We start from the raw sequence: 57,671 nt of genomic DNA on the forward strand, positions 1-57,671 counted from the left end.
TTAATGAGTCACGACCCCACCCATTGGGAGAAGCAAGTGATTGATGATCCTATGCATTATCACCTTACATTAAGCGGTCATACGCATGGCATGCAATTTGGCATTGAAATTCCGGGTTGGGTTAAATGGAGTCCCATTAAGTGGCGGTACAGATACTGGGCTGGCATTTATGAAGAAAAAGGACAATATATTAATGTAAATCGTGGTTTCGGATATTTAGGCTATCCCGGACGCGTAGGGATCTGGCCGGAAATTACAGTCATTGAGTTGAAAAAAGGCACCAAAGACCCTGAACCAATGGCTTAATTGAGCGCCATAATAGGGTAATTTTGTTGCGGTTATGGCTAATTTGTTTATATTTATATTTATTAATTAAACCCTGGCCAACATAAATTGTTGGTTTACAGACCGTAATTAGTTAGGTTTGTAATATTGAAGTTGACTTAAACCTTAATTGTATGTCAAAATTTGGGGAACTTATTGATGTGGAAATTCCAGTTTTACTGGACTTTTTTACAGAATGGAACGAGCAGTCTGCTGCTATGCATGCTGTATTGAGAGACGTTGCGGCGGCTCTTGGTGATAAGGCCAAGGTGATCAAAATTGATGTAGAAAAAAATCAAGAACTTGCCGAAGCTTTGCGCGTGAAAACCTTACCAACCTTAATTATCTATAAAGGCGGCGAAATGAAATGGCGCCAAAGTGGTGAGCAAGATGCCAACACTTTGATAGGGATTATCCAAAACTACGTGTAGTTTCAATTTACTTTTTTATTTGAATAGGGGCGAAACGATAGCCTTTTTCAGAGAAATAATCCAATGTTTTAGGTAAGGCATATTGCATATTCTTTTGGGCTTTTACACTATCATGAAATACAACGATACTTCCTTCTTTTGCTTTGGAGGTAACATGTTTCAAACAAGTTTCCGGTGAAATACTTTTATCCCAATCGAAAGCTATTACATCCCACATTATTACGTGATATCCCAATGTGATAAGTTTTTTACCTTGTTTTGGAGAAATTTGACCGTATGGCGGACGGAATAATTTCCCGCTTTCAGAAGCTATCGATTTTGCCGGAAGAGCCTCAAGATGTTTTTCAATATGGTCTTGAGCTTTACCAACATTTTCTAAATAGGATTCTGCTTTGGTTTTCCAACCCTTGATATGATTTTGGGTATGATTGCCAATGCTGTGTCCGGACGATACGACTTCTTTAAAGAGGTCAGGATGGTTTTGGATATTCTTGCCAATACAGAAAAATGTTGCCTTGGCATTATATTCTGCCAATATGTTTAGCGTCCAGGATGTAATATCCGGGGTGGGACCGTCATCGAAGGTGAGGTACAGAACCTTCTCTGTAGCCGGCATATCCCAAATGTAATTTGGAAACATTTTTTTTGCTACAGCCGGCGTTTTTACTGGTGCAAAACTCATACGCTATGGAATGGGCGTTGGTGGTACTTCACTATCGATAGAGGGTGTATTTTGCAGAAGATCCTGATCTACCGGTGTTTGGTACTCATCTTCATCCGTACTTCCCCCGTAAAAATGTTGAAACAATTTTAAATAATTATTGAAAACCTCACCTTCCTTTTCTGCAAATTCCTTATCATGTCTCATCAGCAAGTCGATCAAGCTTTTATAGCGCTGGATATTTGTGTAAATTTCCTCGAATAAACGGTCCTGATTTTCAATTGTTAGACTGCTGTAATATTTTAAATTTTCCTGATATTTAATGGCCAATTTTTTGAACAAGGCTTCAGCCTTATCGATTGCGCCTACTTGAAAATAAGCGTCGATATAAGGTTCTAGAAGGGTATAGAAACCGTAATGTTCTACAGGCATATTTTCCATGGCGATATCGGCAATCTTTTCTGCTTTTTTTAACTTGTTCTCCTTAATGAGTTGTTCAATTAACCGCGCCAGATTACTACGATATGTAATGCCATTCTTCCGTGTTTCAGGGTCGTGATAAATGTCTCCACCACTATTTCCCCAATTCCATTGGGTCACCTTTTTATACATGAGTTCGCTGTCTACGCGACCCATATCAAAAGGATTATTTGGATCTACCGGGGTTCTTATTGGGACTAATTTATAACACAATCCATCGAGTTGCAGGTAATCTTTCATCCATAAATAGTCGTCATCGCCAAAACTCCCACCAGTAAAATAAATAGGGCGTTTCCAATCGTTGTTGGCAACAATATCCAACATGAGCAAACGATTTTTATAGAGGGCATTACCTTTCACATTGATCACAATATCATCGACAATTTTATCAGCGTCCTGTGGTTTTACAATACCAGATTCCAGCACATTCTGCTTACTAACAGGAATCCTTAAATAAGGCGACGGCATGTATCTCATGTTTAGATCTTGATTACGCACCTGTGAGATATCCACGCCTTGTTGTTCCAACACATATTTATAACGTGTTCTTGGATTATCGTTGGTAATAAATTCTAAAAATTGATTAACGGTCAAGGTGTCCTGAATTACCGATTCAATAGCCACATATTCATTTGTGCCAAATTTATAATCCTTGTGTTCTAATTGAGATGGTACCGGGTCGCTTTCATAAGCTTTACGTTTCATTTGATCGATATACCAGGCTGTCTGGAATAAGCTTGTATTCACAATACGTACATCAGTTCGGTAGCCCTCAATTTCCTGAGCATACCATAAGGCAAACGTGTCGTTATCACCGATGGTGAATAAAATGGCATTTTCTTCACAAGAATCCAAATACATTCTTGCCATGGCACGTGCAGTATACTTATCAGATCGGTCGTGATCATCCCAGTTATTGGCCGCCAAAATACCGGGTACTAGGGCAAGGCAAACTATTGTGATTAATGGTGCCGATATTTTATTAGGCAAGTATTTCTTAAGCGCCTCGTATAAAGCAAATGCTCCAAAGCCGATCCATAATGCAAACACATAGAACGAGCCCACCACTGAATAATCCCTCTCGCGGGGTTCAAATGGTCGAACATTCGTATATACCTGGATAGCTACACCCGTAAATAGGAAAAAGACCAGCATAACCCAGAATACTTTTTTGTCTTTGTTGAATACAAAGAAAAAACCAATAAGCCCTAGAATAAGCGGTAATAAATAATAGGTGTTTCTGGCCTTATTATTTTTCATATCGCTTGGCAGGTTCTCCTGAGAATAGCCTAAATGCCATTTATCAATAAAATTGATTCCGGTAATCCAGTTTCCATGATTATCTAATTTCCCTTGAATATCATCTTGTCTTCCGGAGAAATTCCACATAAAGTAGCGCCAATACATATACCCTAATTGATATTCAAACAGGTATCTTAAATTACTGGCCATGGAAGGTTGTTCAATTTCTATGTAACTTTTAAATCTATTTAAGAAGTTATGGTAATCTTCACGATCAACTCGACCCTGAGAGACACTATTTTTAAAGTCAGAAATCACTTTTCGCAAATCGTTTTGCATTTGATATTCCGGTTTTAGCTTAAAATCTAAAAAACCGGAAAACATCATATAGTTTTCGGCGTGCTCTGCACTCCACATTCGCGGAAAGTAAGAAGCCTGTTTATGGTTGTAATTTTGTCTGGCGTTCTTGTAATCGTTTACAATAACATATTCACCCTTTTCTTCGTCCTTTTCATATTTTGGTGCTTCATCCGTATACGGATCATCTTCATCCAGATAGGCATATTGATCGGTAAATTGTGGTCCATAGAACAGGTGCGTTTCCGGATACTGCTCTAAGTTGTAATAGGCCAAAAGTTCGCGGGCACTAGACGGGTTATTTTCATTAATCACAGTATTCGCGTTGGCACGGATAGGAAGCATGAGCCATGTGGAAAACCCTATAATTATGAATGTTAAGCAAAGGATCGCCGTATTAAAATGAACAAAACCTTTTTGTCGCGTATATCGCAATCCGAATAAAATCAATCCAACCAATAATAACCCAGCTATTATAGATCCGGAGTTAAATGGTAAGCCTACAGAATTCACAAAAAAGATCTCAAACACACTGAATATCTTGAGAATGTTAGGTGCCAGCAATTTAAAAACGAACATTAAAATACCTACAGCCACCACATGGGCAATAATGAAGTTTTTAACGGTAATCGTTTTATAATTTTTGAAGTAATAGATGAGCCCGATCACAGGGATGGTAAGTAAACCCATAAAGTGTACCCCGAAAGATAATCCGATGATAAAAGAAATAAGGATGATCCATCGGTTTCCTCTTGGGTTATCCATATCGCGTTCCCAACGCAGAGCCAAGTAAAACAAGGAAGACATAATTAGTGTTGCCATGGCATAAACTTCCGTTTCAACGGCATTAAACCAAAACGAGTCAGTAAATGTGAAAGCTAAACTACCCACTAAGGCGCTTCCTAAAATAGCTATAGCTTTAGATTTTGATAGTGTTGAAGGCTTACCGGCCATTTTGGATAGAAGCATAGTCAATGTCCAATACATGAACATAATGGCAAAAGCACTTGCAAACGCACTCTGAAGATTCATAACCAATCCAATAAGCTGAGAATTTCCAAAGGCAAAAACAGAGAAAAAAGCCCCTATCATTTGAAATAGTGGTGCTCCCGGCGGATGGCCTACTTGTAATTTTGAAGAGGTTAGAATGTATTCTCCTGCGTCCCAGAAACTCACTGTAGGTTCAACGGTGGAGGCATAAGTAATAATAGCAATTAAAAAAGCGAACCACCCCAAAAGAGTGTTCCATTTCTTAAAATTAAATTCTGTCATTTATCTATGAGTTTGTTTGCTTTGGCGAATTTACTAATAAATATGGTATAGCAAGATTTTTTAAGTAAACGTTAAGGATTAGGTAATTATTTTTCAAAAAAAATCTTGTGAAAATAAAACTTTGTACTAAATTTGCACCCTCAATTGCACAATGGCCTATGGTGTAACTGGCAACACGTCTGGTTTTGGTCCAGAAGAGTCTAGGTTCGAGCCCTAGTAGGCCAACAAAAAAGGAAAAGCCTTTACCTTGTAGTAAGGGCTTTTGTTTTTCTGAAATTTAGGTTCAGAATACAACAATCATTTTGCTGTTATTTTTGGATCGGCCCCATCAAATAAAACGGATTCAGACTTAGGTAGATACAAGCGTTTTATTTGGTTTTTGTGCCTGTATTTTCATTAAAATGTATTATATTTGCACCGTTGAAAAGGCGAAAAAAAGAAATTGAGGGGACGGAAAGTCCCCTCTTTTTATACTAAAAAATGATTGAAAGTAAAGTTAAAGACTTGCTAAATAAGGGTTTAGAAGAACGTTCTGATCTATTTCTTATTGATTTCTCTATCAGTAGCGATAATAAAATCAAAGTTATTATAGATGGTGATAAAGGTGTTATAGTTGAAGATTGTATGTTTATAAGTCGTGCAATCGAGCACCACTTGGATCGGGAGGAAGAAGATTTTTCCTTGGAAGTAATGTCTGCCGGAGCGACAGCTCCTTTAGTTGAAAAACGGCAATATAAAAAACACATTGGTAGAATTTTAAAAGTAAAAACAACTACCGAGACTGCAGAAGGCACTTTAATTAAGGTTGACGACCAAGGTGTTTCATTGGAGTGGAAAGTTAGAGAGCCGAAACCGGTTGGTAAAGGCAAGGTGACTGTTAAAAAACAAGCGGATATCGCTTTCGAGGATATTGTAGAAGCAAAAGTTATGATAAAATTTTAATTTAATAGAGTTATGGAAAATATTGCGTTAATTGAGTCTTTTTCAGAATTTAAAGACGATAAGCTCATCGACAGAGTAACGTTAATGGCCATTTTAGAAGATGTTTTTAGAAGTGCATTAAAAAAGAAATTTGGAGATGATGATAATTTTGATATTATTGTTAATCCTGATAAAGGTGATTTAGAGATTTGGAGAAACCGTGTGGTGGTTGCCGATGGTGAAGTGGAAGAACCTAATCAAGAGATTTCATTGTCTGAAGCTCGTAAAATTGAACCCGACTTTGAAGTAGGTGAAGATGTTTCAGAAGAGGTTAAATTAGTAGATTTAGGAAGACGCGCCATTTTGGCTTTGCGTCAAAACCTGATCGCTAAGATCCATGAGCATGATAATACCATAATCTACAAGCAATTTAAAGATCTTATCGGTGAAATTTACACCGCTGAGGTACATCATATTCGTCATCGTGCGGTGATTTTATTGGATGATGAAGGTAACGAAATCATTTTACCAAAGGACAAGCAAATACCATCTGATTTTTTCAGAAAAGGAGATAATGTTCGTGGTATCATTGAAACGGTTGAGCTTAAAGGAGCTAAGCCGGCGATTATCATGTCTCGAAGCTCCCCTGTATTTTTGGAAAAATTATTTGAACAGGAAATTCCAGAAGTTTTTGATGGTTTAATAACCATTAAAAATGTGGTTCGTATACCTGGTGAAAAAGCTAAAGTGGCTGTAGATTCTTATGACGATAGAATCGATCCGGTTGGTGCCTGTGTAGGTATGAAAGGATCGAGAATTCACGGCATTGTAAGGGAATTGGGTAATGAGAACATCGATGTTATCAATTACACAAACAATTTACAATTATATATAACCCGAGCTTTAAGTCCTGCGCGTGTAACCTCAATTAAAATTGATGAGGAAAACAAACGTGCTGAGGTAATTTTAAAACCTGAGGAAGTAAGTAAAGCTATTGGTAGAGGTGGGCACAACATTCGTTTGGCGGGCCAATTAACAGGATATGAAATTGATGTTTTCAGAGAAGGTGCTGAAGAAGATGTGGAATTAAATGAATTCTCTGATGAAATCGAATCCTGGATCATTGCAGAATTTAGTAAAGCCGGGTTAGATACTGCCAAGAGTATTTTAGAACAAGAGGTAGAAGACCTAGTTAAAAGAACAGATTTAGAAGAAGAAACCATTATAGATGTAATTCGAATTCTTAGAGAAGAGTTCGAGGAATAATATATATTTGAGTATTTTAAAGGCAATTTATGGCTGAAACAATAAGATTAAATAAAGTATTACGCGAGTTAAACATTTCTCTTGATCGTGCTGTGGAATTTTTAGATTCTAAGGGTATCGAAATAGATAAGCGTCCTACTACGAAAATTTCTGAAGACACCTACAAGATTCTTTCAGATGAATTCGAAACAGATGCGAATAAGAAAGTTGCGTCACAGGAAGTTAGCGAAGCAAAGCAGAAGGAAAAGGACAGGCTTCGCGAACAGCGTGAACGTGAATTGGAAGAGAAACAACGCGAAGCGGAAAAAAAGGAAGCGGTTATAAAAGCGTCAAAATCCCTCGCCGGACCGAAACAGGTTGGGAAGATTGATCTGGATGCTAAAAAACCTCAGGAAAAAACTATAGAAGAAAAACCTATAGAGGAAAAACCTGAGGCTACTCCTAAAAAGGAGGAGGCCAAAGAACCTGAAAAAGTAGCTCAAGTGCCGGAAGCCAAAAAAGAAACTCAAACTGAAAAAGAGCCTGCCAAAAAAACTGAGGAAAAAACGAAATCAGTTATGGTAGATGGTGAAATGGTTCCTGAAGAAAAGGTTACCACACAGTATAAAAAACTTTCCGGGCCTAAAATAGCGGGTGATAAAATTGATTTATCACAATTCAATAAGCCAAAGAAGAAGAAAGAGGATAAAAAAGTAGGTGGAACCGATGATAAATCAAAAGGCAAGAAAAAACGTCGTCGTATAAGCAAAGCAGGCCCAGGCGGAAGTCAGGCGAAACCTGGTGGTCGCAATGATCGCAACCAGGCGGGGAAAGGCCGCCGTAGCACGATTAAAGAGGAGCCAAGCGAGGAAGATGTTAAAAAACAAGTTCGTGAGACTCTGGAGAAACTTCAAGGAAAATCCAGTAAAGGAAAAGGTGCCAAATACCGACGTGATAAGCGGGATCAGCACAAAGAACAATCGGCTATTGATCAGGAACAGGAAGCTGCTGAAAGCAAAATTCTTAAGGTAACTGAATTTGTAACGGCCAGTGAGGTCGCTACCATGATGGATGTAGGAGTTACGGAAGTAATTTCTGCCTGTATGTCTTTGGGTATGATGGTTACGATGAACCAACGATTAGATGCTGAAACCTTATCTATTGTGGCAGAAGAATTTGGTTATCAGGTGGAGTTCGTAACTGCCGATATTGAAGAATCCATAGAAGTAGTCAAGGATAAACCGGAAGATCTAGAGGCCAGAGCGCCAATAGTTACTGTTATGGGTCACGTAGACCACGGTAAGACATCCCTTTTGGATTATATTCGTCAAGAAAACGTAATTGCTGGTGAATCCGGAGGAATCACACAGCATATTGGGGCTTATGGTGTAACCCTTGAAAGTGGTCAGAAGATCGCGTTCCTGGATACACCGGGTCACGAAGCCTTTACGGCGATGCGTGCTCGTGGTGCTCAGGTTACTGACATTGCTATTATTGTAGCTGCTGCCGATGATGATATTATGCCGCAGACTAAAGAGGCCATTTCGCATGCTCAGGCAGCAGGTGTGCCCATTGTATTTGCGATAAATAAAATTGATAAACCTGATGCCAATCCGGAAAAAATAAAAGAAGGCTTAGCTAATATGAATTTATTAGTTGAAGACTGGGGAGGTAAGATCCAATCGCATGATATTTCAGCGAAATTCGGTACAGGTGTTAAGGAACTATTAGAAAAAGTATTACTAGAGGCTGAATTATTAGAGCTTAAAGCAAATCCAAATAGATCTGCTGTAGGAACGGTAGTTGAAGCTTATCTGGATCGTGGTCGTGGTTACGTGTCTACGGTATTAGTTCAGGCTGGTACTTTACGCGTAGGTGACTACGTATTAGCCGGTCAACACAGCGGTAAGGTAAAAGCTATGCATGATGAGCGTGGTAAAGATATTGAAGCTGCAGGCCCATCGACACCAGTGTCTGTTTTAGGACTTGATGGTGCACCACAGGCCGGGGATAAATTTAATGTATTTCAAGACGAACGTGAAGCTAAGCAAATCGCTGCGAAACGTGCCCAATTGCAACGGGAACAGTCTGTTAGAACACAACGTCATATTACTCTGGATGAAATTGGACGCCGTATTGCACTTGGAGACTTCCAAGAATTGAACATCATTCTAAAAGGTGATGTGGATGGTTCTGTAGAAGCCTTAACGGATTCTTTCCAGAAATTATCGACTGAAGAAATTCAAGTGAATATTCTTCATAAAGGTGTTGGTGCCATTACGGAAAGTGATGTATTATTAGCATCAGCTTCTGATGCGATCATTGTAGGATTTAATGTGCGTCCGGTAGGTAATGCACGATCGATTGCTGATAAAGAAGAAATTGATATCCGAACTTACTCTATTATTTATGATGCGATAAACGATCTTAAAGATGCTATGGAAGGTATGTTGTCGCCGGAACTTAAAGAGGAAGTAACAGGTACAGCTGAGATCCGTGAGATCTTTAAAGTTTCTAAAATTGGTAGTATCGCGGGATGTATGGTAACCAGTGGAAAAATTATGCGTAATTCAGGTGTTCGCTTGATTCGTGATGGTGTGGTTGTTCATACCGGTGAATTAACTTCCTTGAAGCGTTTCAAAGACGATGTGAAAGAGGTTTCTAAAGGGTACGATTGCGGTATGCAAATCAAGAATTTCAACGATATTCAAGAAGGCGATATTATTGAAGCCTTCCATGAAATTGAGGTGAAAAAGAAACTAAAATAGAGATTTACTATAATAAAAAAAGCGACCATTTTGGTCGCTTTTTTTATGCTTTAATATCTTTTATTTAGGCTTGAATATAAAGGCATTGGTGAACTTTGTCTTGATCCGTTTAAGGGCTCTGTCTGCCTCCAGTCGTGTTCTAAAACTTCCAACCCAGGTTTTAAAATTAGGTTGTTCATAAACTACTTTTGTTTTCCATTCCGGGAACCCTTTATTGAAATCTTTTTCAGCGTTATAAGCTTCGGAACGGTTGCCATTATAAATTTGTATTTTATAGCGATCAGAGTCCACATCGCTCTTATTCATTTGCTTTTTAACATTTAAAAGCGTTACGATTTTTTGATCTTGATTAACTTCCAGATTTCCGGTTTGTGCCAGGCTTATTTTCGGCGTAGCCAGAAAAGCAAATAATACTAACACACTAATTTTCAAACAGTAGGTTTTCATTTTAAAATTTTATTTATACAAAGTTATACGTAATTAACTAAAAAGTGGTCTTTTTTATTATTTAGAATTTCTCTAAATTAGCAATTAACACTATTCTAACATTTCTAAAATCGACTTTAAGTATTACTTTTGCCTGAGATTTTATGTATGCTTTTTTATCTTTAGAACAGAAAAAATCATACCAAAGTTTAGAAGTTAATATAACTAACAATATGAAACAGGTGATTCACCGTAAATTAAGTAAAAGCATCTTTCGCGTAGCCTTAATTTCTTTACTAGCATTTACAGCCGCCCTTTCAGCTCAGGAGGGCGATCCAGCAAAAGGAAAAGAATTGTTTAATGCCAATTGTGCTGCTTGTCATAAATTAGATAAGAAAATGACTGGCCCAGCACTTCGTAACGTTGAGCAACGTTTATCTGAAGAAGAGGGCTTGGACAGATCATGGTTGTACGAATGGATTCACAATAGTGCAGCGTTAATCAAAGATGGAGACGCCTACGCTAACAAAATTTACAACGAATACAATAAAACGGCTATGACAGCTTTTCCACAGTTGTCAGACAGTGATATTGATAACATTCTGGCTTACACAGCTGAGGAAATACCCGTACCAGTAGTACCTGAAGGCCAGGTTGCAGGAGGTGGTTCAGCAGGTATGCCTTCAAACACAGGTGGTGTTACCAACGATGTGTTGTTAGGTGCTTTAGCTATTTTGTTTGCTCTTTTAGCTATAGGTTTATACGCGGTTAATAAGACCTTACGTCGTTTTGCTGCGGTTCAAGAAATTGAAATTGAAGAACGTCCGGTGCGTAAACCATTATGGAAAGCATTTGTTGAAAATCAATTCTTAATGGTTGTTCTGGCAATTTTCTTCTTACTTGGAAGTGCTTATTTCGCTTACGGTTGGATGATGCAAATTGGAATAGACCAAGGGTACCAACCAGTACAGCCTATTCATTATTCTCATAAAATTCACGCCGGAGATAACGGTATCGATTGTAAATATTGTCATTCGTCTGCTCGTGTGAGCAAGCATTCCGGAATTCCATCGCTTAATATTTGTATGAACTGTCATAAATCGATTTATGAAGTAGCTCCGGAAACGGCAACGGCAGAATATTCAAAAGAGTTCTACGATGGTGAGATCAAAAAACTTTACAAAGCTGTAGGGTGGGATGATGAAAACCAAAGATATACTGGAAAAACCGAACCTGTTAAATGGGTGCGTATCCATAACTTACCGGATTTTGTTTATTTTAATCACTCACAGCACGTTACTGTTGGAGGCGTTGAGTGTCAAACCTGCCACGGTCCTGTTGAGGAAATGGAAGTCTTGTATCAGCACGCTCCACTTACAATGGGATGGTGTATTGACTGTCACCGAGTAACCAATGTGAATTTGGAGGACAATGGGTACTACCAGAAAATTCATGATGAATTAAAGGAGAAGTACCAGGTTGAGGAGTTAACAGAAGCTCAAATGGGTGGATTAGAATGTGGTAGATGCCACTATTAAAATTAATAAGAAGTAATTCAAATATATAATATGTCATCAAACAAGAAATACTGGAAAAGTGTTGAGGAGCTAAACGAGAATAGCTCTATTGTTGAGACGCTAAGACAAAACGAGTTTGTAGAAGAAATTCCTACTGATGAATTTTTAGGTGATAAAGATACATTAGAATCTACTTCTACGACCCGACGCGATTTCTTAAAATATGTTGGTTTTAGTACAGCTGCTGCATCATTAGCGGCATGTGAAGGACCTGTTAAAAAATCGATTCCTTACGTACAGCAACCGCAAGAAATTGTTCCTGGTGTTGCTAATTACTACGCTACAACAATAGCAGATGGATACGATTTTGCCAGTGTACTGGTAAAAACGCGTGAAGGGCGTCCGATCAAAATTGACAGAAATACTTTAGCTGAGGCCACTGGCAATGCGAATGCCAGAGTGAATGCCTCTATTTTAGGATTGTACGATAGTTTGCGTTTACAAAGTCCGAAAAAAGGCGGAGAGTCTATTTCTTGGGGGGCATTTTATACTGAAACAAAAAATAAATTAACGGCGATAGCGGCTGCGAATAAGCCTATTGTGTTGCTTACACAAACTTTCGCAAGCCCGTCTACAAGTAAGTTAATTTCGGAATTTCAAGAGAAGTACGGCAATGTTAAACACGTTGTTTATGATGCTATTTCGGAATCAGCGACTCTTGATGCCTATCAGGCAAAATATGGTGAGCGTGCTTTACCAAACTACGATTTTTCAGAAGCTGAAGTTATCGTTTCTATCGGTGCCGACTTCTTAGGAGACTGGCAAGGTGGTGGTTTCGATTCTAGTTACGCCAAGAGCCGTGTGCCTCATGAGGGTAAAATGTCCAGACATATTCAATTTGAATCTAATATGTCGCTTACCGGTGCTAATGCTGATAAGCGTGTTCCCTTAAAACCTAGTGAACAGAAATTAGCTTTAGCTAAATTATATAGTTATGTGGTCGGAGGTTCAGTATCAGGAAGCTTGCCGGAAGCCATTGAAACTGCTGTTAAAAAAGCAGCTTCTCAATTAAAACGTGCTGGAAGTAAAGGTGTTGTTGTTACTGGCATTCAAGATGCAAATGCACAAACTGTTGTTTTAGAGATCAATGAATACTTAAAGAGCACCATTTTTGATAAAGCGAGACCAATATATACAAGACAAGGAAGTGATAAAGCCGTTGCAGATTTGATTTCAGATATGAAAGCCGGAACTGTAGGTGCTGTTATTATGTGTGGTGTAAACCCACTTTATACGCTTCCGAATTCAAATGATTTTGCTGAAGGATTAAAGCAAACAGAACTTTCTGTGGCTTTCTCTATGAAGTCGGATGAAACTTCGTCTCAGGTTGAGTATGTGGCCGCTACGCCACATTTCTTAGAATCTTGGGGTGATACGGAGTTGAAAAAAGGACACTTTGGTTTAATGCAACCAACGATTCGTCCGTTATTCGATACGAAGCAATTTCAGGATGTACTTTTAACCTGGAACGACAACCCGTCTTCATACCATGATTATATCAAGGAAACCTGGGGAACAGGTATTTTAGGAGGAAGTCCATTCAATAAAGCACTACATGATGGGGTTTTTATGGGGGCTATAGCAACTGAAACTCCTGATACAGTAGAATCTCCAGAAGAAAATGAAACTATGGAAACTGCCATGGGTGAAGCGGCTCGTGCTTTAGCGGCATCTGCGAAGGCTGCCTCCGGTGGTTTAGAATTAACCTTATATACAAAAATAGGTATGGGTGATGGTAGACAAGCCAACAACCCATGGTTACAAGAATTCCCGGATCCGATCACGAGAACATCTTGGGATAATTACCTTACGGTTTCAAAATACGATGCCGATGCCCTAGAATTGGTAAACACACATGTTTCTAATGGAGCATTAAATGGTAGTTACGCTAATGTTACAGTTAATGGAACGACCATAAAAGTTCCGGTGATCATTCAACCTGGTCAGGCAAAAGGGTCTGTTGGTTTAGCTCTTGGATATGGAAGAACGTCTGAAGGGATGAAGGACGAAATGAAAACTGGAGTTAATGCCTATAAATTCTACCAAAACTTTAATACCTTTCAGGAGGCTACAGTTGGTTTAGCTGAGGGTGAGCATGAATTTGCTTGTGTTCAGTTACAGAATACTATGGTAGGTCGTGGAGATATTATTAGGGAAACAACTTTAGAAGTCTTCAATACTAAGGATAAGCACTATTGGAATGAAGTAGAGCACGTAAGTTATGATCATAACGACATTACAGTGCGTGATAAGAATGCCAATATCTGGGAAGATTTTGATCGTTCGGTTCAACCACATTTCAATTTGTCTATCGACTTAAATGCTTGTACCGGTTGTGGTGCTTGTATTATTGCATGTCATTCAGAGAATAACGTACCTGTTGTTGGAAAACGCGAAGTACGTAAATTTAGAGATATGCACTGGTTACGCGTAGACCGCTATTATTCTTCAAACGATACGTTTGAACAAGAAAGAGAAGATCTTGAAAACCTAAAGGCTTTCGAAACCTATACAAAAGTAGAAACGCAGTCTTACGATAATCCTGAAGTAGCTTTTCAACCTGTAATGTGTCAGCATTGTAACCACGCACCTTGCGAAACTGTGTGTCCGGTTGCTGCAACTTCTCATGGTAGACAAGGTCAGAACCAAATGGTTTATAACCGTTGTATTGGTACCCGTTACTGTGCAAATAACTGTCCTTATAAAGTACGTCGTTTTAACTGGTTCTTATACAGTGAGAACGATGAGTTTGATTACTATATGAATGATGATCTTGGGCGTATGGTATTGAACCCAGACGTTGTGGTAAGATCCAGAGGTGTTATGGAAAAATGTTCTATGTGTATCCAAAAAACACAAAAAACAATTCTGGATGCAAAACGCGAAGGTCGTGAAGTAAAAGATGGAGAATTCCAAACAGCATGTTCAGCAGCGTGTAACAATGGTGCTATGGTATTTGGAGATATCAATAATAAAGAGGCTAAGATAGTGGAAAAACTACATGACGATAGAATGTATCATCTATTGGAAGGTGTAGGTACCAAACCTAATGTTATGTATCAGGCTATGGTTAAGAACACCACAGAATCATAAAAATTTGAATTAAGATAATTATTTAAAATATGTCGTCACATTACGAAGCACCTATAAGAGAACCATTAGTTAGTGGGGAAAAGTCATATCATGACATAAGTCTTGATGTTGGTGCCCCGGTATTGGGAAAAGCTAACAAAGCGTGGTGGATAGTTTTTAGTATTGCCCTTGCTGCTTTTCTATGGGGAGTAGGATGTATTATTTACACCATATCTACGGGTATTGGAGTTTGGGGATTGAATAAAACCATTAACTGGGCCTGGGATATTACCAATTTCGTTTGGTGGGTAGGTATCGGTCATGCGGGAACTCTGATCTCTGCGGTACTCTTATTGTTCCGTCAAAAATGGAGAATGGCTGTAAACCGTTCGGCGGAAGCCATGACAATCTTTGCCGTGGTACAAGCTGGTTTATTCCCTATTATTCACATGGGTCGTCCTTGGTTAGCTTATTGGGTATTACCTATTCCAAACCAGTTTGGATCATTATGGGTAAACTTTAACTCACCACTATTATGGGATGTATTTGCGATCTCAACCTATCTATCGGTATCCTTAGTGTTCTGGTGGACAGGCTTATTACCAGATTTCGCTATGATTCGTGATCGTGCCGTAAAACCGTTTCAAAAGAAAATTTACACCTTATTAAGTTTTGGCTGGTCTGGACGTGCAAAAGATTGGCAGCGCTTCGAGGAAGTTTCCTTGGTATTGGCTGGTCTTGCGACGCCTTTAGTACTTTCTGTACATACCATTGTATCTTTCGATTTCGCCACGTCGGTTGTGCCTGGATGGCATAGTACCATTTTCCCTCCATATTTCGTTGCAGGAGCGATCTTCTCAGGATTCGCTATGGTACAGACCTTATTGATTGTGATGCGTAAAGTTTCGAATCTCGAAGATTATATTACCGTGCTTCATATTGAATATATGAACAAGGTGATCTTATTAACAGGGGGTATTGTATCTATCGCCTACGGAACAGAATATTTTATCGGATGGTATTCCGGTAACCCTTATGAAAATTATACATATTTATCATTCGGTGCTGCAACCGGTCCTTATTGGTGGGCATTCTGGGCATTGATTATTTGTAACTTCGTTGTGCCATTGACCCTATGGGTTAAAAAATGGAGACGAAATATTATGTGGACTTTCGTTGTAGCATTTATCATTAACATTGGTATGTGGTTCGAGCGTTTCAACATTATTGTTGTTGACTTAAGTAAAGGAAGGTCACCATCAGGCTGGGCGATGTTCCAACCTACATTTGTAGACATTGGTATTTTTATAGGAACCATCGGATTTTTCTTTGTTCTGTTCCTGCTGTATGCGAGAACATTCCCAACCATTGCTCAGGCGGAAGTAAAAACCATCCTGAAGTCTTCTGGAGAGCGTTACAAAAGATTACGTTCGGAAGGCAAAACTTTAGAAGGAGCTGCTACGGATAAACGAACCTCTTCAATAGACACGTTTAGTGGTGAACCACAGCACAAACATTCAGGAGAAATAGCTTTGCTAGTTGACAGACTGGGTGCTTTCGATCCTAAAACCGAGAAAAAAGATGATCTGCAAAAAATAAATGGTATTGGTCCAAAATCGGCATTACATTTAAATGATATGGGTATTTACTCTTATGTGCAGATTAGTAGAATGACCAAAAGAGAATATGACTTGTTTGACTCAATTACAGGTGCTTTAAAAGGAAAAGCAGAACGTGAAGATTGGGCAGGACAAGCTAAAAAATTATTAAACGAATAGTAGTATGGAAGAATCTTCAAAAGTTATACACGCTATTTATACTGATGACGATATTTTGATGTCAGCTGTAAAAAAAGTAAAAGCAGCCAAGTATCATATCGAAGAGGTGTTTACGCCGTTTCCGGTTCACGGATTGGATAAAGCCATGGGGCTTGCCCCAACCCGTCTTGCTATCACTGCGTTCTTATATGGATTAACAGGTTTAACAGTTGCCATCGTAATGATGAATTATATGATGATTCAGGATTGGCCGCAGGACATTGGTGGAAAACCGAGTTTTACGTACTACCAAAATATGCCGGCTTTTGTTCCTATTATGTTTGAACTTACGGTATTTTTTGCAGCGCATTTAATGGTGATCACATTTTATTTAAGAAGTAAGATCTGGCCATTCAGAAAGCCTGAAAATCCCGATCCAAGAACAACAGATGATCACTTTTTGATGGAAATAGCTGTTGAAGGTGACTCCAAAGCTCTTGAAAGTTTATTAAAAGAAACAGGTGCCGTAGAAATTAATTTAGTTGATAAAGCCCATTAATACAATATATGAAAAGCTTAATTAAAATATCCGTAGTATTTGTTGTTGTAGTGAGTTTTGTATCGTGTAAAAACGATAGATCTCCAAACTACCAGTACATGCCTAATATGTATGAAGCTGTACCTTATGAAACCTACAGCGAATCTAATGCTTTTGCTAACGGACGAGAAGGACAATTACCTGTAGAAGGTACAATTCCGCGAGGACATAGTCTTTTTGAATACCCGAATACAACACAGGGCTATTTAATGGCTAAAGAAAATCTAACAAGTTCTTTAGATTCAACTCAGGTAAACATGGTTCAGGCTAAAGAATTATATGAGATTTACTGTGGTATATGCCACGGAAACAAAGGCGATGGTAAGGGAAAATTGGTGCAACGTGAAAAAATACTTGGTGTGCCAAGTTATGATGATGCCGGGAGAGCCATTACGGAAGGAAGTATTTACCATACGATCTACTTCGGAAAGAACGCCATGGGTAGTTACGCTAACCAACTGAACGAGAAAGAACGTTGGGAAGTCGTGGCCTATGTGTTACAATTAAAACAAGCACTTGAAGCTTCGGCCAAATAAGTGTATTAACGATAAAAGAATAACCTGCATTATATATTTAAAGTATGTACAAGCTATCTGGTAATTTAAAAGTATTTTCAATCATTCTAATGGTATTAGGACTTGCCGGTCTATCCTATGGATTTTTAACCACGCCTAAGACGGTTGATGATGTGAAAGAAATTTTGGCTGCTCAGGAAAGTCATCATGGAGAAGAGGATGCTGCCATGTCTGGGCATGGAGAAGACACGCATAAAAATTCCTTTGTGGATCAGGCACGTGGCGAAGAAGGTTATTCAGCTCATGCTATGGAACAGCTTCACGAGCAAATGGATGAAGAGCACGGTGGAGATCACATGGAGCACGTATTGCACCAGTTACAGACTAAACCTTGGTCTGCTACTTTTATATCGGCCTTTTTCTTTTTTATGATAGCTTTGGGTGCCTTGGTATTTTATGCTATTCAATATGCTTCATCTGCGGGATGGTCGCCAGTATTGTTCCGGGTTATGGAAGGAATTACGTCGTATTTACTACCAGGATCTATAATTGTTGTGGCTATTGTTTTATTGGCCGGAACTCATTTCTTTCCTTGGCAGGACCACGAATTGGTAGCTGATGATAAAATAATACAAGCTAAATCCGGATATTTGAATTTTCCATTCTTTGTGATCCGTGCGATATTATATTTGTTAGGGTGGAACTTATATCGTCATTTTTCAAGAAAAAATGGGTTGCAAGAAACCTCTGGCGATTTAACCCCGTATAAAAAGAACTTTAAAATTTCAATTTACTTCCTAGTATTCTTTATCATTACAGAATCAACTATGGCCTGGGATTGGTTTATGTCTATGACACCGCACTGGTACAGTACGCTATTTGCCTGGTATATTTTTGCAAGTATGTTTGTGTCTGCTATTACGGTAATTGCGATGGTAACCATCTATTTAAAATCAAAAGGTCTGGTACCGTTCATTAATGACAGCCACTTACATGACCTAGGTAAATTTATGTTTGCTTTCAGTATTTTCTGGACCTACCTGTGGTTTGATCAATTTATGTTGATATGGTATGCCAATATGCCTGAAGAAGTCGTTTATTTCGTACTACGAATTCAAGAATATAACGGACTGTTCTTTGGTATGCTAGTCCTCAATTTTGTATTCCCTATTCTTGTGCTCATGAACAGCGATTACAAACGTGTACCATGGTTTGTAATGATAGCCGGCCTTGGTATTTTAGTAGGGCACTACATTGATATTTTCCTATTAGTAATGCCGTCAACCGTTGGACTTAACTGGTCGTTTGGCGTAACAGAAATTGCTAGTATCCTATTCTTTTTAGGCTTATTTATACTTGTAGTAGGAACAGGATTATCAAAAGTAAATTTACAACCGGAAGGAAATCCGTTCATTAAAGAAAGTGAAGGATTCCATTATTAATTAAGATATTAAATAAAGACGAACGATAAACATGACAGCTTTATTAACCATTATAGTTTTAGTAAGTATCCTGATTGCCATCTGGCAGATGGTGAAGATCTTTGATTTAGCAAAAGCTAAAACTGAAAACGCTGGAGTTGCAACCGATAAAGATAATTCGGTAAATGGCTATTTGATGATGGGCTTTTTACTTTTCATCTATGTTATAACAATTATTTCATTTGTAAAATGGGGTGATTTACCATTATTATCTAATTCGGCATCTGCACACGGTCCAACGATCGACCGCTTAATGATCATCACTTTAATTGTGATCTTCTTTGTGCAAACGGTAACCCAGTTTTTATTACACTATTTTGCATTTAAATACAAAGGAGAAAAAGGTAAAAAAGCCTTATTCTTTGCCGATAATAATAAGCTTGAAGCGATCTGGACCATCATTCCGGTTATTGTTTTAGCAGGATTGATTATCTATGGATTAAATACCTGGATCAACATTATGGGTGTTGATGAAAGTGACGATCCATTGGTCATTGAATTATATGCACAACAGTTTAACTGGACGGCACGATATGGAGGCGACGATAATACTTTAGGAAAAGCTAATGTACGTTTGATCGATATCAACACGGCTAACATTTTGGGTCTTGATGAAGCAGATCCAAACGCAGCAGATGACGTGATTACCAAAGAATTACACTTACCTGTAGGCCGACCAGTATTATTCAAAATGCGTTCTCAGGATGTGTTACACTCTGCATATATGCCACACTTCAGAGCACAAATGAACTGCGTTCCTGGTATGGTGACACAATTTGGATTTACACCAACGGTAACAACAGAAGAGATGCGTTTGCGCCCTGAGATCGTTGATAAGGTAAAAAATATTAATGTGATTCGTCAGGAGAATAGTAAAGAATTGGCAGCTAAAGGAGAAGCGCCTTTAGACCGTTATGAGTTTGATTACTTATTGCTTTGTAACAAGATCTGTGGTAAGTCACATTACAATATGCAAATGAAAATTGTTGTAGAATCCCAGGAAGATTTTGATGCTTGGATGAAAGAGCAAACGAAATTCAAAAACTCTCTAATTAACTAACAAAAGAAAAAACGAGATAGATTATGTCAGCACACGCAGATACTCACGCTCACGAAGAGGACCACGGGCATCATCATAAAGAAACCTTTGTAACTAAATATATATTTAGTCAGGATCACAAAATGATTGCCAAACAGTACCTTATTACGGGTACTATTATGGGTGTAATTGGTGTTTTAATGTCTATGATGATGCGTATTCAGATCGCATGGCCGGAACAACCTAATGTTATCTTTGAAGCTCTTTTAGGAAAATGGGCACCCGATGGTGTTATGGATGCTGATATTTATTTGGCATTGGTAACCATTCATGGAACCATTATGGTATTCTTCGTTTTAACAGCAGGATTGAGTGGTACGTTTAGTAACCTTTTAATACCGTTGCAAATTGGCGCACGTGATATGGCCTCAGGTTTCCTTAATATGGTTTCCTACTGGTTGTTCTTTACATCTAGTGTGGTCATGGTAATCTCATTATTCGTAGAAACTGGTCCTGCAGCTGCAGGATGGACTATTTATCCACCATTAAGTGCCTTACCTATGGCTCAGAGTGGTTCTGGGATGGGTATGACCTTATGGCTCGTTTCTATGGCCATATTCATTGCCTCATCTTTATTAGGATCCTTGAATTATATCGTTACAGTAATAAACCTTAGAACAAAGGGCATGTCGATGACCAGATTGCCATTAACTATTTGGGCATTCTTTATTACAGCTGTTATCGGTGTGATCTCTTTCCCGGTATTATTGTCTGCGGCTCTATTACTGATCATGGATAGAAGTTTTGGAACATCATTCTTCTTATCTGATATATTTATTCAAGGTGAAGTCTTGCATTATCAAGGTGGTTCACCGGTATTGTTCGAACACCTTTTCTGGTTCTTAGGACACCCTGAAGTATACATCGTTATTTTACCAGCGATGGGACTAGTATCTGAAATTATGGCTTCTAACTCTAGAAAACCTATTTTTGGTTATCGGGCGATGGTTGCTTCAATATTAGCTATTGCATTTTTATCAACCATTGTATGGGGTCACCATATGTTCATTTCCGGAATGAATCCGTTCTTGGGGTCTGTATTTACATTTACAACTTTATTGATCGCGATTCCATCGGCTGTAAAAGCTTTCAACTGGATAACGACTTTATGGAAGGGTAATATTCAAATGAACCCTGCGATGTTGTTTTCCATTGGTTTTGTATCGACATTCATCACTGGTGGTTTAACAGGAATTATTTTGGGTGACAGTGCGCTTGATATTAACGTTCACGACACTTATTTCGTAGTAGCACATTTCCATTTAGTGATGGGAATCTCAGCATTGTACGGTATGTTCGCCGGTATTTATCACTGGTATCCAAGATTATTTGGTCGTATGCTAAACAAGAATTTGGGCTACATCCATTTTTGGGTAACCGCGGTTTGTGCTTACGGGGTATTCTTCCCGATGCACTTTATAGGTATGGCAGGTTTACCACGTCGTTATTATACCAATTCAAACTTTCCGTTATTTGATGATATAGCTAATGTGAATGTCATTATTACGACGTTCGCACTTATCGGAGGGGTTGTTCAGATCTTATATTTATACAATTTCTTTGGAAGTATTTTCTACGGAAAGAAAGCACCTCAAAATCCATGGAAATCTACAACTCTAGAATGGACAGCACCTGTGGAGCATATGCATGGAAACTGGCCGGGCGAAATTCCTCACGTACATCGTTGGGCTTACGATTACAGTAACCCTTCACATGATGTTGATTTTGTACCTCAGAACGTGCCTTTAAAAGAAGGAGAAGAAGAGTTACATCATTAGTATAAGTACATTAAAAATAATATTGAAAAGCCTTTCTGAAACAGAAAGGCTTTTTGTTTATATTTGTGTAGTATGAATGAGAACCTAGATCCAACAAGTCATAATTTTTCTCCTGACGATCTTGATGTAGAAAAAAAATTGCGACCCTTATCTTTTGATGATTTTACAGGGCAGGATCAGGTTTTGGAAAATCTTCAAATATTTGTTCAGGCGGCTAACTTACGAAGTGAAGCTTTGGATCACACGCTTTTTCACGGGCCTCCGGGGTTAGGAAAAACAACACTGGCCTATATTTTGGCTAATGAGTTGGAGGTAGGTATAAAAGTGACCTCAGGCCCTGTTTTGGACAAACCCGGAGACCTTGCCGGATTGTTAACCAATTTAGAAGAACGCGATGTGTTATTTATTGATGAGATCCATCGTTTAAGTCCGATAGTTGAGGAATATTTATACTCGGCCATGGAGGATTATAAAATTGATATCATGATTGAAACGGGACCAAATGCCCGTACCGTTCAAATCAATTTGAATCCATTTACACTCGTTGGTGCCACAACACGTTCCGGACTTTTAACGTCACCAATGCGTGCCCGTTTCGGTATCCAAAGCCGTTTACAATACTATAATACTGAATTACTAACGACAATATTAGAGCGTAGTGCGGGTATTTTGGATGTTCCTATTTCTATGGAAGCTGCTGTAGAAATTGCCGGACGCAGCCGTGGAACGCCACGAATTGCAAACGCTTTATTACGGCGCGTACGCGACTTTGCTCAAATTAAGGGGAATGGTAAGATAGATATTAAGATCGCAAAGTATGCCTTGGAGGCCTTGAATGTAGATGCACATGGCCTTGATGATATGGATAATAAAATTCTTTCTACTATTATTGATAAATTTAAAGGTGGTCCGGTTGGAATTACTACTATTGCTACAGCTGTTAGCGAAAGTCCCGAAACCATTGAGGAAGTATATGAGCCTTTTTTAATACAGCAGGGCTTCATCATGCGCACCCCACGTGGTCGCGAGGTTACCGAACAAGCCTACAAACATCTTGGTAAGATCAAGGGTAATATCCAAGGTGGTTTATTTTAGATTTATAGGGTTTTTAAAAACCTTGTTTTTCCCTTATCAAATTTGTCTTTTTTGAGTTCCAAAGAAAAAAATACTAAGTTAATAAAAACCGAAGCTAAACGCCTTGGCTTCTTGTCCTGTGGTATAAGTAAAGCCGGTTTTTTAGAAAAAGAAGCTCCGCGTTTAGAACGTTGGTTAAAAAACAACGCACATGGTGAAATGACATATATGGAAAATCATTTCGATAAACGATTAGATCCCACCAAACTGGTTGAAGGTTCTAAAAGTGTTGTGTCTTTATTGTTAAATTATTTTCCTACGGAAGAGCAAAAGGATAAAAGTGCTCCTAAACTCAGTAAATATGCTTATGGTAACGACTATCATTTTGTAATTAAAGATAAATTAAAATCACTTTTACAATTTGTTCAAGATGAAATTGGCGAGGTACATGGCCGTGCTTTCGTCGATTCAGCACCAGTACTGGACAAGGCTTGGGCCGCTAAATCAGGCCTAGGTTGGATTGGGAAACACAGCAATTTACTGACTCAAAAAGTAGGGTCTTTTTATTTTATTGCAGAACTCGTCATCGATCTTGAGCTGGATTACGACGCACCGGTAACAGACCATTGTGGGAGTTGTACCGCTTGTATTGATGCCTGCCCAACAGAAGCCATTATAGAGCCTTATGTTGTTGACGGTAGTAAATGTATTTCTTACTTGACGATAGAATTGAAGGATAATATCCCAACGGAGTTTAAAGGAAAAATGGACAACTGGATGTTTGGTTGTGACGTGTGCCAAGACGTGTGCCCCTGGAATCGGTTTTCAAAATCGCATCGCGAACCTTTATTCAATCCGCATCCGGAATTACTTGATATGACCAAAAAGGATTGGGAAGAAATCACAGAGGATACCTTCAAAAAAGTATTTAAAAAGTCTGCTGTAAAACGGGCTAAATTTTCTGGTTTAAAAAGTAACATCAATTTCTTGAAAGATTAAGGTTATCCTTAGTTAGATTACTATATTTGTTATGTAAAGTAAAAGTTACCGGAACGATAATTAATCAAACGTTGAGGTATTTATTCATTTTAATTTATTAGACCAATGAGCGAAGAAAGCAAACGACGAGAAGCCCTTATATATCACGCCAAACCAACTCCGGGAAAAATAAAGGTTGTTCCTACCAAAAAATATTCTTCCCAGCGGGATCTCTCTTTGGCCTATTCTCCAGGTGTAGCGGAGCCCTGTAAGGAAATCGAAAAAGATAAGAACAAAGTTTATAAATACACTGCAAAAGGGAACTTAGTTGCGGTGATAACAAACGGAACGGCCGTATTGGGTCTTGGAGATATTGGTCCTGAAGCCTCAAAACCGGTTATGGAAGGAAAGGGACTTTTGTTCAAGATTTTTGCTGATATCGATGTTTTTGATATAGAAGTAGACACTAAGGATATTGACAAATTCGTTGAAACCGTTAAAAATATTGCTCCAACATTTGGAGGTATTAATTTAGAAGATATCAAGGCCCCTGAAGCCTTTGAAATTGAACGTCGCTTAAAGGAAGAACTAGACATTCCTGTCATGCATGATGATCAGCATGGAACGGCTATTATCTCTGCCGCTGCCCTAATAAATGCATTGGAGCTGGCCAAGAAAAAAATTGACAAAGTAAAAATTGTTATCAGTGGTGCCGGTGCTGCTGCTATTTCATGTTCTCGCCTTTATCAGGCCTTTGGAGCGAAACGTGAAAATATGGTGATGTTGGATAGTAAAGGAGTTATCCGTAATGATCGGGAAAACCTTTCCTCTGAAAAGGCTGAATTTTCAACGCATAGAAAGATCGATACTCTGGATGAAGCTATGAAAGATGCCGATGTATTTATTGGCTTGTCTATGGCCAATATTGTAACACCAAAGATGTTGGAATCTATGGCCAAGAACCCTATTGTTTTTGCCATGGCCAATCCTGATCCCGAAATAAAGTATGATCTGGCGATCAAAACACGTAAGGATATTATTATGGCCACAGGTCGGAGTGATCATCCTAACCAGGTGAATAATGTGCTCGGTTTCCCTTTTATTTTTAGAGGCGCTTTGGATGTTCGTGCGACAAAAATAAATGAAGAAATGAAAAAGGCTGCTGTTAAAGCCTTGGCCAGACTTGCAAAAGAACCTGTGCCGGAACAGGTTAATATCGCCTATGGCGAAACACGATTAACCTTCGGTAAGGAGTATATTATTCCTAAACCCTTCGATCCTCGTTTAATAGCAACTGTGCCACCGGCTGTAGCTAAAGCAGCCATGGAAAGTGGTGTGGCACAAAAGGAAATTACAGATTGGGAAAAGTATGAAGATCATTTATTGGAGCGGTTAGGTTCAGATAATAAACTGGTAAGATTGCTTTTAAACCGAGCTAAGTTAAATCCGAAACGTGTTGTTTTTGCCGAAGCTGATCAATTAGATGTTTTAAAAGCTGCCCAAATTGTTCACGAAGAAGGTATCGCGCATCCGATTTTATTAGGCCGACGAGAAACCATCGAATCTTTGATGAAGGAGATCGAATTTGAAGGGGATATTCCAATTATCGATCCAAAAACAGAGGAGGAGAACGAAAATAAGAATAGATATGCCAAGGTATTCTGGGAACAACGAAAACGTCGTGGCGTTACCTATTATTCAGCCCAAAGATTAATGCGTGAGCGAAATTATTATGCAGCTATGATGGTAAATGAGGGAGATGCCGATGCTTTGATTTCAGGCTATTCCCGAAGTTATCCTTCAGTCGTAAAGCCAATGTTAGAACTGATTGGTATGGCAAATGGAGTTTCCAGAGTAGCCACAACCAACCTTATGATAACAAAGCGTGGGCCGATGTTCTTAAGTGATACGTCTATCAATATCGACCCTAGCTCTAAGGATCTGGCAAAAATTGCACAAATGACAGATAAGGTTATGCGCATGTTTGGGTTAAACCCGGTAATTGCCATGGTGTCTTATTCCAATTTTGGTTCGTCTAAACATGAAAGATCAACCAAAATTCGTGATGCTGTATCCTATTTACATAAGTATGTTCCAGACATGGTTGTTGATGGAGAACTACAAACTGATTTTGCCTTGAATGCTGAAATGTTACGCGAAAAATTTCCATTCTCCAAATTGGTAGGTAAAAAAGTAAATGCACTTATTTTTCCAAATCTCGATGCGGCGAATATCACTTATAAACTGTTGAAAGAATTAAATGAAGCCGATTCAATAGGGCCCATCATGATGGGTATGCGAAAACCGGTTCATATCCTTCAGTTGGGTGCTAGTGTGGATGAAATTGTGAATATGACCGCTATTTCTGTTATTGATGCACAACAAAAAGAACGTAGAGAACAAGAAAAAAAAGCCTCTAAATAAACAGCTAAAATATTTTTATTACATTTCGAAATAATCCATTTTACTAAATGATTACACACCTACAGGGAAAACTTATTGAAAAAAATCCCACCTATGTGGTTATAGATTGCAATGGGGTTGGATATATGATACATATTTCACTGCATACCTTTACGCAAATTCCTGATGCCGAAAATTTAAAGCTTTATACCTATCTACAAGTCAAGGAAGATTCTCATACCTTATTCGGTTTTTCCTCTGTAGCAGAACGTGAGATTTTTAAATTACTTATTTCTGTAAGTGGGGTTGGCGCCAGTATTGCGAGAACTATGCTGTCATCTTTAACTCCAAAGCAGGTTCGTGAAGGAATTGCAACCGGAGATGTCGCTCTGATCCAATCTATTAAAGGGATTGGTGCGAAAACAGCACAACGTGTTATTTTAGATTTGAAGGATAAGATTTTAAAGATTTATGATATCGACGAAGTTTCTCCGGTTGGAGGCAATACTAATAGGGATGAAGCGTTATCTGCTTTAGAGGTATTAGGTTTTGTGAAAAAGCAGGCCGAGCGTGTTGTAGACAAATTTCTAATGTCGGAACCTGATGCCAATGTTGAAACCATAATAAAACAGGCGCTTAAAAACTTGTAATTTATTTTGAAAATAACCAACAGGAAAGCATTAAAATTAGTGAAACAATTGGCCTTTATTTGTTTCGTGTTTTTTTATTCCTCTCAAATTTACGGGCAGCAGGACTCTATCCGACCAGGTTATTCTAAGGGTAGCATAAAAACTGCCGACCCCAAAAGTATTGAGTCCAAATACACTTACGACCCTGTTACTAATAGATACATCTACACTGAAAAAATTGATAACTTCGATATCAGATATCCGATTATATTAACACCCAAGGAGTATTATGATCTTGTTGCAAAGCAGAGTTTAAGTGCTTACTACAAAGAAAAGGTGTCGGCTTACGACGGTAAGAAAGAAGGCACTGAGGATGCTCAAAAGAATCTATTACCCGAATTTTATGTGAATTCGTCATTTTTTGAATCTGTATTTGGAGGTAATACTATCGAGATTATACCGCAGGGTTCAGTTGAGATGGATCTTGGCGTTTTATTTTCCAAGCAGGATAATCCCTCATTCTCACCCAGAAACCGGAGTAATTTTAGCTTTGATTTCGACCAGCGTATTAGTCTGAGCTTAATAGGTAAGGTAGGGACACGCCTGCAGATCACAGCAAATTATGATACCCAATCAACCTTCGATTTTCAAAACCTGATTAAACTTGAATATACACCCACAGAAGACGATATCATTCAAAAGATCGAAGTCGGAAATGTGAATATGCCACTTAATAGTTCCCTAATTAGTGGTGCACAAAGTTTATTTGGGGTAAAAACACAATTGCAATTCGGAAAAACAACAGTTACGGGGGTATTTTCTGAGCAAAAATCGCAATCCAACACTGTGGTGGCACAAGGGGGTGGTACACTTGAAGAATTTGAACTTTTTGTGCGCGATTATGATGAAAATCGACATTTCTTTCTGGCGCAATACTTTCGTGACACCTACGATGACGCTTTAAAGAATTATCCTTTCATTAATAATAAAGGCTTACAAATTACACGTATCGAAGTTTGGGTAACCAACCGTAGCAACCGAACCGATAATGTTAGAAATATTGTGGGGCTTCAGGATTTAGGAGAAACCAATAAGGCTTATTCTACCGTAAATGTTTCGGGAGCTCCCGGTGCTTTCCCAAGGAATCAAAACAATGCCTATGACCCCACAAATATTGGCGGGGCCGGGTCTCAGATAACGGATGCCATACGTGATGTGGCAACGGTGAAATCTGGAATTTTAGTGCCTAATGTGAATGAAGGTTTTGACTTTGCCAGTCTGGAAAATGCCAGGAAATTAACAGAAGGGCAGGAATATATTATCAATAAAGACCTGGGTTATATTTCATTGAATCAGCGTTTGAACAACGATGAAGTGCTAGCTGTTGCTTTCCAATACACGGTTGGAGGTCAGGTATATCAGGTGGGGGAATTTGCTAACGATGGGGTAGATGCGACCCAAGTAAGCACCAATACTTCTGGGCAAGTAACACAAGTTGTTAATTCAAACCTCATTTTAAAATTATTAAAAAGTAGTGTTACCAATGTTGATTTACCGATCTGGGATTTGATGATGAAGAACATCTATGATACCGGTTCGTATAATGTATCACAGGACGATTTTAAACTCAATATTTTTTATAATGAAGCTTCGCCATTAAATTTTATTTCACCCGTTACTAGTGATTTTCCATTAGATATTGATGGTAACCCAGTGACCGGAAGTACGCCTGAAAACGACCGTATTCAAAACTCTCCTTTACTTCGGGTATTCAATTTAGATAAGCTGAATTTTAATAACGACCCTCAGGAGCGCGGTGATGGTTTCTTTGATTTTGTATCGGGAATAACCATTATACCTCAAACCGGAAAGATCATTTTTCCAAATGTTGAACCCTTTGGAGAATACTTGTATAATGTTTTAGGTGGCGGTAGTACGTACGAAGATCCAACAAGTTATAATGAAAATCAACAAAAATACGTTTACAATAAACTCTATAGTAGTACCAAAACTGCAGCACTTGATGACGTAGAAAAAAACAAATTCAAACTTAAAGGGCGTTATAAAAATACTGGTGGATCGGGGATACCTATCGGTAGTTTTAATGTTCCAAGAGGATCGGTTCGTGTAACGGCTGGTGGTCGTGTTCTGGTTGAAGGGGTTGATTATGTGGTAAACTATACCCAGGGTACTGTTGAAATTTTGGATGAAGCTTTAAAAGCTTCTAATACACCTATTGAGGTTTCTACAGAAAATAATGCGGTATTTGGGCAACAAACCCGTCGTTTTACAGGATTGAATGTTGAACATAAATTCAATGAGAATTTTGTACTTGGCGCCACCCTTTTAAATTTAAACGAACGGCCTATTACCCAAAAGGCTAATTTTGGTACAGAACCTATAAACAATACTATTTTTGGTGTAAACGGAAATTACTCTACAGAGGTACCCTTTTTAACCCGATTAGCTAATAAATTACCTAATATTGATACGGATGTTCCTTCTAATCTATCTCTACGTGGAGAATTTGCCTATTTAGCTCCGGGCGCTCCAAAGGGTACCAACTTTAATGGAGAAGCCACGTCGTATATTGACGATTTTGAAGGTTCTCAAAACGGAATTGATTTACGTTCCCAACAAGCCTGGGCCTTGGCCAGTAGACCCGTGGGAATTAATCTCGATATTAATCCAAATGCAGACGATAATGGGATACAAAACGGCTACCAGCGCGCCATGCTAAACTGGTATTCCATCGACCCTATTTTTTATACTGGTAGACGGCCTAATGGCATTAGTGATGAAGATTTATCAAGTCTGTATACCAGTAGAGTTTTTATTAATGAATTATTTCCCGAACGCGATCTGGTACAAGGACAAACCTCAGTACTTTTTACTTTAGATTTGGCCTATTATCCTGAAGAGCGAGGTCCTTATAATTTTGATCCTTCTGCAGCTGATGGGATTTTAGATAACCCTGAAGATAGTTGGGCGGGTATTACACGCCAAATAACTTCTACCGATTTTGAACAACAAAATGTAGAGTATATCGATTTTTGGTTGCAGGATCCTTTCCAGGATAATCCGAGTAACCCAGGTGGGAAATTAGTTTTTAACCTTGGAAATATTTCAGAGGATGTTGTTAAGGATGGACGTAAATTATATGAAAACGGACTCCCTAAAGATGGTGATGTGAGCTTATTACCAACAACAGCTTTTGGAACTGTAGTGCCACAAAATCAATCACTTATTTATGCTTTTGATACTACGGGGGAGGAACGTACCAATCAGGATGTTGGTTATGATGGTTATGATGATGCCGAAGAAGCAGCCCAATTTGGTGCTAACTTTGGTCCCGATCCTGCTAATGATAATTACCAGTTCTTCCTTAATGCTGAAGGGAATATTTTTGAACGTTATAAAAAATATAATGGTGTTCAGGGGAATACACCAGATACATTTACAGATACCCAACGTGGGGCAAATACGCAACCTGATGTTGAAGATATCAATAGGGACAATACTATGAATACTATTGATAGTTATTTTGAATACGAGTTGGACTTAAATCCCCAGAACTTACCAACGTCTCAGGCTGATTTTGAAAACCTTCCGGATAGTAATCCTATAAAAGAATTTTTGCGTGATTTCAAAGAGCGTCCTCGGTCGTTGCCTAACGGCGAAACAAGAAATATACGGTGGTATCAATTTAGAATACCTGTTCAAGGAAGCCATGTTCGGGCCGTTGGTGGTATTAGCGACCTACGGTCTGTACGATTCACACGTATCTATTTGAGAGATTTTATAGCGCCCACGGTATTTCGTTTTGGTACCTTAGATTTGGTGCGTAGCGATTGGCGCAGATATACTCAAGCTCTGGACAAAAATGATCCGACACCGACGGACCCCGAAACTGATTTTTCGGTAGGTGTTATAGGTACCTTGGAAAATGAAGGTAGTTACCAACGTCCGCCAGGCATTGAACCCGAACAATTATTTAATAATAATACGGTTGTAGATCAAAATGAACAGTCGTTGGTAGTAAAGGTTTGTAATTTAGAAAGTCAGGACGCTAAAGGGGTATTTAAAAATATTAGTATTGATATGCGTCAGTTTAACCGGATGAGAATGTTTATGCATGCCCAACCCGGTGAAACAGGAACTCTAAGTAGTGATGAGCTGGTGGGCTTTATACGATTAGGGAATGATTTAAATGGTAATTATTATCAGATCGAACTGCCTTTACAGGTATCAACCTCTTTGACTAGAGAAGGTATATGGCCGGAAGCTAATGAAATTAATTTACCTATTGAATTATTAGCCCAGATTAAAGCTTTAGGAATTTCAAATGGTACCCTGGCTAATGAAGACCCAACTTTTTATGATGTTGTTAATGGTGAACCTGTGCCGATTACCGGAAGTCAGTATACCGGCTATGTGGCTGGTCAACATCGTATTGCTATAAAAGGAAATCCTAATTTCGGGGATGTTCGAAGCTTAATGATTGGAGTTAAAAATGCTACGACCAGAAATGATGTTTGTGGGGAGGTTTGGTTCAATGAACTTCGTTTGTCGGATATGGATAATGAGGGTGGCTGGGCAGCGGTATTAAGTATGGATTCTAATATTGCTGATTTTGCTAATGTGAGTGCTACGGGCCGTCAAAGTACTTCGGGATTTGGATCTCTGGAACAAGGGCCAAGTCAGCGTAGTTTAGAAGATGTTAAGCAATATGACGTCGTTACGAATGTTAATTTAGGGCAGTTGCTTCCAAAAAAATGGGGTGTTCAATTGCCATTCAACTATGCTCAAAGTGAAGAACTGGTAACACCAAAATACGATCAGTTCTATAAGGATCTCACCTTGCAGTCTCGCTTGGATGCTGCCAATTCGGAGCAGGAAAAAGAAGCCATCAGGCAGAATTCTGAAGATTACACAAAAAGGCAAAGTATTAATTTCATTGGAGTGAGGAAGAATCGGACTACCGAAAAAACAGCTCGTTTTTATGATGTTGAAAATTTCACCTTAAATTATTCCTTTAATAAAGTAGAGCACCGCGATTTTGAAATTCAAAATTCGGTAAATAAAACAGTTCGCCTTGGCGCAAACTATGCGCATAACTTTAATCCGGTAACGATCGCACCATTCCGTAAAAATGATTCTATTTTTAATGGAAAATACTGGCGTATCCTAAAGGATTTTAATCTTAATCTTCTTCCAACCAGTTTTACGGTAAACACAGATCTTAATAGACAATTTAATAAGCAGAAATTTAGAGAGATCGATCTTGGTGGTGATAATATTGGTATCGATGAATTGTTTAGAAGGAATTATACCTTCAATACGCAGTACACGATAAATTATAATATTACTGAAGCTTTACAGCTTAATCTCACAGCCTCAAACAACAATATTGTTCGAAATTATTTTAAGGATAACATCATCAACGGGGAGCAGGATCCGAGTCTGGATGTCTGGGACGGTCTTTTTGATCTTGGTGACCCGAACAGGCAATCTCAAAATTTGGGTATTACCTATCAGGTTCCAATTTCTAAAATACCTTTATTTAATTTTATAAGCAATGCCACCTATCAATACAGTGGGAGTTTCCAATGGCAAAAAGGTTCTGACCTTTATGGTAATTTGGAAGTAGACGGACAAACCTATGATCTCGGACATACCATTCAAAATGGGAATACACATAATTTCAATACATCGTTCGACATGAATCGCTTTTATCGCACGATTGGTTTGGTTAAAAAACCAACCCGGCGAACCCGTGTTCGGTCGAAAGACGAGAATAACAATACTTCGAATACTTCAAAAACAAAAAGCGATTCAGGTACGAAAATATTAAATACGGGAATTGATATTTTAACGAGTATTAAACGGGTACAGTTCAATTACTCGGAAAATAGTGGAACTTATTTGCCGGGTTATACACAAACACCGGGTTTCATAGGGACCCTTAAACCAACCTTGGGTTATACGTTTGGTAGTCAGGCAGACATCCGGTATTTAGCAGCCCGTAAAGGATGGCTTACGTTGTTTCCAGAATTCAACCAGCAATATTCGACCACAAACACAAAACAATTTGACTTTTCAGCCAATTTACAACCTGTTCAGGATTTAAAAATCGATCTGGTTGGGAACCGCGCTTATTATGAAAATTACACGGAAAATTACCGTGTAAATAATAATGGTGGTAATTACGAGTACGAATCTTTAACACCGAATACCTTTGGTAATTTTAATATTTCAACCCTATTAATCAAAACATCTTTTAGCACAAGTAATGAGATTACCAGTGATGCCTTTGATACCTTTAGAGCTAATCGTCTAAAAGTAGCCAGACGTTTAGCGGCTAGGAGCGGAGCAGATGTTAATGATTTAGATGCAGACGGCTTCCCTAAAGGGTTTGGTAAATCCAATCAGGCGGTACTTTTACCGGCCTTTTTGGCGGCTTACACCGGGCAGGATGCCGATCAGGTAAGTCTGGGTGCTTTCCGAAATGTGCCAATCCCAAATTGGGACCTTAAGTATACCGGATTTATGAGGTTCAATTGGTTTAAAAAACGCTTCAAAAGGTTTTCTTTGACTCACGGATATCGATCTACCTATACCATAAATCAATATCAGTCAAATCTGAATTATAACCCTATAGATTTCGCCGTAACCTACGATAACCAACCTAATGATGTACTGGATCAATCGGGGAATTATAAAAATGAACGCTTGTTTACCAATATCAATTTGGTAGAAACCTTTAGCCCTTTAATGCGTTTGGATATGGAGATGAAAAATTCGGTAAAGATACTGGCGGAAATTAAGAAAGATCGTATGCTATCCTTAAGCTTTGATAACAATTTACTCACTGAAGTTTTAGGTAATGAGTACACCTTAGGCCTGGGATATAGAATTAAAGATTTGCGAATCCGCTCCAACCTAGCCGGCCCTCAAAAGCGTATTGTTAGCGACCTGAATATGAAAGCTGATATCTCAGTTAGAGATAATAAAACAATCATACGCTACCTGGATTTAGAGAATAATCAGATCACCTCCGGACAAACCATTTGGGGTCTGAAATATTCTGCCGATTATGCATTCAGTAAAAATCTTACAGGGATTTTCTACTTCGATTATTCGTTCTCGGAATATGCCATTTCAACGGCATTCCCGCTAACCACAATAAGATCCGGAATTACCCTGCGATATAATTTTGGTAATTAAACATATTCTATTTGAAATTTAGTTTTGAATAGATACATTTGCGAATAACTTTATAACTAATAACCATGACAATACCAGCAGATTTAAAATATACAAAAGATCACGAGTGGGTTAAAATTGAAGGAGATGTAGCAACTATTGGGATCACTGATTTTGCACAAAGTGAATTGGGTGACATCGTATATGTTGAAGTAGAAACTGTAGATGAAACCCTTGATGCCGAAGAGATTTTTGGTACGGTAGAAGCTGTAAAAACGGTTTCAGATCTTTTCTTACCCCTTTCGGGAGAAATTACAGCCTTCAATGAAATTTTGGAGGATGAGCCAGAAAAAGTGAATTCAGATCCTTATGGTGAAGGCTGGATGATCAAAGTTAAGTGCAGTGATTTGTCAGAAGCTGAAAACCTGCTTTCTGCAGACGATTACAAAGCCTTGGTAGGTGCTTAAAAAAGGGCTTTTCGTATGCGCTTTAGGGTATACAATGGCCTTGCTGACGGTAAGTCTGATTAGACTCAATAACCTTCCTGATTTAGGCGTTGATTTTGTCGATAAAATTTTTCATTTTGTTGCCTACACCCTTCTGAGCTTAATTTGGTTCTACACCTGTTTTTATTTTTTTGAACTAAACCAAAAAAAATCACTTGTTTTTTCGGTCCTTGGAGCCGTGCTTTTTGGTACAATTATTGAGGTATTACAACATGTGTTGACAGAATACAGAGCCTTTGAGTTTTATGATGCCTTGGCAAACACTTTAGGAGCATTGTTTACGGCATTCATTATGAAAGTAAAAGCTAAAAAAACAAGTTAAAAAGACTTAAATGCTTGCTTTTTTAGTAAATAAATAGTTAAATTAGCAATCTTGATAAACGAATAAATATGGAACCTAAGAAAAGCCCGCAAGCAAATGTTGGACGTAACAGTTCGCTCTTTTTTGCAATTGGTTTAGCGGTTATGTTATTCATAACTAACCTGGCGATTAATTACAAAACTTACGATAAGTCGAATATTGATATTGGTCAAGTAGATATGGACCAATTGGATGAAGAAGATGTGCCAATCACGGAACAATTACAAATGCCACCACCACCACCACCACCGCCAGCAGCTCCCGAAGTGATCGAAGTTGTTGAGGATGATGAGGATGTTGAGGAAACCGTAATTGAGTCTACTGAGGCTGATCAGGAAACTGAGATCGTTGAGGTGGAAGATGTGATGGTAGATGAGGTTGAAGAAGATGTAGAGGTACCTTTTGCAGTTATTGAGAATGTGCCGATTTTTCCAGGTTGCGAAAATGAACAAGGTAATAACGCCAAAAAGCAATGTATGTCTGAGAAAATCCAAAGATTTGTAACTAGAAATTTCAATACAGAATTAGCTAGTGATCTAGGATTATCAGGAAGACAACGTATTAATGTAATTTTTAAAATTGATAAGACTGGTAACGTAACCGGTGTACGATCAAGAGCGCCACACCCTGGCTTAGAAAAGGAAGCTGCACGTGTAATAAACAGCCTTCCTAAAATGAAACCAGGTAAGCAGCGTGGTAAGGCTGTAACAGTTCCGTATTCTTTACCAATTGTTTTCCAGGTACAAGATTAATTAATACCCTATTTTTTAATATACACCCCAAAGGTATCCTTTGGGGTTTTTTTATGGACTTATTTTAAGAAGCTTCACAAAAAACAGAAATCCCGATACTTTACGTACCGGGATTTCTTTATGGTATGCTTATTGTGGTTTTAGCATAATATTAACATATAATCTTCACATATTATGAAAAAACAAAATCAAAGTAATGAGATCATTCGGCAAAATGATTCTACTTTAAAAATTTCACAAAAGCAAGGTGTAAATTTACAAAAAAACAGTACGTTCTATTTTCAAATAGGATTAATTTTATGTTTACTGATGGTCTTTGGGCTTTTAGAAATGCGTTTTCAAACCGAGGTTCCATATTTTAATCCCCCGGAAATAATTGATGACTCCTTTGATTACAATTTTGCGCAGAACTTCACCGTTGAACCTGAAAAGAAACTGGAAACACAATCTCCTATAAAATCAGTTCAGGCACCAATCTTTAAACAAGTTTCAAATGACTCCGGAGAGGAAGATCCAGCAAAAACTATTTTAGGCCCTTCCCCTTCAATAAATACGAGTACGCCTGACTTTAACGGCTTGGAGAAGAAGCCGGTCGATGTCGATGTTCCTATTGTTTTAGTTCAAAAGGTACCTGTATATCCCGGTTGCGAAAAGGAAACAACCAATATAGGTCGGCGGGAATGTATGTCAGATAAAATTCAAAAAATTGTAAGGAGAAATTTTAATTCGGAATTAGCAAGTGATCTAAATTTAAATGGAAGGCAACGTATAAATGTTATGTTTACTATCGACAAAACTGGCAAGATTACTAAAATTCAAGCCAGAGCACCGCACACCAATCTGGAAAAAGAGGCTGTTCGGGTGATCGAACTGATTCCTGAAATGACACCCGGAAAAATGCAGGACAAAAATGTGGGTGTGAAGTATAGCTTGCCAATTGTTTTTGACGTTCAGAATTAAATTTACCCTCATTTTCTATATTAAAACCATGACACTTCAATAGGTGTTATGGTTTTTTTACTCCCTGGCTAAATTTTAACTTTATATCAATACATTTATAAGGATTTTGCATTGGTGAAAACGCTTTTATGAAGTATCTTTGCACTCTCATTACAAAACGCGATAGCAACACTGGTTTGGGTAGATCGAAAACAAGCATAGAAAATCCGTCTTTAATTCACGATTTTAAAGAAATTACAAAGATGCGCCTGGCAATTAGCGTTGTCTTTTCGTCGTTGGCCGGTTATCTTTTAGGGGTAGATGTTGTGAATATGAAGACCCTTATTCTACTTGCTTTAGGAGGTTATTTTATGGTGGGAGCTTCTAATGCTTTCAACCAGATCATTGAGAGAGATTTGGATGCTAAAATGAACCGCACTAAAAATCGGCCCATTCCTGCCGGCCGTATGTCTGTAACCACGGCCTTTATTATCGCTTCTTTATTTACTATAGCCGGAGTGGTAATACTTTACACTATTAATAAGCAAACGGCCATGTTTGGCGCCATTTCTATATTTTTATATACCTGTGTATATACGCCATTAAAAACCATGACACCATTAGCTGTGTTCGTAGGCGCTATTCCTGGAGCTATTCCCTTTATGTTAGGTTGGGTAGCTGCTACCGACGATTTCGGTATTGAGCCGGGAACTTTATTCGCCTTGCAATTTTTTTGGCAATTTCCACATTTTTGGGCTATAGGTTGGTTCTTGTTTGAAGACTACAAAAAAGGTGGTTTTTTTATGTTACCTACTGGGAAACAAGATAAGGGTACAGCAGTACAGGTGATTATGTATACGATTTGGACCATTTTGGTATCCATCATACCGGTATTTGGTTTTACTGGTAAATTGCATTTGTCAATTCTGGCTGCCGTAGTGGTTTTCGCGCTTGGCTTAGGGTTGTTATATTATGCGATACAACTCTTTAATAAAATGACTGAAAAAGCTGCAAAACAACTTATGCTGGTAAGTGTCTCATATATCACGCTAGTACAGATTGTTTATGTAGCTGATAAATTTTTAAGTTAATCATGGATTTAACACAAGGAACACAAGAAGAAAAACAAAATAGAGCCAAAAAAATGATGCTTTGGTTTGGCATCATTTCGCTGATCATGTCCTTTGCTGGTTGGACAAGTGCCTACGTAGTTAGTAGTACACGCCCAGATTGGTTAAAGGATTTTCAATTACCCGACCCGTTTATAATTAGTACGGTAATTATTTTAGCAAGTAGCCTTACTTTATTTTTAGCACAGCGGTTCTTGAAACAGAACAAAAGGCAAAGTACAACAGTGTTGCTTTTGGTAACTTTTGTGTTAGGAATATTTTTTATTGTGAACCAATTTAAAGGGTTTGCTGAAATCATAAATGCAGGTTATAATTTTACCGGACCAACCAGTAATGTGACCATGTCGTACGTGTATTTGATTGCTTTAGTACATATTTTACATGTAGTTGTGGGTTTAATTTGTTTATTGGTAGTAATTTATAATCATTTTAAACAAAAGTATCAGCCAACGAAAATGCTTGGTTTTGAACTCGCAGCAACCTTCTGGCATTTTGTTGATATCCTGTGGTTATATCTCTTTTTGTTTTTATATTTCTTTAGATAAATAAATTGATTATTTTTGTGAAACTTTTAATTACAACCTTATAATATGAGTACTACAGTTTTAAATACTGGGACAGAAGGCAAAACATGGGGTGGCGGAAACCAACCGTTGCAAGCTAGTTACGGTAAAATGATGATGTGGTTTTTTATCGTATCTGATGCATTAACCTTTTCCGGATTTTTAGCGGCGTATGGCTTTTCAAGATTTAAGTTTATTGATTCCTGGCCAATAGCAGATGAAGTATTTACCCACGTACCTTTTTTACACGGGCAGGAACTTCCAATGATCTATGTGGCATTTATGACCTTTGTCTTAATTATGTCGTCTGTAACTATGGTATTAGCTGTAGATGCAGGACATCATTTAAATAAAGGCAAAGTAACCCTTTATATGTTTTTAACCATTATAGGAGGTTTGATATTCGTGGGCTCTCAAGCTTGGGAATGGGCAACTTTCATTAAAGGTGATTACGGTGCTATCCAAACCAAATCAGGTAATATTTTACAATTCTTAAATACAGAAGGTGAACGGGTTGCTTTAAGAGATTTTGCGGTTGCAAAAGATACACCTCGTAATCAGTTAGAAAAGTCAGAAGGCATGTGGTTTATGTCTGAAGGTTCATTGCCGTCATTTACCGTAAATGAAGTTATTGAAGGTTTAGAGGCACATCCTGATATTTTAGTGAGAACACAAGAGTTAACAGAGGGTGGTGAAAAGGTAGTGCTCTCGAGGGAAGAATCCCTTCAAACCGTAAAAGATCATGGCGTAGCCGTTATAGAGGGTGCTAATTTACATAGTAATGAATATGGTTCGCCTTTGTTCGCAGATTTCTTTTTCTTCATTACAGGATTCCACGGATTCCACGTGTTTTCAGGCGTAGTTATTAACATCATTATTTTCTTCAATGTTATTTTAGGAACTTATGAAAGACGTAAGAGCTACGAAATGGTTGAAAAAGTTGGTTTATACTGGCACTTTGTAGATTTAGTTTGGGTATTTGTATTTACCTTCTTCTATCTTGTTTAATATCGAATAACAGCATTTAAAATGGCACACGAACATAAATTAGAAATATTCAGAGGACTAGTAAAATTTAAGTCCAATACTCAAAAAATCTGGGGCGTTTTAGTCTTTTTGTCTATCGTAACAGCGATAGAGGTAGTTCTTGGTATTTACAAGCCGGAATCTTTAATGGTGATGTTCTTAGGAATGAAATTATTAAACTGGATCTTCATTGGTTTAACCATTGTAAAAGCCTATTACATTACTTGGGATTTTATGCACATGAGAGATGAAACCAAGGCCTTAAGACGCATGGTCATCTGGACTGCTGTGTTTTTGATCATTTATTTGGTTTTTATCTTGTTGCAAGAAGGCAGTTATATTTTCAGAATATATGATGATGGTTATATTACCAAAGATTTTTAATCCGGTATTAACATAAATATTATAAGTAAAGACGGTTTTTTTAGGCCGTCTTTTTTTATTTTTGCAAAGAAAAAATTTGCAATTCCTATGAAGTATAAGAAAGTTAAAAGGTATGTTATTTTAGGAATTTTATTTTTTCTTCCCGTAACATTTTTACTCCTTTTATATCCGGCTACGCACAATTATACGCCGTTGGATATTGTGAATGAAGAGGTGCACGAACTCGAAGGATTCTCATCAGACTTGGAAGAGCCGGTAATACTAAAAGATCACATTACGGTTTTGGGCTTTTTAGGTAGCGATCCAGTAGATAATAATATGTTGGCCCTAAATGTTAAAGAGCTTGTTTATGATAAATTCAAAGGATTCAAAACCTTTCAAGTGGTTTTTGTAAGCCCTATAGGTACGGAAGATCAGGCTAAAGCGGTGAGGGAAGAGGTTAGTGGTTTTGAGAATTTAAAATATTGGCATTTTGCGTTTGGCACTCCAGATATGATTCGAAAACTTTACCTTAGTTTAAAAAGTGATGCTGACTTAAAGACCGATCTTGCTTTAGATGATGTATTTATTATCGATCGAGATTTAAATCAACGAGGCCGAATTGATGATCGTACTGATAAAGAAATTCAAAACAACAAACCCCTTTATAGCCTTTCGGGCTATAACGGTATAGAAGTAGCCGAAATTAAAAACAAAATGAGCGATGACGTCCGCATTTTATTTACCGAATATCGGCAGAAACGGAAAGGTGATTTCAATACGGATATTCGTCGTGCAAACGACCTAAAAAAATAAAATATGTCAAAAAAAGCCAACTATTCATATATCGGGATCGCGTTTGTTATTCTGGTTTTTGGAATTATTTTTATTCCAGATATTATCGATAGAATTTCAAACGACGATATCACTAGAAAAGAAAGTAGAAGCGATTATGCTACTGAGGATAAAAAAGCCTCTGATCTCATGTATATTGAAATAAACGGAAAGGCGAGAAAGGTGCCGTTTTTCACGTTCACCAATCAAGATGGAGAAACCATTACTAACGAGGATTATTTAGGAAAGGTTTATGTTGTTGAGTTTTTCTTCACGACTTGTCCAAGTATCTGTCCAAAAATGAACCGGAATCTGGTTCAGATACAAAACAGTTTTGAAGGATTTGAAGATTTTGGTGTTGCCTCGTTTACTATAAATCCTGAAAATGATACGCCTGAAGTTTTAAAAACATATGCGGATCAATACGGAATAACCAATCCGAATTGGCATTTACTAACCGGTGAAAAAGAGGCCATCTATAAATTGTCTAATGAAGGCTTTAATATTTATGCCGGGGAAAACCCTAATGTAGCCGGAGGGTTTGAACATTCCGGGAATTTTGCACTCATAGATAAGGAAGGCTATATTCGTTCTAGACGGGATGAATCTGGGAATCCAATAATATATTACCGCGGTATCATTTCTGAGGAAGAAAAAGTGGATAACGATGGTTTAGAAGAGCAAATAAGCGCTTTAAAAGAAGATATTAAAAAATTACTAAATGAATAACACCACTAACGTAAAGAACAATAAAAAGTATAATAGGATTATTGTAATCTTGTCTGTGGCAATACCACTGGTTGTTGCCGTTTTATTCGGTGTAAAATTGGACGTCACACTACCCGTGTTTTTACCACCTATTTACGCTACCATAAATGCCCTTACGGCGATGGTTCTGGTTTTGGCTTTTATAGCCATTCGAAATAATAAAATAACACTCCACAAAAGATTAATGACCTTTGCAATTGTTTTGTCGGCGGCATTTTTGGTGATGTATGTTGCGTATCATATGACAAGCGATTCTACAAAGTTTGGAGGAGAAGGGGCACTCAAGTATATTTATTACTTCATATTAATAACGCATATATTGCTATCTATCGCGGTTATTCCATTTGTATTGATAACTTATGTAAGAGCGATTACAAACGATTTTGAAAGACATAAAAAAATAGCAAAAACGACCTTCCCGCTTTGGTTGTATGTTGCGGTTACCGGAGTTTTAGTTTACATATTAATTTCGCCATACTATCCCACATCATTTTAAGTCTCATACTTCGCTCATAAAAGTGTAAAATTCTTTATCACTGAAAAACTGCGATATAGGGGTTTCCAGTACTAAAGCCACTTTATAAAGTGTTAGAAGTGATACATTTCGATGTCCGGACTCAATAGCATTATAGCCACTTTTGAAAAAACCACAGCGTTTTGCAACTTCATTCTGTTTTAGATTTTTCTCCAGCCTTACAGCTCTAATACTTTGTCCAAGCGATTTCAATATAGCCTCTTGAGGTAATTGTTTCACTGTTTTTTAGTATTCCAGTAAATTAGGTTTAGGCTAATCTAGGTATAGTAAGGTACAAAAAATATTAATGTAAAAGTCTAGTATACAGTAACTTTTAATTATTTTGTTGAAATTTTATTTTGTTGTAAACAAGTAATTTGTTGGAGATGTATACTGTTATTTCCGTGCCTTTATTTCAGCGTCATTATTTTATCATTTATCTTTGTGCCTTAAGATGTTGTTAAGTTTATGAAACGCAAAATCCTTCTTTTAATCTTCATTGGGTTTTTCCATGTAGCCGCCAGTTCACAGTGTGCCATGTGTCGCGCGGTTTTGGAAAGTGAGCAGGGACAATCTACCGCCGAAGGCATAAACGACGGTATCGTATATCTCATGGCGGTCCCTTATATTCTAATAGCAGGTCTCGGTATTTTTATTTACCGAAAGTATCGAACGCGTTAAAAATTTAATAAAAACTTTGTTGGTTAAAAGTGTAACCTTATATTGATTTTAGCTACTAATCAATAAATTCTTTTTGAAGTGTTAGAGATTTCTAATTTGCACAAGTCCTATCCCATAGGGGATTCCAGTTTACATGTTTTAAAAGGTATTAATTTATCTGTTAAAGAAGGCGAAATGGTAGCCATTATGGGTTCTTCAGGCTCTGGAAAATCCACCCTACTCAATATTATCGGAATGCTAGATGAAGCCGACTCCGGTTCTTATGTGCTTGATGGGTTGCCTATTAAAAACCTGACAGAAAAAAAAGCGGCACTGTACCGAAATAAATTTTTGGGGTTCATTTTTCAATCCTTCAATCTTATAAATTACAAAACGGCTTTGGAAAATGTGGCGCTTCCTTTGTATTATCAAGGCATGAGTCGAAAAGAACGCCAGGAAAAGGCCATGTTTTATCTGGAAAAAGTTGGCCTGACCGATTGGGCAACACATCTTCCAAAAGAACTTTCAGGAGGGCAAAATCAGCGTGTAGCTATAGCTCGCGCTTTGGCGGCTAATCCCAAATTACTTTTGGCTGATGAGCCTACAGGGGCTCTGGACAGCAAGACTTCTTATGACATTATGGATTTTATTCAACAATTGAATGATGAAGGAAAAACCATTCTCATGGTTACCCATGAAGACGACATAGCACATATGTGTAAGCGTATTGTGAGTTTAAAGGATGGTATCATTTTGGAGGATTCTATGATAGAACAAGTAAGAGCGAAACACGATGTTTGATCTAGACCTTTGGCGAGAGATATTACAAAGTATCAACAAAAACAGAACCCGGGCTATTTTATCTGGGTTTACCGTGGTGTTTGCTATTATGTTGTTTACGATCCTCTTTGGGATTGCCAATGGTCTTGAAAATACCTTCCAAAAATTATTCGTGCGCACTGCGGAGAATGCGATTACCTTTTACACTGGTACAACGTCCAAACCTTTTAAAGGCTATCAAATTGGAAGACAAATCCAAATGACAAATAGCGATGTTGATTTTATCGCTCGTGAGTTTCGAGATGATATCGAATACATATCAGGAACTTTAAGACGAAACTATAATTTAAGTTATAAAGAAAAAAAAGGAGATTTTACGGTAATGGGTGTAAGTCCGGATTATCAGTTTTTGCAAAAGTCAGAGATAATTAAAGGACGTTTTATTAATTATCGGGATCTTGAAAGTAAAGATAAATTCGTTGCTGTAGGCCGTCTGGTAGAATCGGATTTATTTGGAAAAGAGTCTGCCTTAGGAAAATATCTTGAACTGGAAGGGGTGGCTTACAAAGTTGTGGGCGTTTATTCCGATGACGGTGGTGATAGCCAAGAGCGTATTGTTTATGCCCCTTATACAACAATTCAAAAGCTCTACACAGGTGATGATAAGTTACTAAACATAATGGTGGGCTATAAACCTAACCTAACCGTAGATCAGGCTTTCGCTTTGGTAAATAATATCACCTTGAAATTAAAAAACAAATATAGCGTTGCGCCAAGCGACCAGCGAGCGGTTAGGGCAGGAGACCGTATTTTAACTGCAAAAAAACGTCTTGATAATATATCGTTTGGTTTAGGTATTTTAATTCCCATTATAGGATTTGGAACGCTTATCGCCGGTATTTTAGGTATTAGTAATATCATGATCTTTATTGTGAAAGAACGTACCAAAGAGATCGGTATTCGAAAAGCTCTTGGAGCATCGCCTCGATCTATTGTTTCCATCATTTTGCTGGAAACCATTTTAATAACCACCATAACAGGTTATATAGGGCTAGTTATAGGTGTGGGAATTCTCAAAAGTATTGGCTCAAGTTTGGAGCGCTATTTTATTACTGATCCCAGTGTGAACATATCCATTGTATTTTCAGCAACTATAGTATTAATCATAGCTGGGGCTATTGCAGGTTTTATACCTGCCAAACGAGCATCAAAAATAAAGCCTATTGTTGCTTTAAGAAACGATTAAATGATAAAGTTTTTATTAGAAAAAGATACCTGGCAAGAAGTTTTCGACAGCCTTACAAAAAATAAACTAAGGTCTGTCTTGACCATGGTTGGTGTATGGTGGGGTATCTTATTGCTAATAAGTTTACTGGGATCGGCAAAGGGTATTGAAAATAATTTTAATACTCGTTTTGAAAATTTTGCCACTAATAGTTTGTTCATTTTTGGCGGGCGAACAACAATACCTTTTAAGGGATATCAGGAGGGGCGCCGTGTACAAATGACTTTGAATGACGTTACAAGCATTAAAGAAAATATACCTGGGGTGGAATATGTTGTACCCAGTATTCAAGTGCAATCCACCTTAAGTCGAAATAGCTTAACCTCGAGTTTTACGGGTCGAGGTGAGGTTCCTTTATTGGACGTTTTAGCTAAAAAAGATTTGATCTTTGGAAGAAATATAAATCAAAGTGATATTAAGGAACGCCGAAAAGTAGCGGTTATTTCTGATGACGTTTACAAACAATTATTTGAAAAAGGGGAAAATCCCATAGACAAATTTATTAAAGCAAACGATGTTAACTTTAAAATTATTGGGGTGTTTAAACAAGTGAATTTTGGTGGACCTGTTATCGATTTTAATATGCCCTATGCCACAGCTCAGGAAATTTATAATCGTGGAAATGATGTCGACCTGTTAATGATCACAGGAGATCCAAATTTTGATATCAATCAATTGGATGCTGATGTAAAATTGTTGTTGAGGAATATTCATGATATTCATCCTGATGATAATCGTGCCTTAAATGGATTTAATCTGGGAGAGCGTTTTGACCAGCTCACAGGGTTTTTAACAGGGATGCAATTTCTAACCTGGTTTGTGGGGATTGCCACACTCATCGCCGGCGTATTCGCCATTGGTGGGATATTACTTATTTCTGTAAAAGAACGCACTAAAGAAATTGGGGTGCGTCGTGCTTTGGGTGCAACGCCTTTTTTAATAAAACGTCAGATTATTGTAGAATCGGTAGCCATTTCATTAATTTCCGGTGTTCTGGGAATCATTAGTGGCGGTCTCATTTTGATGTTGGTAAACAAGTTTGCAGGACAAGGGCCTGATGCCGCCATGAGAAACCCGTCGGTATCCATTGGAATGGTGTTTTTAGCCCTAATCATAGTAACGATATTGGGAACCTTAATTGGTCTGATCCCAGCAACCAAAGCTACCAATGTAAAACCTATAGAAGCATTAAGAGAAGAATAAAATTTAAATTATTAATATGAAAAAATTTCTAAAAATCAGCTTTATCGTCGTAGTTGTCATTCTGTTTGCATTGGTACTACGCTATTTTTACCAGGCCAACAACAGGCCGGCTGAAGCCTTTCAAACCGAAAAACCTTTTTATACCTCTATTTCCAATAAAGTTGTGGCTACAGGTAGTTTGAATCCGGAGGAGGAAATTGAACTTAAGCCACAAATTTCGGGAATCGTTAACGAGATCATAGTTGAAGAGGGTGACCTCGTTCAGAAGGGTGATTTGATCGCAAAAATTCGAATCGTTCCAAATGAGCAATCCTTAAATTCAGCAAGCAGTCGTTTGAATTCTGCAAAGTTAACTTATGAAAATGCGAAAACAATTTACGATCGAAACAAAACTTTATTTGATAAAGGGGTGATCTCGGAACAGGATTTCGAAAACAACAAACTGTCTTTTGAGCAGGCTAAAGAGTCTTTAGATCAGGCAAGGAACGATTATCAGATCATCAAAAAAGGATCCATTTCGGGGGGTAGTGAAGCTAACACCAATATTGTGGCTCAAATTTCTGGAACGGTACTGGAAATTCCGGTTCGTATCGGTGATCAGGTGATTCAAAGTAATAATTTTAACGCAGGAACCACTATTGCTACCATTGCCAATATGGGTAAAATGATCTTTGAAGGTACGGTAGATGAATCTGAAGTTGGTAAGCTTAAAGAAGGTGAACCAATCGATGTTATTATTGGTGCTTTAGATGAAAAAAAGCTGCCTTCAAAATTGAATTTTATTGCTCCTAAAGGAATTTCTGATGCTGCGGGAGCTGTGCAGTTTACCATCAAATCGGATGTAGAGGTTGATCCGGGCATTAATATCAGGGCAGGCTATAGCGCGAATGCTGAAATTAATATTGCTAGTAAAGACAGCATTTTTAGTATTCGGGAATCGTTGGTCCAATTTGACAGAATTTCGGAAAAACCTTTCGTTGAAGTAAAACAGGCCGATGGTACTTTCAAGAAGCAAAATGTAAAACTGGGTATATCAGATGGTATTAATGTTGAAATCCAGGAAGGTTTAAATTCAGATGATGAAATTAAAGTTTGGAATAAAGTTTCCGAACAAAGTTAATCTAGACACTATGAAAAGAATTATAAATACGGCGTTTTTACTCCTTTTAACAGGAACCTTGGCTGTTGTTCATGGGCAACAAACAAAATGGACTCTGGAGGCTTGTGTTGATCACGCGATAAAGAATAATATATCGGTACAACAATCCCTTTTAGATCAAAGTCAGGCAGATGTTGATGAAAGTCAGGCCCGAAGTAATTTTTTGCCGAACTTAAATGCTAATGCATCTTACAATATCAATACCGGGGCCAACATTAACCCGGCAAGTAACCAGTTTGAAAATACCACGTTCCGTTCCGCATCGGGAGGTGTAAGTTCGGGTATAAATATTTTTTCCGGACTTCAAAATTGGAAAACCTTACAACGCGCAAAACTCAATCAAATGGCATCCGCTTATAGGCTGGATAAAATGAAGGATGATATCTCCCTTTTAGTAGCGAATTCATTTTTACAAATATTAGCCAACAAAGAACAACTTAAAGTTGTAAAAGGCCAAAATAGAATTACCAAAGAGAATATTACGAATACCAAAGAATTGGTAAATTCCGGGGTGTTACCTGAAGGTGATTTATTGGAACTTCAAGCCACGGATGCCACTCAGGAACAACAAATAATTCAGGCGGAAAATGCCTTGTTTATCTCAAAATTGGGTTTAGCCCAAACCTTACAATTGGAAGATTATGAAAGCTTTGATATTGTAGATGTCGATTACGGTTTAATACCCGGAACCATTTTGGAGGAACGTCCGAAGGTCATTGCTGACAAGGCAAAAACGGTGGTAAATGATGTTAAAATAGCAGATGCTAATTTGGAATTAGCACAAAAGGATTTAGAGTTGGCAAAATCAGGTTTATATCCAACGCTAAGTGGTTTTGTAAGTTACAACACCCGTTGGTCCAGTACTCAAACTAATCCGTTCACCAATGAAAATATCGCTTTTTTAGACCAATTATATTTATTCGATGGTACGGCTGTTGGATTGCGTTTGAACGTTCCGATATTCAATCAATTTCAAACGGGTAATGATATAAAAAGAAACAAAATTAATGTTGAACGTTTAAGACTTCAAAAAAAGCAAGCTGAACTCGATTTAGAGTCCACGGTATATCAGGCGTATAACGATGCCGTCAATGCAAAAAAAACGTACAGTGCGGCTATAAAAACGGAAGAAGCCAGACGTTTAGCGTTTAACTATGCTGAAGATCGTTATGAGGTAGGCCTTTCCAATGCTTTCGACCTGAATCAATCTCGAGTGCAATATGATAATGCCCAATCGGATGTGATTCGAAGTAAATATGATTTTATTTTTAAGTTGAAAGTGTTAGAATTCTATTTTGGAATTCCTATTTTAGAGTAATAGAACATTTAAGATTGACTTATATTCTTAACATAGAAACCGCCACAACGAATTGTTCAGTATCGATTTCAAAAAATGGAGAAACCATTGCTTTGAAAGAAGATTATGACTCCAAGTATTCTCATGCAGAGCGCTTACATGTCTATATTGACGCGGTCTTAAAAATGATAGATTTATCTCGGCACAATCTGGATGCTATTTCTGTTAGTAAGGGTCCCGGCTCTTATACGGGCTTGCGTATCGGTGTGTCGTCAGCCAAAGGATTGTGTTATGCTTTAGAAAAGCCCTTGGTGTCGGTTTCAACTTTAGAATCCTTAGCACATCAGGTTAAACCTGAATCCGGGGTAATTATTCCGTTACTTGATGCCCGGCGTATGGAAGTTTATTCAGCTGTTTTTAATGGATCATATGAACAGATCAGAGAAACCCGGGCTCAAATTTTGGACGATGGATCTTTTGAACAATATTTAGAACAAGGCCTCGTATATTTTATTGGTAACGGCGTTGAAAAAACCAAAAAAATCATTAGGCATCCCAATGCTATTTTTATTGAAGAAAAATTACCATCTGCTAATGAGATGAGTCTTTTGGCCTATTCCAAATACAAAATAGGCGACTTTGAGGATGTCGCCTATTTTGAACCATATTATTTAAAAGACTTCGTTACTACAAAATCTAAAAAGTAAGAAGTTATTCTTTCTTAATATTAACCTGATGTGGGTAAGGTATATCAATACCTGCAGCATCCAGAGCTTCTTTAGTTGCTTCCATCACTTCAAAATAAACAGTCCAATAATCTTCGGCTTTTGACCAGGGTCGGACAGCAAAATTGATGGAGCTGTCAGCCAATTCCAGAACCGCAACAGTAGGGGCCGGTTCTTTTAATATTTTTTCATTCGAAGTAAGCACATCCATCAATACTTGTTTTGTTTTTTTGATATCAGAATCATAATCCACGCCAAAAACAAAATCCACACGACGCGTTCCTTCAACCGTGTAATTCACAATATTTCCGTTTGAAAGAGAACCATTTGGTATAATGATCTCCTTATTGGAAAGTCCGGTAAGTTTGGTGGTAAAGATCTCAATTTGTTTAACAACACCAATTTCACCTTGTGCCTCAATAAGATCACCAATTTTAAAAGGTTTGAAGATCATGATCAAAACCCCTCCGGCAAAATTTCCTAATGATCCTTGTAGCGCCAAACCAACGGCCAGACCAGCGGCGGCTAAAACAGCAGCTAATGATGTCGTTTCGATACCAAGGGTTCCAAGAACGACAATGATAAGAACGATTTTTAAACCCCATTTAGTTAAGTTTACCAAGAATTTCTGTAAACTCTCATCATAACTCGCCTTGGCCATGACTTTGCGTAAGGCTTTTAATAGATATCTTATCAACCACGAACCAATGATCCATATGGCAATAGCACCAATTAATTTGAGGCCATAATCAACGGCTAGGCTCATCCATTTTTCAAAATCTAAATTTTCCATTCTAAGTTATTTTTTTTAAGTTAATCGCTATCCTTAAAATAAGAATATTATTAAGTTTCACAAGTGTTTCGGGGTTTTTCGTAAGATTATTTTTCAATTAATTGAAGGGCCTTTTGCGGATCTTCAACGGGTAGTTTACAAGCTTTATCCACACATACATAAATTAAGGTTTTATCCGGGTTAAAACGGTTTAACAATAAAGGACTGTTCTTTTCTGTGAGGCTACCTGCTAATAATATATTTGGAATATAATGTTGATTTAAAGTGTGCAATTTTTGTTTTGCCTCTTTCCCAACAATAACCACTTCATAATAAGGTTGCGTATAGTTTAACATCAGGTCAAACCAGTTTGAATATCCCGTTGGATGTTCCTTCATTTCAGGTTTAATATTGTTCAACATCTTGGTGGCGATGGTTTCAAAATGGTTATTATCGAAATAATGCGCTAATTTAAACAGGTTTTTGGCCATCATGGAATTACTCGCCGGAATAACATTATCCTGATATTCAATGGTGCGCGAGAGCAGCGCAGTATCCTTATTCGAAGTAAAATAAAACATACTATTGGCTTCATTATAAAAATGATCCAAAGTATAATTGGCCAGATCCCTGGAAGCTGTGAGCCATTTGTCATCAAATGTATTTTCATAGAGCGCAATAAAAGTATCAATACTCGCAGCGTAATCCTCTAGGTAACCATTAATGGAGCTTGTTCCATTCTTATAATTATGATATAATCCACCGTCGGGTTTTAATTGTGTGTTCAGAATAAAATTGGCATTTTTTTCGGCTGAAGCCAAATAATCCCCGTTTCCAAATACGCGATACGCATCCAAATAACCTTTTAGCATCAACGCATTCCAAGAGGTTAGGGTTTTATCATCCAGTCTGGGCTTAGAGCGTTTTTCGCGAGCTTGGAGAAGTGTGTCTTTCCAATCTTGAATTTTTTGTTGAAGCTGTTCTGCCGTAATTTGGTGTTTTTTTCTGAAATCTTCATCCGATGTATTTCGTATCAAAACATATTGGTCATGTTCCCAATAACCATAATCATTAATATTGTAATAGTCTGAAAACAATTCAAAATCTTCATTTAGAAGGTTTTGTAATTCGGGTTTAGTCCAGATATAATAGGCGCCTTCCTCAAGCCCACCTTCCGGTGTTTTACTATCAGCATCCAGAGAAGAATAAAATGCTCCGTTTTCAGCGGTCAGTTCTTTTTGTATAAAATCGAGGGTTTCGAAAACAACGGATTTGTACAAGGGATCTTTAGTACTTGCGTAAGCATCGGCGTACAAACTCACTAACTGTCCGTTGTCGTAAAGCATTTTTTCGAAATGAGGAACGTGCCATTTTTCATCAACCGAATAACGAGAAAATCCACCACCAATTTGGTCGAATATACCGCCATAGGCCATTTTGGTAAGAGTTAAATTTAAATAATCCTTCAATTCCTTGTTGTCGGTTTGGAAGGCATAGCGCCAGAGAAAGTGGTAATTATTGGGCATCATGAACTTAGGAGCACGTTTGATACCGCCGTATTCATGATCAAATCGTTCGGACCATTGATTCACTGCTGTGTTGATAAAGGCTTCATTAAACTCAGGGGTTTCCGTATTCATTTGAACTAAATCCAAACGCTTAACGCCTTGTTCCAACTGCGAAGCATAGTCATTAAATTTTCGAGGATCTTTTTCATACAAGTCGGCAATTTTGGTTAGGGCATCCATCCATTGCGCCTTCGGAAAATAAGTCCCTCCCCAAATAGGTCGGCCATCCGGCAGTGCCACGACATTCAGGGGCCAGCCACCTCTGCCGGTCATAAGTTGAACAGCATTCATGTAAACCTGATCCACATCAGGACGTTCTTCACGATCAACTTTTACATTGATGTAATCTTTATTCATAATTTCAGCTACCGAATCGTTCTCAAAGCTTTCATGTTCCATAACATGGCACCAGTGACAAGCGGCATAACCAATACTGATAAGTAATAGCTTATTTTCTTTTTTCGCTTTGGCCAGGGTTTCCGGATTCCAGGCATACCAGTTTACAGGATTGTTCGCATGCTGCAGAAGATAAGGGCTGGTTTCATTAATAAGGGCGTTTGTTGGTTGATCTTTCATAGATTCTGAATTCTGACCTTTACAGTTTATAAGGAGTAAAAAAAGAAAATATTTTAAATACTTCATTTCTCAAAGTTAGCTAAAATATCACATTAAAAAAGCGTTCCGGCTTTGGAACGCTTTAGGGTTTAACAGGCTTAACCGTTTATGGCTTCAACCGTTTCAACTTTATCCTGAAGCATTTGTTTCAGCATATTTTCAATCCCATTTTTAAGGGTAAACGTTGAAGACGGACAACCACTACAAGCGCCTTGAAGTAGAACACTAACATTCTTTTTGCTGGCATCGTATGAAATAAATTCAATATTCCCACCATCGCTGGCAACTGCCGGTTTTACATACTCTTCCAAAATATTGATTATCTCTTTTGAAGTTTCATCAAGAGTTTCAAATTGGGCATCAAGCTGTTCATTTGATTTTGCTAATGTTTCAGCAGCTTCAGGTAGTACCACGTCTTTACCATTTTCAATAAAACTTCGAATAAACTCACGAAGTTCCAATGTGATCTCCTGCCAATCAGCACGATCATATTTGGTTATAGAAACGTAGTTCTCTTCTATAAAAACACTTTTCACGAAAGGAAAATGAAATAACTCTGTAGCTAATGGGGATAATTTAGCGTCATCAATAGAGGTAAACTCAAAATGTGTGGTGACAATTTTTTTGTTCGCTACAAATTTCATAGCAGCTGGGTTTGGCGTGCTTTCAGCGTAAATAGTTACCGGAACTTTTTTTGTGCTGATAGCTTCTTCTTCCAAAATAACCCCGCCATCATTCAAATAGGCCTCAATTTGCTGCGCAACTTCATCCTTAACATCTTTCCATTCTACTATATTGTAGCGCTCTACAGCAATGAAATTCCCTGAAATATAGACTTTCTTAACAAAGGGCAAATAAAATAACTGTTGCGCTAATGGCGATGTTTTCGCCTCATCAATATTATTAAATTCAAAACTTTGATGTTGCGTTATAAAGTGATTCAGTTCAAATTTTATGATGCTATCATTGTTTGTTTCCTGCACGGAAACCTTAAAATTGTTCATTTTAGCTAATTTTTTACAAAAATACTAAAAGATAAGTTGAGTATACATATATTTGGGAAAAAGCTGAATTAAGAAACAAATAAAAATACATCTTAGTTACGATAAATTAAGATGTTCACGTTTATAATATCCCCGGCTTATCTTATAGAGAATTTATGAAATTGTATCATTACTTTTTTGTTTTGCTTTTCGCCTTCATGTCAAAAGTATCCGTAGCTCAAGAAGGTTTGCCTATTTACACCGACTATTTAACTGATAATTATTACCTGATCCATCCTTCAATGGCTGGCGTAGCTAATTGCTCTAAAGTAAGATTAACCGCCAGGCAACAATGGTTTGGACAAAGCGATGCGCCTAAACTGTTAACCTTAAGTGCGAATGGCCGGATTGGTGATTCTTCTTCTGGTGTTGGTGCCATAGCTTTTGCTGATCAGAATGGGTATCATACCCAAACGGGCGCGTATTTTACTTATGCGCATCATTTGATGTTTTCCCGTTCGGAGGTAGATCTGAATATGTTATCCTTTGGTTTAAGTGCCGGATTTATTCAATACAAATTGGATGAAAGTACTTTTTTATTTGATGGTCCCGATCCTATCATAAGTGGTGGTATTGAAAGTGCCACAAATTTTAATGTAGACTTTGGGTTTTCCTATCAATTTTTGGATTTTTATGCACATGGTACTATTAAAAATCTTCTCAATAACTCGGGTGTCAATAACGATATTGAGATTACAAGTAATTTAAGACGTTACTTGTTATCAGTAGGGGGTGTTTTTTCGAAATATGGAAGTGAGTGGAGTTATGAGCCGTCTCTAATGTTTCAATACAAAGATGGTACACAGGAAGCACTTTTGGATATTAACGGAAAAGTTTATAAGAGTGTTGAATTTGGGTCTATTTGGGGAGGGTTATCTTATAGAACCAGTTTAGATGGAGCAGAATATTTAACCAATAATAATACGGTAAGCAGCCAAAAGTTGCAGCAAATTTCGCCTATTCTCGGAGTGAATTATAAAAACTTCATGTTTGCTTATACCTACACATATCAAACCAATTCGCTGGTGTTTACCAATGGTGGTTTTCATCAGTTTACATTAGGATTTAACTTTAATTGTCGCCGCGAGCGTTACGACTGTAATTGTCCTGCTGTTAATTAAAAACACCTTTTTTTATGCCTTTAATTAAGCCTGTAAATGGGGTGTCCCCTCAAATTCCAGCCGATTGTTTTATTGCTGACAACGCTACTATTGTGGGTGATGTTGTTTTTGGAGAAGCCTGTAGTGTGTGGTTTAATGCGGTTATTCGTGGTGATGTACATTACATTAAAATAGGTGATAAAGTAAATATTCAGGATGGCGCCGTAATTCATGCAACCTATAAAACAGCTCCCACCAATATAGGGAATAATGTATCTATCGGTCATAATGCGATTGTTCATGGTTGTACTATTAAAGATAATGTTCTGATTGGGATGGGGAGTATCGTTATGGATAATTGTGTTGTTGAAAGTCACAGTATTATTGCTGCAGGCGCCGTGGTTACTAAAAACACTCATGTGGAAGCGGGCAGTATTTATGCCGGTGTACCGGCCAAAAAGGTAAAGTCCATTAGTCCAGAACTGATTTCCGGTGAAATTGATCGCATAGCGAATAATTACGTTAAATACTCGGGCTGGTTTAAGTCTTAATCAGCCGGAATTTATCTTTAAAAATTCAGATATTCTGCCTTAAATGCATCTCCTAGAAAGGATTGCATAACCTTAGGATCGATATTTGAATAGAACTCAAGTTTTGGTGTGCTTATCGTCGAATTTAGTAAATTATGACCTTCTAAAACAGCTTTGGTTTGTTTGGCAACCGCTTTTCCGGAATCAATAATTTTTATGTGTTTTGGCAATAAATCTTTGAGAATCGGTATAAGATAAGGATAATGGGTGCAGCCTAGCACCAAATAATCAATTTGAGCTTTAAGCATGGGTTCTAAATAGATTTGCAGTAATTCCCTCATGGCCTTACTATGTATTTGACCACTTTCTATAAGTTCTACAAGGCCTTCACCATTCTGTTCAATCACAGTTTTGCCATTGGCGAAGAGTTCAGAAGTTTTCGAGAACAGAGCGCTGGACAGGGTTCCTTTTGTCGCTAAAATGCCAATTGCATTATTCTTTGTCTGCAAAGCGGCAGGCTTTATAGCAGGTTCGATCCCTATAAAAGGCACCTCGTAATGTTGTCGTAGATATGTGATAGCATTGGTCGTGGCAGTATTGCAAGCCACTACAATAAGTTTACAACCTTTGGACAAAAGAAGTTCCGTGTTTTTTACACTTAGCTCAATGATCGCTTCTTTACCTTTGGGTCCATAGGGGGCATTTTTGCTATCAGCAAGGTATATGGTATTTTCATGAGGTAATAACTGGTGAATTTCCTTCCAAATAGAAGTGCCACCAATCCCTGAATCAAAAATACCTATTGGTTGTTTACTCATCGTATAACAAAAATAAAAAGCCGCTCTTTAAAAAGCGGCTTTTTATGATTTTTATTTCGAGGTATCGATTAAATACCTAATTCTTTTTTAACATCGCCTAGCAAGTCTTTACCATTGGAAACGATAATAACTCCAACACTGGAATCTAGAACATAATCGAATCCTTGAGCCGCAGCAACTTTATCGATCGCAGCTTTAGCTTTTTCAGTGATAGGCTTCATTAAATCACGTTCTTTTTGCTGAAGATCTTTTTGAGCATCGGCCTGAAATTGCTGTAAACGTTGTTGTTTTTCTTGAATTTCCTGACTTCTTTTAGCATTTTCTTCTTCAGTTTTAGTAGGTGCTTCAGACTCGTATTGTTTTAATAGGTTTTGAAACTCCGTTACTGAGCTTTGCATATCCGTTTGATAGGTTTTGCTCAAGGTTTGTAATTCAGCTTGAGCCGATTTAGTTTCAGGCATAGCTTGAATTAATTCCTGAGTATTTATATGGGCAATCTTGCTTTGTGCTTGTGCAAAACTTAAGGTGCCTAAACATAACGCAGTTGCAAATAAAATAGTTTTGAATTGTTTCATTTTTAAATAGTATTAAGTGTGTTATTAATTTTTGTTTTGAATGCTGTCTTTAGCTTTTTGTCTTTCTTCTAATATTTTCTTTTTTCTTTCTTCTAGTTCTTTAATTCTCGCCCGTCTTTGTTCCAATTTTTTTTGTCTATTTTCTTCTATGAGCTGAGCTCTTGTTTTAGTTTCTTCCGGCTGAGCTTCTTTTTCTTTTGTTTCTGTATTTTTTCCAGTGGAATTAATACTGTCCGTTACCGTTTCAACTTGTTGATTGCGTTCTGCTAATTTTGCTTGTTTTGCTTTTTCACGTTCTTCCAGTATTTTCTGCCGTTTTTCTTCAGCCGCTTTTACTCTGGCTTCTCTTTCCTCTAAACGTTTTTGTCTGGCTTTTTCAATAGCGCTTTCTCGTTCTTCCTGTTTTTCTTCAGCTGCTTTTTCACGGGCCTCCAATTCACGATTGATTACGGGAACGATATCTTCGGCTTCTGCTGATTTACGTTCCGATTTTGATGTGGCCTGCTGGCGCTTCGACGCTCGTGTGATGCTACGTAAAACCATATCACTAATATCTAGTTGATTGGCGACGTATATCATTCCTCCATTCGCTTTATCCAAAACAATATCAAATTTTCGGCTCGCTACAATGGTTTGTACTGCCGCGAAAATCTGGTCTTGAATGGGCTGCATCAACTGTTTTTTCTGAATGAATAAATCACCATTCGGACCAAAACGCTTTTGTTGATAATCTAAAATTTCGTTTTCTTCAAAATCCAGATCTTCTTCACGTTCTTTGGCCAATTCATTTGTTAATAAAGCTTTTTCATTACTTAAATTGATGCGTTTTTGCTTTAAAGCATTAAGTTTTTCGGCAATTTCAATTTTCCATTTATCAGCTTTAGTATTTAATTGCACCATGGCTTCTTGGTATTCGGGAACATTTTCTAAAATGTATTCCGAATCAATGTAAGCAATACTTACACCACGTTGGGCATTTACCCCAAAGCTGAGTAGAAAAAACAATGTCATTATTAAAAGAACGTTCTGTTTCATCTGTGTAATTTTCATAATTTATGGCTTTATAAATTCTAAAAACGACAGATGATTTCAATTATTTCTGCCCCTCCTTTGAATTGCGTTTTCAAAATTAACGAATTTTAATCTTAAAAATTTTAATTCAGGTGAAATCATCACAGTATTGTTAGAAAATATCGTGCCAAAAATTTTTTAATCATTAAAATTGTTGTCCAATGATAAAGTGTGTTTCCCAACCATTTGAACCGCTAAGTCCTGGTAAATTATCAAAACCATAACCAAAATCAATACCTAAAAGTCCGAAGGCCGGCATAAAAATACGAACTCCTAAACCGGTAGATCGTTTTAAGTTAAAGGGATCAAAATCTCTAAAACTGTTAAACGAATTACCACCCTCTAAAAAGGCTAAACCATATATTTTGGCAGAGGCTTTTAACGTAATTGGATAACGTAATTCTAATGAGAACTTATTAT

Annotated in this window: 49 protein-coding genes and 1 tRNA gene (2 of these 50 only partly in view); 39 read left to right on the forward strand and 11 right to left on the reverse strand. The window is 37.8% G+C overall.

The window, feature by feature from the left end:
• Window positions 1-306, forward strand: the final stretch of a protein-coding gene (locus V8G61_RS09925) for a metallophosphoesterase (protein ID WP_394875452.1). The gene continues 936 nt to the left of window position 1, outside the view; the window shows 306 of its 1,242 coding nt (coding positions 937-1,242); the start codon falls outside the window, past its left edge; the stop codon is at window positions 304-306.
• Between the two features lie 152 nt (window positions 307-458).
• Window positions 459-755 carry a thioredoxin family protein gene (locus V8G61_RS09930; protein ID WP_394875454.1) on the forward strand — a complete coding sequence of 99 codons (297 nt, stop codon included), beginning with the start codon at window positions 459-461 and terminating at the stop codon, window positions 753-755.
• Between the two features lie 7 nt (window positions 756-762).
• On the opposite strand, the gene V8G61_RS09935 is transcribed toward V8G61_RS09930, so the two are convergent.
• Window positions 763-1,437 carry a polysaccharide deacetylase family protein gene (locus V8G61_RS09935; RefSeq protein WP_394875456.1) on the reverse strand — a complete coding sequence of 225 codons (675 nt, stop codon included), beginning with the start codon at window positions 1,435-1,437 and terminating at the stop codon, window positions 763-765.
• Between the two features lie 3 nt (window positions 1,438-1,440).
• Complete coding sequence (locus V8G61_RS09940; protein ID WP_394875458.1) at window positions 1,441-4,767, reverse strand: protein O-mannosyl-transferase family; 3,327 nt, start codon at window positions 4,765-4,767, stop codon at window positions 1,441-1,443.
• A gap of 152 nt (window positions 4,768-4,919) precedes the next feature.
• Here V8G61_RS09940 and V8G61_RS09945 point away from each other — a divergent pair.
• The 4 genes from V8G61_RS09945 (at window position 4,920) to infB (ending at window position 9,701) form a co-directional block, all read left to right on the forward strand.
• Window positions 4,920-4,992: transfer RNA gene (locus V8G61_RS09945), tRNA-Gln, on the forward strand.
• A gap of 255 nt (window positions 4,993-5,247) precedes the next feature.
• Window positions 5,248-5,709: a ribosome assembly cofactor RimP gene (gene rimP, locus V8G61_RS09950; RefSeq protein WP_394875460.1), complete on the forward strand. Its 462-nt coding sequence runs from the start codon at window positions 5,248-5,250 to the stop codon at window positions 5,707-5,709.
• Window positions 5,710-5,721: 12 nt separating this feature from the next.
• Window positions 5,722-6,954 carry a transcription termination factor NusA gene (nusA, locus tag V8G61_RS09955; protein WP_394875462.1) on the forward strand — a complete coding sequence of 411 codons (1,233 nt, stop codon included), beginning with the start codon at window positions 5,722-5,724 and terminating at the stop codon, window positions 6,952-6,954.
• Between the two features lie 29 nt (window positions 6,955-6,983).
• Window positions 6,984-9,701, forward strand: a complete 2,718-nt coding sequence (gene infB, locus V8G61_RS09960) for a translation initiation factor IF-2 (protein ID WP_394875464.1) — start codon at window positions 6,984-6,986, stop codon at window positions 9,699-9,701.
• Window positions 9,702-9,761: 60 nt separating this feature from the next.
• Here infB and V8G61_RS09965 read toward each other — a convergent pair whose 3' ends face one another.
• The gene (locus V8G61_RS09965) at window positions 9,762-10,148 is read right to left on the reverse strand and encodes an SPOR domain-containing protein (RefSeq protein ID WP_394875466.1); all 387 of its coding nucleotides are present in this window, start codon (window positions 10,146-10,148) and stop codon (window positions 9,762-9,764) included.
• Window positions 10,149-10,360: 212 nt separating this feature from the next.
• Here V8G61_RS09965 and V8G61_RS09970 point away from each other — a divergent pair, with 212 nt between their 5' ends.
• The 24 genes from V8G61_RS09970 (at window position 10,361) to V8G61_RS10085 (ending at window position 42,032) form a co-directional block, all read left to right on the forward strand.
• On the forward strand, window positions 10,361-11,665 hold the full coding sequence (locus V8G61_RS09970; protein WP_394875468.1) for a c-type cytochrome: 1,305 nt from the start codon (window positions 10,361-10,363) through the stop codon (window positions 11,663-11,665).
• A 30-nt stretch (window positions 11,666-11,695) separates the two neighbouring features.
• Window positions 11,696-14,797: a TAT-variant-translocated molybdopterin oxidoreductase gene (locus V8G61_RS09975; protein ID WP_394875470.1), complete on the forward strand. Its 3,102-nt coding sequence runs from the start codon at window positions 11,696-11,698 to the stop codon at window positions 14,795-14,797.
• A 29-nt stretch (window positions 14,798-14,826) separates the two neighbouring features.
• Window positions 14,827-16,554, forward strand: a complete 1,728-nt coding sequence (gene nrfD / locus V8G61_RS09980) for an NrfD/PsrC family molybdoenzyme membrane anchor subunit (protein WP_394875472.1) — start codon at window positions 14,827-14,829, stop codon at window positions 16,552-16,554.
• Between the two features lie 4 nt (window positions 16,555-16,558).
• Entirely contained in the window at window positions 16,559-17,092 is a 534-nt protein-coding gene (locus V8G61_RS09985) for a DUF3341 domain-containing protein (RefSeq protein ID WP_394875474.1), read from the forward strand.
• Window positions 17,093-17,100: 8 nt separating this feature from the next.
• Entirely contained in the window at window positions 17,101-17,667 is a 567-nt protein-coding gene (locus V8G61_RS09990; protein WP_394875476.1) for a c-type cytochrome, read from the forward strand.
• Window positions 17,668-17,711: 44 nt separating this feature from the next.
• Complete coding sequence (locus V8G61_RS09995; protein WP_394875478.1) at window positions 17,712-19,088, forward strand: quinol:cytochrome C oxidoreductase; 1,377 nt, start codon at window positions 17,712-17,714, stop codon at window positions 19,086-19,088.
• 31 nt (window positions 19,089-19,119) lie between these two features.
• Complete coding sequence (locus V8G61_RS10000; RefSeq protein ID WP_394875480.1) at window positions 19,120-20,187, forward strand: cytochrome c oxidase subunit II; 1,068 nt, start codon at window positions 19,120-19,122, stop codon at window positions 20,185-20,187.
• Between the two features lie 23 nt (window positions 20,188-20,210).
• Window positions 20,211-22,004 carry a cbb3-type cytochrome c oxidase subunit I gene (locus V8G61_RS10005; protein ID WP_394875482.1) on the forward strand — a complete coding sequence of 598 codons (1,794 nt, stop codon included), beginning with the start codon at window positions 20,211-20,213 and terminating at the stop codon, window positions 22,002-22,004.
• A 72-nt stretch (window positions 22,005-22,076) separates the two neighbouring features.
• Window positions 22,077-23,099, forward strand: coding sequence for a Holliday junction branch migration DNA helicase RuvB (gene ruvB, locus V8G61_RS10010; protein WP_394875484.1), 1,023 nt, complete (start codon window positions 22,077-22,079; stop codon window positions 23,097-23,099).
• A gap of 51 nt (window positions 23,100-23,150) precedes the next feature.
• Window positions 23,151-24,077, forward strand: coding sequence for a tRNA epoxyqueuosine(34) reductase QueG (gene queG, locus V8G61_RS10015; RefSeq protein WP_394875486.1), 927 nt, complete (start codon window positions 23,151-23,153; stop codon window positions 24,075-24,077).
• A gap of 105 nt (window positions 24,078-24,182) precedes the next feature.
• Window positions 24,183-26,480, forward strand: coding sequence for an NADP-dependent malic enzyme (locus tag V8G61_RS10020; protein ID WP_394875488.1), 2,298 nt, complete (start codon window positions 24,183-24,185; stop codon window positions 26,478-26,480).
• 47 nt (window positions 26,481-26,527) lie between these two features.
• On the forward strand, window positions 26,528-27,109 hold the full coding sequence (gene ruvA, locus V8G61_RS10025; RefSeq protein ID WP_394875490.1) for a Holliday junction branch migration protein RuvA: 582 nt from the start codon (window positions 26,528-26,530) through the stop codon (window positions 27,107-27,109).
• Between the two features lie 6 nt (window positions 27,110-27,115).
• Window positions 27,116-34,315, forward strand: a complete 7,200-nt coding sequence (gene sprA / locus V8G61_RS10030) for a cell surface protein SprA (protein ID WP_394875492.1) — start codon at window positions 27,116-27,118, stop codon at window positions 34,313-34,315.
• Between the two features lie 65 nt (window positions 34,316-34,380).
• A complete protein-coding gene (gcvH, locus tag V8G61_RS10035) occupies window positions 34,381-34,761 on the forward strand; it encodes a glycine cleavage system protein GcvH (protein ID WP_394875494.1) in 381 nt (126 codons plus the stop codon).
• Window positions 34,754-35,122, forward strand: coding sequence for a VanZ family protein (locus tag V8G61_RS10040; protein ID WP_394875496.1), 369 nt, complete (start codon window positions 34,754-34,756; stop codon window positions 35,120-35,122). Before gcvH ends, V8G61_RS10040 begins: the two co-directional genes overlap by 8 nt.
• A 68-nt stretch (window positions 35,123-35,190) precedes the next feature.
• Entirely contained in the window at window positions 35,191-35,913 is a 723-nt protein-coding gene (locus V8G61_RS10045) for an energy transducer TonB (RefSeq protein ID WP_394875498.1), read from the forward strand.
• Window positions 35,914-36,087: 174 nt separating this feature from the next.
• A complete protein-coding gene (locus tag V8G61_RS10050) occupies window positions 36,088-36,873 on the forward strand; it encodes an energy transducer TonB (protein ID WP_394875500.1) in 786 nt (261 codons plus the stop codon).
• A 128-nt stretch (window positions 36,874-37,001) separates the two neighbouring features.
• Window positions 37,002-37,943: a heme o synthase gene (cyoE, locus tag V8G61_RS10055; protein ID WP_394875502.1), complete on the forward strand. Its 942-nt coding sequence runs from the start codon at window positions 37,002-37,004 to the stop codon at window positions 37,941-37,943.
• 2 nt (window positions 37,944-37,945) lie between these two features.
• On the forward strand, window positions 37,946-38,527 hold the full coding sequence (locus V8G61_RS10060; RefSeq protein ID WP_394875504.1) for a heme-copper oxidase subunit III: 582 nt from the start codon (window positions 37,946-37,948) through the stop codon (window positions 38,525-38,527).
• Window positions 38,528-38,572: 45 nt separating this feature from the next.
• Window positions 38,573-39,553, forward strand: coding sequence for a cytochrome c oxidase subunit 3 (locus V8G61_RS10065; protein ID WP_394875506.1), 981 nt, complete (start codon window positions 38,573-38,575; stop codon window positions 39,551-39,553).
• 21 nt (window positions 39,554-39,574) lie between these two features.
• Window positions 39,575-39,955: a cytochrome C oxidase subunit IV family protein gene (locus tag V8G61_RS10070; protein WP_394875508.1), complete on the forward strand. Its 381-nt coding sequence runs from the start codon at window positions 39,575-39,577 to the stop codon at window positions 39,953-39,955.
• A gap of 87 nt (window positions 39,956-40,042) precedes the next feature.
• Complete coding sequence (locus tag V8G61_RS10075; protein ID WP_394875510.1) at window positions 40,043-40,750, forward strand: hypothetical protein; 708 nt, start codon at window positions 40,043-40,045, stop codon at window positions 40,748-40,750.
• A 3-nt stretch (window positions 40,751-40,753) separates the two neighbouring features.
• Window positions 40,754-41,497 (forward strand): SCO family protein, encoded by a 744-nt coding sequence (locus tag V8G61_RS10080; protein ID WP_394875512.1) that lies wholly within the window; start codon window positions 40,754-40,756, stop codon window positions 41,495-41,497.
• Complete coding sequence (locus tag V8G61_RS10085) at window positions 41,490-42,032, forward strand: DUF420 domain-containing protein (RefSeq protein WP_394875514.1); 543 nt, start codon at window positions 41,490-41,492, stop codon at window positions 42,030-42,032. The genes V8G61_RS10080 and V8G61_RS10085 overlap by 8 nt, the downstream gene beginning before the upstream one ends.
• Window positions 42,033-42,035: 3 nt before the next feature.
• On the opposite strand, the gene V8G61_RS10090 is transcribed toward V8G61_RS10085, so the two are convergent.
• A complete protein-coding gene (locus V8G61_RS10090; RefSeq protein WP_394875516.1) occupies window positions 42,036-42,290 on the reverse strand; it encodes a helix-turn-helix domain-containing protein in 255 nt (84 codons plus the stop codon).
• 228 nt (window positions 42,291-42,518) lie between these two features.
• Between V8G61_RS10090 and V8G61_RS10095 the strand changes: the two genes are divergently transcribed.
• The 7 genes from V8G61_RS10095 (at window position 42,519) to tsaB (ending at window position 49,141) form a co-directional block, all read left to right on the forward strand.
• The gene (locus V8G61_RS10095; protein ID WP_394875518.1) at window positions 42,519-42,731 is read left to right on the forward strand and encodes a hypothetical protein; all 213 of its coding nucleotides are present in this window, start codon (window positions 42,519-42,521) and stop codon (window positions 42,729-42,731) included.
• A gap of 78 nt (window positions 42,732-42,809) precedes the next feature.
• Complete coding sequence (locus V8G61_RS10100) at window positions 42,810-43,511, forward strand: ABC transporter ATP-binding protein (RefSeq protein ID WP_394875520.1); 702 nt, start codon at window positions 42,810-42,812, stop codon at window positions 43,509-43,511.
• On the forward strand, window positions 43,504-44,736 hold the full coding sequence (locus V8G61_RS10105; protein WP_394875522.1) for an ABC transporter permease: 1,233 nt from the start codon (window positions 43,504-43,506) through the stop codon (window positions 44,734-44,736). The genes V8G61_RS10100 and V8G61_RS10105 overlap by 8 nt, the downstream gene beginning before the upstream one ends.
• Window positions 44,737-45,978: an ABC transporter permease gene (locus V8G61_RS10110; RefSeq protein WP_394875524.1), complete on the forward strand. Its 1,242-nt coding sequence runs from the start codon at window positions 44,737-44,739 to the stop codon at window positions 45,976-45,978.
• Window positions 45,979-45,994: 16 nt separating this feature from the next.
• The gene (locus V8G61_RS10115) at window positions 45,995-47,098 is read left to right on the forward strand and encodes an efflux RND transporter periplasmic adaptor subunit (protein ID WP_394875526.1); all 1,104 of its coding nucleotides are present in this window, start codon (window positions 45,995-45,997) and stop codon (window positions 47,096-47,098) included.
• A gap of 10 nt (window positions 47,099-47,108) precedes the next feature.
• A complete protein-coding gene (locus V8G61_RS10120) occupies window positions 47,109-48,455 on the forward strand; it encodes a TolC family protein (protein ID WP_394875528.1) in 1,347 nt (448 codons plus the stop codon).
• 14 nt (window positions 48,456-48,469) lie between these two features.
• Window positions 48,470-49,141, forward strand: coding sequence for a tRNA (adenosine(37)-N6)-threonylcarbamoyltransferase complex dimerization subunit type 1 TsaB (gene tsaB, locus V8G61_RS10125; RefSeq protein ID WP_394875530.1), 672 nt, complete (start codon window positions 48,470-48,472; stop codon window positions 49,139-49,141).
• 4 nt (window positions 49,142-49,145) lie between these two features.
• Here tsaB and V8G61_RS10130 read toward each other — a convergent pair whose 3' ends face one another.
• The 3 genes from V8G61_RS10130 to V8G61_RS10140 form a co-directional block, all read right to left on the reverse strand.
• Window positions 49,146-49,952: a mechanosensitive ion channel family protein gene (locus V8G61_RS10130; RefSeq protein ID WP_394875532.1), complete on the reverse strand. Its 807-nt coding sequence runs from the start codon at window positions 49,950-49,952 to the stop codon at window positions 49,146-49,148.
• Window positions 49,953-50,038: 86 nt separating this feature from the next.
• Complete coding sequence (locus V8G61_RS10135; protein WP_394875534.1) at window positions 50,039-52,141, reverse strand: thioredoxin domain-containing protein; 2,103 nt, start codon at window positions 52,139-52,141, stop codon at window positions 50,039-50,041.
• Window positions 52,142-52,212: 71 nt separating this feature from the next.
• Window positions 52,213-53,118, reverse strand: a complete 906-nt coding sequence (locus V8G61_RS10140) for a NifU family protein (protein ID WP_394875536.1) — start codon at window positions 53,116-53,118, stop codon at window positions 52,213-52,215.
• Between the two features lie 155 nt (window positions 53,119-53,273).
• On the opposite strand from V8G61_RS10140, the gene V8G61_RS10145 reads away from it, so the two are divergent.
• Complete coding sequence (locus V8G61_RS10145; protein WP_394875538.1) at window positions 53,274-54,278, forward strand: type IX secretion system membrane protein PorP/SprF; 1,005 nt, start codon at window positions 53,274-53,276, stop codon at window positions 54,276-54,278.
• A 14-nt stretch (window positions 54,279-54,292) separates the two neighbouring features.
• Complete coding sequence (locus tag V8G61_RS10150) at window positions 54,293-54,808, forward strand: gamma carbonic anhydrase family protein (protein ID WP_394875540.1); 516 nt, start codon at window positions 54,293-54,295, stop codon at window positions 54,806-54,808.
• Between the two features lie 17 nt (window positions 54,809-54,825).
• Here the strand turns inward: V8G61_RS10150 and murI are convergent, their stop codons facing one another.
• The 4 genes from murI to bamA all read right to left on the reverse strand — a co-directional run.
• Complete coding sequence (gene murI / locus V8G61_RS10155; RefSeq protein ID WP_394875541.1) at window positions 54,826-55,605, reverse strand: glutamate racemase; 780 nt, start codon at window positions 55,603-55,605, stop codon at window positions 54,826-54,828.
• Window positions 55,606-55,673: 68 nt separating this feature from the next.
• Complete coding sequence (locus V8G61_RS10160) at window positions 55,674-56,180, reverse strand: OmpH family outer membrane protein (protein WP_394875542.1); 507 nt, start codon at window positions 56,178-56,180, stop codon at window positions 55,674-55,676.
• A gap of 24 nt (window positions 56,181-56,204) precedes the next feature.
• A complete protein-coding gene (locus V8G61_RS10165) occupies window positions 56,205-57,230 on the reverse strand; it encodes an OmpH family outer membrane protein (RefSeq protein ID WP_394875543.1) in 1,026 nt (341 codons plus the stop codon).
• A gap of 166 nt (window positions 57,231-57,396) precedes the next feature.
• Window positions 57,397-57,671, reverse strand: the final stretch of a protein-coding gene (bamA, locus tag V8G61_RS10170) for an outer membrane protein assembly factor BamA (protein ID WP_394875544.1). It continues 2,374 nt past the right edge of the window; the window shows 275 of its 2,649 coding nt (coding positions 2,375-2,649); its start codon lies off the right edge, out of view; it ends in the stop codon at window positions 57,397-57,399.

It is taken from the genome of Gaetbulibacter sp. M240, from assembly GCF_043876815.1.
GTDB lineage: Bacteria > Bacteroidota > Bacteroidia > Flavobacteriales > Flavobacteriaceae > Gaetbulibacter_A.

What these genes read in the sequence shown, in the direction of transcription:
- V8G61_RS10130 (WP_394875532.1), bottom strand. Translation starts at nt 49,952, where the DNA reads ATGGAAAATTTAGATTTTGAAAAATGGATGAGCCTAGCCGTTGATTAT.
- V8G61_RS09990 (WP_394875476.1), top strand. Translation starts at nt 17,101, where the DNA reads ATGAAAAGCTTAATTAAAATATCCGTAGTATTTGTTGTTGTAGTGAGT.
- gcvH (WP_394875494.1), top strand. Translation starts at nt 34,381, where the DNA reads ATGACAATACCAGCAGATTTAAAATATACAAAAGATCACGAGTGGGTT.
- rimP (WP_394875460.1), top strand. Translation starts at nt 5,248, where the DNA reads ATGATTGAAAGTAAAGTTAAAGACTTGCTAAATAAGGGTTTAGAAGAA.
- V8G61_RS09965 (WP_394875466.1), bottom strand. Translation starts at nt 10,148, where the DNA reads ATGAAAACCTACTGTTTGAAAATTAGTGTGTTAGTATTATTTGCTTTT.
- V8G61_RS10165 (WP_394875543.1), bottom strand. Translation starts at nt 57,230, where the DNA reads ATGAAAATTACACAGATGAAACAGAACGTTCTTTTAATAATGACATTG.
- V8G61_RS10070 (WP_394875508.1), top strand. Translation starts at nt 39,575, where the DNA reads ATGGCACACGAACATAAATTAGAAATATTCAGAGGACTAGTAAAATTT.
- ruvA (WP_394875490.1), top strand. Translation starts at nt 26,528, where the DNA reads ATGATTACACACCTACAGGGAAAACTTATTGAAAAAAATCCCACCTAT.
- V8G61_RS10060 (WP_394875504.1), top strand. Translation starts at nt 37,946, where the DNA reads ATGGATTTAACACAAGGAACACAAGAAGAAAAACAAAATAGAGCCAAA.
- nrfD (WP_394875472.1), top strand. Translation starts at nt 14,827, where the DNA reads ATGTCGTCACATTACGAAGCACCTATAAGAGAACCATTAGTTAGTGGG.
- V8G61_RS09940 (WP_394875458.1), bottom strand. Translation starts at nt 4,767, where the DNA reads ATGACAGAATTTAATTTTAAGAAATGGAACACTCTTTTGGGGTGGTTC.
- V8G61_RS10005 (WP_394875482.1), top strand. Translation starts at nt 20,211, where the DNA reads ATGTCAGCACACGCAGATACTCACGCTCACGAAGAGGACCACGGGCAT.
- V8G61_RS10075 (WP_394875510.1), top strand. Translation starts at nt 40,043, where the DNA reads ATGAAGTATAAGAAAGTTAAAAGGTATGTTATTTTAGGAATTTTATTT.
- V8G61_RS10115 (WP_394875526.1), top strand. Translation starts at nt 45,995, where the DNA reads ATGAAAAAATTTCTAAAAATCAGCTTTATCGTCGTAGTTGTCATTCTG.
- V8G61_RS10085 (WP_394875514.1), top strand. Translation starts at nt 41,490, where the DNA reads ATGAATAACACCACTAACGTAAAGAACAATAAAAAGTATAATAGGATT.
- nusA (WP_394875462.1), top strand. Translation starts at nt 5,722, where the DNA reads ATGGAAAATATTGCGTTAATTGAGTCTTTTTCAGAATTTAAAGACGAT.
- V8G61_RS10145 (WP_394875538.1), top strand. Translation starts at nt 53,274, where the DNA reads ATGAAATTGTATCATTACTTTTTTGTTTTGCTTTTCGCCTTCATGTCA.
- V8G61_RS10000 (WP_394875480.1), top strand. Translation starts at nt 19,120, where the DNA reads ATGACAGCTTTATTAACCATTATAGTTTTAGTAAGTATCCTGATTGCC.
- V8G61_RS10095 (WP_394875518.1), top strand. Translation starts at nt 42,519, where the DNA reads ATGAAACGCAAAATCCTTCTTTTAATCTTCATTGGGTTTTTCCATGTA.
- V8G61_RS09935 (WP_394875456.1), bottom strand. Translation starts at nt 1,437, where the DNA reads ATGAGTTTTGCACCAGTAAAAACGCCGGCTGTAGCAAAAAAAATGTTT.
- V8G61_RS09975 (WP_394875470.1), top strand. Translation starts at nt 11,696, where the DNA reads ATGTCATCAAACAAGAAATACTGGAAAAGTGTTGAGGAGCTAAACGAG.
- infB (WP_394875464.1), top strand. Translation starts at nt 6,984, where the DNA reads ATGGCTGAAACAATAAGATTAAATAAAGTATTACGCGAGTTAAACATT.
- V8G61_RS09930 (WP_394875454.1), top strand. Translation starts at nt 459, where the DNA reads ATGTCAAAATTTGGGGAACTTATTGATGTGGAAATTCCAGTTTTACTG.
- V8G61_RS10050 (WP_394875500.1), top strand. Translation starts at nt 36,088, where the DNA reads ATGAAAAAACAAAATCAAAGTAATGAGATCATTCGGCAAAATGATTCT.
- V8G61_RS10105 (WP_394875522.1), top strand. Translation starts at nt 43,504, where the DNA reads ATGTTTGATCTAGACCTTTGGCGAGAGATATTACAAAGTATCAACAAA.
- V8G61_RS10140 (WP_394875536.1), bottom strand. Translation starts at nt 53,118, where the DNA reads ATGAACAATTTTAAGGTTTCCGTGCAGGAAACAAACAATGATAGCATC.
- V8G61_RS10120 (WP_394875528.1), top strand. Translation starts at nt 47,109, where the DNA reads ATGAAAAGAATTATAAATACGGCGTTTTTACTCCTTTTAACAGGAACC.
- V8G61_RS10160 (WP_394875542.1), bottom strand. Translation starts at nt 56,180, where the DNA reads ATGAAACAATTCAAAACTATTTTATTTGCAACTGCGTTATGTTTAGGC.
- V8G61_RS10020 (WP_394875488.1), top strand. Translation starts at nt 24,183, where the DNA reads ATGAGCGAAGAAAGCAAACGACGAGAAGCCCTTATATATCACGCCAAA.
- V8G61_RS10110 (WP_394875524.1), top strand. Translation starts at nt 44,737, where the DNA reads ATGATAAAGTTTTTATTAGAAAAAGATACCTGGCAAGAAGTTTTCGAC.
- V8G61_RS09970 (WP_394875468.1), top strand. Translation starts at nt 10,361, where the DNA reads ATGAAACAGGTGATTCACCGTAAATTAAGTAAAAGCATCTTTCGCGTA.
- murI (WP_394875541.1), bottom strand. Translation starts at nt 55,605, where the DNA reads ATGAGTAAACAACCAATAGGTATTTTTGATTCAGGGATTGGTGGCACT.
- V8G61_RS09985 (WP_394875474.1), top strand. Translation starts at nt 16,559, where the DNA reads ATGGAAGAATCTTCAAAAGTTATACACGCTATTTATACTGATGACGAT.
- V8G61_RS10080 (WP_394875512.1), top strand. Translation starts at nt 40,754, where the DNA reads ATGTCAAAAAAAGCCAACTATTCATATATCGGGATCGCGTTTGTTATT.
- V8G61_RS10065 (WP_394875506.1), top strand. Translation starts at nt 38,573, where the DNA reads ATGAGTACTACAGTTTTAAATACTGGGACAGAAGGCAAAACATGGGGT.
- V8G61_RS10045 (WP_394875498.1), top strand. Translation starts at nt 35,191, where the DNA reads ATGGAACCTAAGAAAAGCCCGCAAGCAAATGTTGGACGTAACAGTTCG.
- ruvB (WP_394875484.1), top strand. Translation starts at nt 22,077, where the DNA reads ATGAATGAGAACCTAGATCCAACAAGTCATAATTTTTCTCCTGACGAT.
- V8G61_RS10150 (WP_394875540.1), top strand. Translation starts at nt 54,293, where the DNA reads ATGCCTTTAATTAAGCCTGTAAATGGGGTGTCCCCTCAAATTCCAGCC.
- cyoE (WP_394875502.1), top strand. Translation starts at nt 37,002, where the DNA reads ATGAAGTATCTTTGCACTCTCATTACAAAACGCGATAGCAACACTGGT.
- V8G61_RS10135 (WP_394875534.1), bottom strand. Translation starts at nt 52,141, where the DNA reads ATGAAGTATTTAAAATATTTTCTTTTTTTACTCCTTATAAACTGTAAA.
- V8G61_RS09995 (WP_394875478.1), top strand. Translation starts at nt 17,712, where the DNA reads ATGTACAAGCTATCTGGTAATTTAAAAGTATTTTCAATCATTCTAATG.